Source organism: Fodinibius sp. SL11 (assembly GCF_052060035.1).
GTDB lineage: Bacteria > Bacteroidota > Rhodothermia > Balneolales > Balneolaceae > Fodinibius.
In genome coordinates, this window is record NZ_JBPOEA010000011.1 from 1 (window position 1) to 57,671 (window position 57,671).

The 57,671-nt window shown below is 41.6% G+C and carries 56 protein-coding genes and 1 tRNA gene (1 of these 57 running past the window's edge); 28 read left to right on the forward strand and 29 right to left on the reverse strand.

Translation table 11 applies throughout. The annotated features are described in order from the left end of the window. The 3 genes from topA to ACQ76V_RS11795 form a co-directional block, all read right to left on the reverse strand. On the reverse strand, positions 1-1,839 hold a 1,839-nt coding region (gene topA / locus ACQ76V_RS11785), incomplete at its 3' end, for a type I DNA topoisomerase (protein WP_441000702.1). 11 nt (positions 1,840-1,850) lie between these two features. Then, positions 1,851-2,324 (reverse strand): peroxiredoxin, encoded by a 474-nt coding sequence (locus ACQ76V_RS11790; protein ID WP_441000703.1) that lies wholly within the window; start codon positions 2,322-2,324, stop codon positions 1,851-1,853. Between the two features lie 465 nt (positions 2,325-2,789). Further along, the gene (locus ACQ76V_RS11795) at positions 2,790-3,368 is read right to left on the reverse strand and encodes an NUDIX hydrolase (protein WP_441000704.1); all 579 of its coding nucleotides are present in this window, start codon (positions 3,366-3,368) and stop codon (positions 2,790-2,792) included. Between the two features lie 20 nt (positions 3,369-3,388). Between ACQ76V_RS11795 and ACQ76V_RS11800 the strand changes: the two genes are divergently transcribed. The 4 genes from ACQ76V_RS11800 to ACQ76V_RS11815 are packed head-to-tail and all read left to right on the forward strand — an operon-like array spanning position 3,389 to position 6,226. Beyond that, the gene (locus ACQ76V_RS11800; RefSeq protein WP_441000705.1) at positions 3,389-4,576 is read left to right on the forward strand and encodes a phosphorylase family protein; all 1,188 of its coding nucleotides are present in this window, start codon (positions 3,389-3,391) and stop codon (positions 4,574-4,576) included. Further along, positions 4,513-4,710 (forward strand): helix-turn-helix domain-containing protein, encoded by a 198-nt coding sequence (locus ACQ76V_RS11805; RefSeq protein WP_441000790.1) that lies wholly within the window; start codon positions 4,513-4,515, stop codon positions 4,708-4,710. Before ACQ76V_RS11800 ends, ACQ76V_RS11805 begins: the two co-directional genes overlap by 64 nt. Beyond that, positions 4,707-5,444 carry an ABC transporter ATP-binding protein gene (locus ACQ76V_RS11810; RefSeq protein WP_441000706.1) on the forward strand — a complete coding sequence of 246 codons (738 nt, stop codon included), beginning with the start codon at positions 4,707-4,709 and terminating at the stop codon, positions 5,442-5,444. The genes ACQ76V_RS11805 and ACQ76V_RS11810 overlap by 4 nt, the downstream gene beginning before the upstream one ends. Continuing rightward, on the forward strand, positions 5,441-6,226 hold the full coding sequence (locus tag ACQ76V_RS11815; protein ID WP_441000707.1) for a hypothetical protein: 786 nt from the start codon (positions 5,441-5,443) through the stop codon (positions 6,224-6,226). Before ACQ76V_RS11810 ends, ACQ76V_RS11815 begins: the two co-directional genes overlap by 4 nt. A 16-nt stretch (positions 6,227-6,242) precedes the next feature. Here the strand turns inward: ACQ76V_RS11815 and ACQ76V_RS11820 are convergent, their stop codons facing one another. Further along, the gene (locus ACQ76V_RS11820; protein ID WP_441000708.1) at positions 6,243-8,420 is read right to left on the reverse strand and encodes a sugar-binding protein; all 2,178 of its coding nucleotides are present in this window, start codon (positions 8,418-8,420) and stop codon (positions 6,243-6,245) included. A gap of 311 nt (positions 8,421-8,731) precedes the next feature. Between ACQ76V_RS11820 and radC the strand changes: the two genes are divergently transcribed. Both radC and argS read left to right on the forward strand, forming a co-directional pair. Beyond that, positions 8,732-9,451, forward strand: coding sequence for a RadC family protein (radC, locus tag ACQ76V_RS11825; protein ID WP_441000709.1), 720 nt, complete (start codon positions 8,732-8,734; stop codon positions 9,449-9,451). A gap of 120 nt (positions 9,452-9,571) precedes the next feature. Next, on the forward strand, positions 9,572-11,212 hold the full coding sequence (gene argS, locus ACQ76V_RS11830) for an arginine--tRNA ligase (protein WP_441000710.1): 1,641 nt from the start codon (positions 9,572-9,574) through the stop codon (positions 11,210-11,212). 153 nt (positions 11,213-11,365) lie between these two features. On the opposite strand, the gene ACQ76V_RS11835 is transcribed toward argS, so the two are convergent. From ACQ76V_RS11835 to dnaN, 3 genes are all read right to left on the reverse strand, one after another. Then, positions 11,366-12,172, reverse strand: coding sequence for a class I SAM-dependent methyltransferase (locus ACQ76V_RS11835; protein ID WP_441000711.1), 807 nt, complete (start codon positions 12,170-12,172; stop codon positions 11,366-11,368). A gap of 79 nt (positions 12,173-12,251) precedes the next feature. Next, positions 12,252-13,058, reverse strand: a complete 807-nt coding sequence (locus tag ACQ76V_RS11840; protein WP_441000712.1) for an SAM hydrolase/SAM-dependent halogenase family protein — start codon at positions 13,056-13,058, stop codon at positions 12,252-12,254. Further along, positions 13,051-14,166, reverse strand: coding sequence for a DNA polymerase III subunit beta (gene dnaN, locus ACQ76V_RS11845; RefSeq protein ID WP_441000713.1), 1,116 nt, complete (start codon positions 14,164-14,166; stop codon positions 13,051-13,053). Before dnaN ends, ACQ76V_RS11840 begins: the two co-directional genes overlap by 8 nt. Before the next feature lie 244 nt (positions 14,167-14,410). Here dnaN and miaA point away from each other — a divergent pair, with 244 nt between their 5' ends. Genes miaA through ACQ76V_RS11875 form a run of 6 tightly spaced genes read left to right on the forward strand, consistent with a single transcriptional unit; the run spans position 14,411 to position 17,844 of the window. Continuing rightward, positions 14,411-15,340: a tRNA (adenosine(37)-N6)-dimethylallyltransferase MiaA gene (miaA, locus tag ACQ76V_RS11850; RefSeq protein WP_441000714.1), complete on the forward strand. Its 930-nt coding sequence runs from the start codon at positions 14,411-14,413 to the stop codon at positions 15,338-15,340. 36 nt (positions 15,341-15,376) lie between these two features. Beyond that, a complete protein-coding gene (gene purS, locus ACQ76V_RS11855; RefSeq protein ID WP_441000715.1) occupies positions 15,377-15,625 on the forward strand; it encodes a phosphoribosylformylglycinamidine synthase subunit PurS in 249 nt (82 codons plus the stop codon). 12 nt (positions 15,626-15,637) lie between these two features. After that, on the forward strand, positions 15,638-15,979 hold the full coding sequence (locus tag ACQ76V_RS11860) for an ATP-dependent Clp protease adaptor ClpS (RefSeq protein WP_441000716.1): 342 nt from the start codon (positions 15,638-15,640) through the stop codon (positions 15,977-15,979). 3 nt (positions 15,980-15,982) lie between these two features. After that, positions 15,983-16,684, forward strand: coding sequence for a phosphoribosylformylglycinamidine synthase subunit PurQ (gene purQ, locus ACQ76V_RS11865; RefSeq protein ID WP_441000717.1), 702 nt, complete (start codon positions 15,983-15,985; stop codon positions 16,682-16,684). A 15-nt stretch (positions 16,685-16,699) separates the two neighbouring features. Continuing rightward, positions 16,700-17,467, forward strand: coding sequence for an LPS export ABC transporter ATP-binding protein (lptB, locus tag ACQ76V_RS11870; RefSeq protein WP_441000718.1), 768 nt, complete (start codon positions 16,700-16,702; stop codon positions 17,465-17,467). Between the two features lie 44 nt (positions 17,468-17,511). Then, a complete protein-coding gene (locus ACQ76V_RS11875) occupies positions 17,512-17,844 on the forward strand; it encodes a rhodanese-like domain-containing protein (RefSeq protein ID WP_441000719.1) in 333 nt (110 codons plus the stop codon). 37 nt (positions 17,845-17,881) lie between these two features. Here the strand turns inward: ACQ76V_RS11875 and rho are convergent, their stop codons facing one another. The 7 genes from rho to glgB all read right to left on the reverse strand — a co-directional run bounded on the left by rho (position 17,882) and on the right by glgB (position 26,915). Continuing rightward, entirely contained in the window at positions 17,882-19,078 is a 1,197-nt protein-coding gene (gene rho, locus ACQ76V_RS11880; protein ID WP_441000720.1) for a transcription termination factor Rho, read from the reverse strand. A 183-nt stretch (positions 19,079-19,261) separates the two neighbouring features. Next, a complete protein-coding gene (locus ACQ76V_RS11885; RefSeq protein WP_441000721.1) occupies positions 19,262-20,599 on the reverse strand; it encodes a tetratricopeptide repeat protein in 1,338 nt (445 codons plus the stop codon). 55 nt (positions 20,600-20,654) lie between these two features. Continuing rightward, positions 20,655-21,950, reverse strand: coding sequence for a hypothetical protein (locus ACQ76V_RS11890; RefSeq protein ID WP_441000722.1), 1,296 nt, complete (start codon positions 21,948-21,950; stop codon positions 20,655-20,657). 2 nt (positions 21,951-21,952) lie between these two features. After that, the gene (locus tag ACQ76V_RS11895) at positions 21,953-23,143 is read right to left on the reverse strand and encodes a hypothetical protein (RefSeq protein ID WP_441000723.1); all 1,191 of its coding nucleotides are present in this window, start codon (positions 23,141-23,143) and stop codon (positions 21,953-21,955) included. A gap of 94 nt (positions 23,144-23,237) precedes the next feature. Continuing rightward, the gene (locus tag ACQ76V_RS11900) at positions 23,238-24,056 is read right to left on the reverse strand and encodes a glycogen/starch synthase (protein WP_441000724.1); all 819 of its coding nucleotides are present in this window, start codon (positions 24,054-24,056) and stop codon (positions 23,238-23,240) included. A gap of 36 nt (positions 24,057-24,092) precedes the next feature. Continuing rightward, a complete protein-coding gene (locus tag ACQ76V_RS11905; RefSeq protein ID WP_441000725.1) occupies positions 24,093-24,911 on the reverse strand; it encodes a phosphosulfolactate synthase in 819 nt (272 codons plus the stop codon). A gap of 138 nt (positions 24,912-25,049) precedes the next feature. Further along, positions 25,050-26,915, reverse strand: coding sequence for a 1,4-alpha-glucan branching protein GlgB (gene glgB, locus ACQ76V_RS11910; protein ID WP_441000726.1), 1,866 nt, complete (start codon positions 26,913-26,915; stop codon positions 25,050-25,052). 178 nt (positions 26,916-27,093) lie between these two features. On the opposite strand from glgB, the gene ACQ76V_RS11915 reads away from it, so the two are divergent. After that, complete coding sequence (locus ACQ76V_RS11915; RefSeq protein ID WP_441000727.1) at positions 27,094-27,951, forward strand: hypothetical protein; 858 nt, start codon at positions 27,094-27,096, stop codon at positions 27,949-27,951. A gap of 41 nt (positions 27,952-27,992) precedes the next feature. Here the strand turns inward: ACQ76V_RS11915 and ACQ76V_RS11920 are convergent, their stop codons facing one another. From ACQ76V_RS11920 to ACQ76V_RS11940, 5 genes are all read right to left on the reverse strand, one after another. Continuing rightward, complete coding sequence (locus tag ACQ76V_RS11920; RefSeq protein WP_441000728.1) at positions 27,993-29,177, reverse strand: murein transglycosylase domain-containing protein; 1,185 nt, start codon at positions 29,175-29,177, stop codon at positions 27,993-27,995. 180 nt (positions 29,178-29,357) lie between these two features. Further along, positions 29,358-29,948, reverse strand: a complete 591-nt coding sequence (locus tag ACQ76V_RS11925; protein WP_441000729.1) for an LPP20 family lipoprotein — start codon at positions 29,946-29,948, stop codon at positions 29,358-29,360. Between the two features lie 152 nt (positions 29,949-30,100). Beyond that, complete coding sequence (locus ACQ76V_RS11930) at positions 30,101-31,168, reverse strand: LPP20 family lipoprotein (protein ID WP_441000730.1); 1,068 nt, start codon at positions 31,166-31,168, stop codon at positions 30,101-30,103. Between the two features lie 4 nt (positions 31,169-31,172). Further along, the gene (locus ACQ76V_RS11935) at positions 31,173-32,495 is read right to left on the reverse strand and encodes a hypothetical protein (protein WP_441000731.1); all 1,323 of its coding nucleotides are present in this window, start codon (positions 32,493-32,495) and stop codon (positions 31,173-31,175) included. Positions 32,496-32,674: 179 nt separating this feature from the next. Further along, a complete protein-coding gene (locus ACQ76V_RS11940) occupies positions 32,675-33,271 on the reverse strand; it encodes a penicillin-binding protein activator LpoB (protein ID WP_441000732.1) in 597 nt (198 codons plus the stop codon). A gap of 337 nt (positions 33,272-33,608) precedes the next feature. Between ACQ76V_RS11940 and ACQ76V_RS11945 the strand changes: the two genes are divergently transcribed. Further along, complete coding sequence (locus ACQ76V_RS11945; protein ID WP_441000733.1) at positions 33,609-35,186, forward strand: hypothetical protein; 1,578 nt, start codon at positions 33,609-33,611, stop codon at positions 35,184-35,186. 9 nt (positions 35,187-35,195) lie between these two features. Here ACQ76V_RS11945 and ACQ76V_RS11950 read toward each other — a convergent pair whose 3' ends face one another. The 5 genes from ACQ76V_RS11950 to ACQ76V_RS11970 all read right to left on the reverse strand — a co-directional run bounded on the left by ACQ76V_RS11950 (position 35,196) and on the right by ACQ76V_RS11970 (position 40,168). Next, a complete protein-coding gene (locus ACQ76V_RS11950) occupies positions 35,196-36,686 on the reverse strand; it encodes a sodium/proline symporter (protein WP_441000734.1) in 1,491 nt (496 codons plus the stop codon). A 125-nt stretch (positions 36,687-36,811) separates the two neighbouring features. Beyond that, positions 36,812-38,215 carry a Glu/Leu/Phe/Val family dehydrogenase gene (locus ACQ76V_RS11955; RefSeq protein WP_441000735.1) on the reverse strand — a complete coding sequence of 468 codons (1,404 nt, stop codon included), beginning with the start codon at positions 38,213-38,215 and terminating at the stop codon, positions 36,812-36,814. A 95-nt stretch (positions 38,216-38,310) separates the two neighbouring features. Further along, positions 38,311-38,838 carry a 2'-5' RNA ligase family protein gene (locus ACQ76V_RS11960; protein ID WP_441000736.1) on the reverse strand — a complete coding sequence of 176 codons (528 nt, stop codon included), beginning with the start codon at positions 38,836-38,838 and terminating at the stop codon, positions 38,311-38,313. A gap of 105 nt (positions 38,839-38,943) precedes the next feature. After that, positions 38,944-39,678 (reverse strand): hypothetical protein, encoded by a 735-nt coding sequence (locus ACQ76V_RS11965; RefSeq protein WP_441000737.1) that lies wholly within the window; start codon positions 39,676-39,678, stop codon positions 38,944-38,946. Positions 39,679-39,904: 226 nt separating this feature from the next. Further along, entirely contained in the window at positions 39,905-40,168 is a 264-nt protein-coding gene (locus tag ACQ76V_RS11970; protein ID WP_441000738.1) for a GlsB/YeaQ/YmgE family stress response membrane protein, read from the reverse strand. A gap of 131 nt (positions 40,169-40,299) precedes the next feature. Between ACQ76V_RS11970 and dinB the strand changes: the two genes are divergently transcribed. Together dinB and queA are read left to right on the forward strand one after the other, a co-directional pair. Beyond that, positions 40,300-41,388 carry a DNA polymerase IV gene (dinB, locus tag ACQ76V_RS11975; RefSeq protein ID WP_441000739.1) on the forward strand — a complete coding sequence of 363 codons (1,089 nt, stop codon included), beginning with the start codon at positions 40,300-40,302 and terminating at the stop codon, positions 41,386-41,388. 135 nt (positions 41,389-41,523) lie between these two features. Beyond that, positions 41,524-42,525: a tRNA preQ1(34) S-adenosylmethionine ribosyltransferase-isomerase QueA gene (gene queA, locus ACQ76V_RS11980; RefSeq protein WP_441000740.1), complete on the forward strand. Its 1,002-nt coding sequence runs from the start codon at positions 41,524-41,526 to the stop codon at positions 42,523-42,525. Positions 42,526-42,565: 40 nt separating this feature from the next. On the opposite strand, the gene ACQ76V_RS11985 is transcribed toward queA, so the two are convergent. Continuing rightward, positions 42,566-42,967 (reverse strand): hypothetical protein, encoded by a 402-nt coding sequence (locus tag ACQ76V_RS11985; RefSeq protein ID WP_441000741.1) that lies wholly within the window; start codon positions 42,965-42,967, stop codon positions 42,566-42,568. A gap of 296 nt (positions 42,968-43,263) precedes the next feature. On the opposite strand from ACQ76V_RS11985, the gene ACQ76V_RS11990 reads away from it, so the two are divergent. Beyond that, positions 43,264-45,441: a BspA family leucine-rich repeat surface protein gene (locus ACQ76V_RS11990; protein ID WP_441000742.1), complete on the forward strand. Its 2,178-nt coding sequence runs from the start codon at positions 43,264-43,266 to the stop codon at positions 45,439-45,441. Between the two features lie 116 nt (positions 45,442-45,557). On the opposite strand, the gene ACQ76V_RS11995 is transcribed toward ACQ76V_RS11990, so the two are convergent. After that, positions 45,558-46,226 carry an FAD-binding oxidoreductase gene (locus tag ACQ76V_RS11995; RefSeq protein WP_441000743.1) on the reverse strand — a complete coding sequence of 223 codons (669 nt, stop codon included), beginning with the start codon at positions 46,224-46,226 and terminating at the stop codon, positions 45,558-45,560. A gap of 133 nt (positions 46,227-46,359) precedes the next feature. Between ACQ76V_RS11995 and ACQ76V_RS12000 the strand changes: the two genes are divergently transcribed. Next, entirely contained in the window at positions 46,360-46,965 is a 606-nt protein-coding gene (locus ACQ76V_RS12000) for a nitroreductase family protein (protein ID WP_441000744.1), read from the forward strand. A 52-nt stretch (positions 46,966-47,017) separates the two neighbouring features. On the opposite strand, the gene ACQ76V_RS12005 is transcribed toward ACQ76V_RS12000, so the two are convergent. After that, on the reverse strand, positions 47,018-47,866 hold the full coding sequence (locus tag ACQ76V_RS12005; RefSeq protein ID WP_441000745.1) for a dienelactone hydrolase family protein: 849 nt from the start codon (positions 47,864-47,866) through the stop codon (positions 47,018-47,020). Between the two features lie 232 nt (positions 47,867-48,098). On the opposite strand from ACQ76V_RS12005, the gene ACQ76V_RS12010 reads away from it, so the two are divergent. After that, positions 48,099-49,094, forward strand: coding sequence for a hypothetical protein (locus ACQ76V_RS12010; RefSeq protein ID WP_441000746.1), 996 nt, complete (start codon positions 48,099-48,101; stop codon positions 49,092-49,094). 96 nt (positions 49,095-49,190) lie between these two features. On the opposite strand, the gene ACQ76V_RS12015 is transcribed toward ACQ76V_RS12010, so the two are convergent. After that, on the reverse strand, positions 49,191-50,348 hold the full coding sequence (locus ACQ76V_RS12015; RefSeq protein ID WP_441000747.1) for a PQQ-dependent sugar dehydrogenase: 1,158 nt from the start codon (positions 50,346-50,348) through the stop codon (positions 49,191-49,193). A 263-nt stretch (positions 50,349-50,611) separates the two neighbouring features. Between ACQ76V_RS12015 and ACQ76V_RS12020 the strand changes: the two genes are divergently transcribed. From ACQ76V_RS12020 to ACQ76V_RS12035, 4 genes are all read left to right on the forward strand, one after another. After that, positions 50,612-50,685, forward strand: a tRNA-Arg gene (locus tag ACQ76V_RS12020). A gap of 182 nt (positions 50,686-50,867) precedes the next feature. After that, positions 50,868-52,037 carry a tyrosine-type recombinase/integrase gene (locus tag ACQ76V_RS12025; protein WP_441000748.1) on the forward strand — a complete coding sequence of 390 codons (1,170 nt, stop codon included), beginning with the start codon at positions 50,868-50,870 and terminating at the stop codon, positions 52,035-52,037. Next, entirely contained in the window at positions 52,027-52,857 is an 831-nt protein-coding gene (locus ACQ76V_RS12030; RefSeq protein WP_441000749.1) for a hypothetical protein, read from the forward strand. Before ACQ76V_RS12025 ends, ACQ76V_RS12030 begins: the two co-directional genes overlap by 11 nt. Positions 52,858-53,066: 209 nt before the next feature. Further along, positions 53,067-53,342, forward strand: coding sequence for a hypothetical protein (locus tag ACQ76V_RS12035; protein WP_310681623.1), 276 nt, complete (start codon positions 53,067-53,069; stop codon positions 53,340-53,342). A gap of 154 nt (positions 53,343-53,496) precedes the next feature. On the opposite strand, the gene ACQ76V_RS12040 is transcribed toward ACQ76V_RS12035, so the two are convergent. After that, on the reverse strand, positions 53,497-53,910 hold the full coding sequence (locus tag ACQ76V_RS12040; RefSeq protein WP_441000750.1) for a hypothetical protein: 414 nt from the start codon (positions 53,908-53,910) through the stop codon (positions 53,497-53,499). Positions 53,911-54,107: 197 nt separating this feature from the next. Between ACQ76V_RS12040 and ACQ76V_RS12045 the strand changes: the two genes are divergently transcribed. From ACQ76V_RS12045 to ACQ76V_RS12065, 5 genes are all read left to right on the forward strand, one after another. Next, entirely contained in the window at positions 54,108-54,407 is a 300-nt protein-coding gene (locus ACQ76V_RS12045) for a hypothetical protein (protein ID WP_441000751.1), read from the forward strand. 13 nt (positions 54,408-54,420) lie between these two features. Next, complete coding sequence (locus ACQ76V_RS12050) at positions 54,421-54,696, forward strand: hypothetical protein (RefSeq protein ID WP_441000752.1); 276 nt, start codon at positions 54,421-54,423, stop codon at positions 54,694-54,696. Beyond that, positions 54,629-56,761 carry a hypothetical protein gene (locus tag ACQ76V_RS12055; protein ID WP_441000753.1) on the forward strand — a complete coding sequence of 711 codons (2,133 nt, stop codon included), beginning with the start codon at positions 54,629-54,631 and terminating at the stop codon, positions 56,759-56,761. The genes ACQ76V_RS12050 and ACQ76V_RS12055 overlap by 68 nt, the downstream gene beginning before the upstream one ends. Positions 56,762-57,034: 273 nt before the next feature. Further along, entirely contained in the window at positions 57,035-57,322 is a 288-nt protein-coding gene (locus ACQ76V_RS12060) for a hypothetical protein (protein ID WP_441000754.1), read from the forward strand. Continuing rightward, positions 57,306-57,671, forward strand: partial view of a hypothetical protein gene (locus ACQ76V_RS12065; RefSeq protein ID WP_441000755.1) — the 5' portion only. Its footprint extends 192 nt past the window's final position; only the first 366 of its 558 coding nucleotides appear in the window; its start codon is at positions 57,306-57,308; the stop codon falls past the right edge of the window. The genes ACQ76V_RS12060 and ACQ76V_RS12065 overlap by 17 nt, the downstream gene beginning before the upstream one ends.

The following is a 57,671-nucleotide window of genomic DNA, read 5'->3' on the forward strand; positions in this document are numbered from 1 at the left end:
AAGATCCTGAATAGGCAGATCCAGCTTGCGTGCTTCTTGAGGATCAATCTTGTCCTCATTTTCTTCAACCTTAGCCTTCAATCCCTTTTCACCATTGTAATACGTGCCCAAATACTGCTTTGTATCTAACTTGCCCTGGGCAATTTTATCAAGTTTGGCCTCCATCTCGGAAGTAAAATCGCTGTCCACAACATCATGCAAATTCTCTTCCAACAGCTCCGTAACTGCAAAAGCTGTAAAGGTGGGCACCAACGTTTTGCCATCGGCCTCACAATAACCGCGATTTTGTATGGTACTAATAATCGATGCATAAGTACTCGGGCGTCCGACTCCGCGCTTTTCGAGCTCCTTCACCAGCGTCGCTTCCGTAAATCGCGCAGGCGGTTTGGTTTCGTGGGATATCGGCTCAATACCTTCTTCCACAATTTCTTCTCCCTCGCTCATTTCAGGCAAGAACTTTTCCTGATTTTCAAGCGCTGCATCGGGATCGTCGCTCCCTTCTACATATGCTCTAAAGAAACCAGGAAACACAATAGTTTTACCACTGGTTTTGAACTCAGCCACTTTACCATTGGCTTCCGCCTTGATGGTTACATTCGTAAACTCAAGCTCAGCTTGCTCCATCTGTGTAGCGATCGTTCGCTTCCAGATTAAATCATACAATCTAAACTGATCCCCGCTTAGCCCTGCTTCTTCCGGCTTCCTAAAATAACTGCCCGCCGGACGAATGGCTTCGTGTGCTTCTTGTGCATTCGATCCGCCACCGTAATTTCTAGGCCGGTCGAACAAATACTCTTCGCCGTACTCATCTTTCACCGCATTACGCGCCGCGTTAATTGCCTGTCCCGACAATCGCGCTGAATCGGTACGCATGTACGTAATGTATCCATTTTCATAAAGCTTCTGCGCCACACCCATCGTGCGCTTAGCCGAAAAATTCAGCTTCCGGTTCGCCTCCTGCTGCAAGGTAGAGGTAATAAAAGCCGCCGAAGGATTCCGTTTCTTTCTATTTTTCTTGACTTCGGATACTTCCCATTTCGCTTTATCAAGATCGTCACGCAATTCACCGGCGGTCTTGTCATCCAGTAAAACAACCTTCTTGGGCTTTTTGAGCTTTCCGGTATTTTCATCAAAATCCTTACCGGAAGCTAAGCGCTTTCCATCGAGGTGTGTCAGATCAGCCTCAAAAATGTTGCTGTCGTCCTGTTTGTGAAGCTGCGCCTTCAAGTCCCAGTAGCGCGCCGATCGGAATTTCATGCGTTCGCGTTCTCGCTCGACTAAAAATCGAACGGCTACAGACTGTACACGTCCCGCTGAAAGGCCGGGAGCAATTTTTTTCCACAGCAATGGTGAAATAGTATATCCCGCCAAGCGATCAATAATTCTGCGGGCTTCCTGCGCATTCACAAGATCCATATCGATATCGCGAAAATGATTCAGCGCTTCCTTAATGGCCTCCTCGGTAATCTCGCGAAATACCATCCGCTTAACCGGCACATCGGGTTTCAGCAACTCTATCAAATGCCACGATATGGCCTCGCCTTCACGGTCTTCATCCGTCGCCAGAATAAGTTCATCCGAATTTTTTAACTCTTTTTTCAAGCGATTGACTACCTTCTTTTTGCCACGCGGAATAACATACAGCGGCTCAAAACCTTCATCGGTATTCACTCCCAAGTTAGCCCAGTCTTCGCCTTTAAATTTCTTAGGCACTTCTTTGGCATTAGCCGGAAGATCACGGATATGCCCCATCGACGAATCAATAGTATAATCCTTTGGTAGATACTTCTTAAGCGTTTTGATTTTTGTGGGTGACTCTACAATTACAAGAGACTTCATATACCTCGTTTCTACAAATTCTTGATCACTTCCTTTAACTCAGAAGCATGATCTTTAGTATTTACTTTTTCGATAATAGCTTTAACTGTTCCATCGGTATCTATCACATACGCAGAACGTGACGGGGCCTCATATTTATTGCCAAACATCTGTTTCTCTACAATCGAATCAGTTGCTTTGGCAAATTTATAATCAGGGTCAGAGGCCAATACATAATTGATATCAAGCTTTTCGGCGTAATTTTTATGTGACCCACAACTGTCTTTGCTTATCGCAATTAAATTGTATCCCTGCTCGTCAAACCAATCCGCATCCTCGACCAGGCTTTTGTTTTGTTTATCACATCCAGATGTATTGTTTCGCATATAGACTGATACAATGGTCGGACGATCTAACAATTCCTTAAACGTCACTGTTTTCTCTTCGCCATCTTTTACGATGTCGACTGTGAAATCCGTATCAATTTTTGTGCCTGCCTCAATCATGTTTCTACCTCAAACTTTTTACTTTGATGTTGCCAATAGTTCTAACAACTCCATTTGCCACCCATTTCGTTCTGCATATCAGCACATTGCGATCCTTTATAATAAAATGAACAACAAGATACTGCAATTAATCTTTTTGATTGCGGAAGGTATGGCTATTAGTTAAAGATTAGATGAAGGCGATAGATGTAAAATGGGAGACGACAGATGTAGAATGTGCCAAAGCTAATCCTACTAATTCTGTAAGGTTATGGATTTTTTAGGTCATACTATTGAATACTCACTATTATAAATGGTTTATAAGATTAATCTAAGCCACAAAAAACTTGACGTTTGGAGAGTTTCAATAAAGCTAACTACTTGTCAGATAAGAATTAAATAAGGCTGAGAAGAAATTAGAACATATTTTTTGCAATGCCTTCCAACTTGATTAAGAACACTTAGGAAAGTTTACCATTTGCCATCTCACGTCTGACGCTCCAACAAAAGCCGCGCTACGGCCGCCACCATGATACTGTGATGTATTGTGCCATCGGCCACCAAATCCAGAAAATCATCCATCGGCAACAAATGTACATTAATGCGTTCGTTGTCGTCTCCCTCCGGCTTATCAGATGCTATCAGCTCACAATCTTTGGCCAAAAAAAGGTGTGTATAATTAGTCATGATGGCTGGATTCGAACTCACTTTTCCCAAACTGCTCCAATTGCCGGAATTATAACCTGTTTCTTCGACCAACTCCCTTTTGATGGATTGCAAAGGTTGTTCACCGGGATCCACCATGCCGCCTGGAATTTCGAGCGTTGGCTGCTCTATTCCATACCGATACTGCTCAACCAACACGACCTCTTCATTTGTTGTTATAGGAATCACATTAACCCATTCGGGGGCTTCCAACACATAAAATTCGCCCTCATTCTTTTCATCTTTTGCCTCCAATCGCATTTTTCGCTGCAAAAGATTGAAAATTGGTGTATGATATTCCTTATTTTCATGGATTACCGACCACGGTTCAATCGTAAAATTAAATGACTTTTTACTCATAAGGCTAATAGGTGCGATTTATGGCAGATCGATTTGAATTTGAGACAAAAGAAATAAATTCGCAAGACGAACTCCACGAACGCATGGTTGAGGCCTGCAACACCATGGAAAAAATCTATGACAACGGAGAATATCCCAAAGTACTGGTCAAAAGATCTTGGTCCAAACATAATCCGATTATTACGGGAGAAATGGCCAAGCCCGAAGCCTTTCGATGGTATTTGCTACGCGAACTCAAAAAACTGGGCGAAAAAGGTGCAGTTATAAAAATTATACCCTCCCGAGAACGCCTCCCGCTTAACGATCCCGACCTGCTTGACAATACCGATGAGGACGACTGGGATATTACACAAAAAAAATTATTTCTATTTAGTCCCGAGCGCATTGAAATTTCGCTAAACCGATTAGAACATTATACCGGTACCAATCCAGAAGATTTTCAGCGCTATATTCTCTTTACCAACTACGACATGCATGTTGATGTTTTTCAGGAAATGTTTCCCGATTGCGTAAGGCCGGCTCGAGAAGGCGTTCAAATGCCGGCCTATCATCACAAACTTGATAACAATAAGGGAGTTACACTCATTAATATTGGCGTAGGGCCCTCGAACGCTAAAACTATCACGGATCACGTAGCGGTACTTCGTCCTGATGCGATGGTTATGGTAGGTCATTGCGGAGGGCTTCGAAATCACCAGGAAATTGGTGACTTTGTACTTGCTACCGGATTTATGCGCAACGACGGAGTGCTCGATAACATCCTGCCGCTTAACATCCCCATCACGCCCAACTACCTACTCAATGTGTACCTCAAAGAAGTACTCGACAAGTATAGCCGTAATCACCGCATGGGGACCATTTTCACGACCGCCAATCGAAACTGGGAATTTATCAAGCGCCGCACCGTTGAAAAGATTCACATGAGCCGTAGCATCGCTGTGGATATGGAATCAGCCACGGTAGCCACCAACGGCTATCGCTATCGAATCCCCAACGCCACCATGCTCTGTGTTAGTGACAAGCCGCTGCACGGCAAACCCAAACTCAGCGACGACGCCCAGGAGTTTTACGAAGATTCCAAGCAACTACACGTTGAAATGGCTGTGGAAGTCCTCAATATGTGTAAAGAAACCTATCCCGAAGGATTGCCCAACGCCAGCATCCGTGCCATGAACGAACCACTAATGGGTGGACCGGACGACGATTAATTATAAAACAAAAAAATGCTCTTAAAACGGGCAAAACCAAGGCCGTGCGATTTTCAAGGCTCAACGGCATTTGTGAAGCCTTGGAATGTCAGCCCGCTGATATTCTAAAATCACAAAAGCATAACAAATTATGATTCTGCAAGCTAACAATGTATCCAAGACGTTTAAAAAATCGGGAAGTGCATCTTTTCACTTGGAAATTAACCATTTTCAGATCCGGAAAGGTAGTTTTACCGCTATTCTTGGTCCCAATGGATCAGGGAAATCAACCTTTCTGAAAATTATCCTCGACCTTCTTTTTGCTGATTCCGGTGATATTTCGCTCATGGGAACCAACCACAAACAAAAACAGGCCCGTGCGCAGGTCAGCTATCTGCCCGAAAATTTCTCATTCCCGGAGAACTTTACCGTCAAAGAGATGCTGCACGCCTTTGCCGATCTTAAAGAAACCACGCCTGCGCAGGCAAATCAAAAAATAAGCGAACTGGCTGATGCATTTAATGTCAATTACCTGAATAAAAAGATGAAGAATCTGTCCAAGGGTATGACCCAAACCGCTGCGCTGATGCACACCTTTTTGGCTGAAGATCAGTTTTATATCCTCGACGAGCCGTTTAACGGTCTCGATGCCGTGCAAAAGAAAGCGATCATGGATTATATCTTTCGTCTACAAGATGAACAAAACATCTCTATTCTTATCACTACCCACATCCTCTCCGATATCGACAAAACCTGCGATACCCTCTATCTAATCAACGACGGCCGTATCATCAATTCGGCAAGCAGCAATGAGATCCAAGATAAATTTGGTTCGGTCGAAAGCTACTATCTTAATCATTTTGAAACCAAAGATCCCGCTATATCATGATTCGTTTTACCGTACGAACCCTTCTCAAAAATAAAACGCTATGGGCCTGGCCAGGGATAATTATTCTGTTTGTTTTGGCCATTTTCACATGGGGTGGCATTTCGGCGGACCCTTCGAGTCCCTCATACTTTATTCAATTAGCCAACCTAAATCTGCCGGCCAGCACTCTCATAAACCAAATAGTATCCCTAATCATCCCCATTTCAATTATTGGGATACCTACTCATTTTTCGGAGAATCTTAAACCAGATCGGGCTTCACTGCTCTTGTCAAAACCGATATCTCGCACCGAACTGTTCTTTTCGGATTTTGCCGGTATGTTTATTTTTAGCTTTATCTTTACTGTCATAACCGTAGTACTCATTGGCCTGCTAACTGCTATTCAAGGCCCCATATTTCCGATTCAACATTTTCTTGCCCTACTCATTTTTCTGCCGCTCACCCTATTAACCTTTTACATTACGATCGTACTGTTCCTAATACTCACCAACTCCTATCTCGGAGCGGTTTTGTTGGGATACTTCTTAACGGGATTTTCTTCTCTATTCATAAATGTTGATCAGTTTTTACAGATGTTTGGCTTAACAGATACTTGGTTTGAGTTTTTACTCCAGGTTCTGGCCTATCTTATACCCAGTGCCGAAGCTTTTCAGCAAATCATGCGTCAGATTTTTAACAGCGGATTTTCGAGTATGGATATTAGCCTTCTGGGCTTTGCTTTTGTTAGTTGCCTGCCCTTTACCTTCCTGGGTTATTATCTGTATCAAAAAAAGGAATTTTAAATCAAGTTATGGTCGGTCAACTGCGGATGAGATACTGAAATTTCACAAAAAACTGGCGATCAGTTTCTTTGAATCCGGTATAGCCATTAGGACCGGGTTGATCAAAGTGATTCAGATAATCTGTCATTCCAATATAAAACTTGGTGAAGGGATTGGCTTTATAATAAATGAGCGGATAAATCTGCAGCTGTTCATTGAAGGAGTTGTACTGGGTGATAAGTCTGGCAAATAACTTCTCGGAGAAATTGTAATTCCCATTAAGGCGATAAATATCACCGCTGAAATATTTTTCATCCCCGTCTGCTGCAGAAAGGGTTGAATAGTTATAACTAAGTGACATTTCTATACGCGCAGTGGGTTTTACGGTAGCATCCGCCGAAATATTATAACCCTCTCCCAACGTAGGGTTCTCTTGCCTATTTACGTATTTCCCAAAATCGATATGACCGCTAAGGGAGAACTCATTCATCGGATCAGTACTCACATCAACCATCAGGCGATTCATCTTAGTAAAATATGATCCGCGAAATCGCTCATCATTTACAGGTAAAAAACTGATAGATACGTTAGTTTGTCCACCAAAGGTATTGCTCCACCGGGTAAAGATATATCGCTCCTGAAACTGTCCGGCAAAATCATATCGCCAAGATCCATTTACGCTTATACTTCCATTGGATAACCAATTCCAGCCCGGGTAGTAGGAAAGGCTCTGCGAGGCATCAAACTTCCGCTGATCAACCTGGTTAATAAATCCGCTCTGAGTATGAAATGTCGGAGAGTAGGAGGTATAACCTATGGAGAAATCGTAAAATTTCGCCTGCCGCGAAAACTGGCCATTGAGCAAGGTACCTCCAAATTGCTCCCCGTTAAAAGAGGCATCATACGAACTACGACCAAAGGTTCTGGAATTTGTATACAAACTTACGTCATCAATTTCTTTGGTATTGGCGTAGGCCAACTGACCGCTAAAATAATAATTATCAGTCAGCAAAAGATTCCAGTCGATGCTGCCCACATAATTATGTCCTTCTTGTTGATTACGGGTAGTCAATAGTCCGCCAATATGCGATTCGGACCCAAAATTATATTTTCCGCGCACTACATTGTTATAAGCTTCAATATCCGACTGAACCAGTGAACTGCCGTAGCGACCGGGGATAATAAACGGGGCATCTCGATCGTACGCCGTTAAAAATGCAATACTATAATCGCTGGACTGGTGGGTTACCTTACCGGCTGCAAGCGGACGATTGATCATCCGGGAATAAAAAAGGTTTTCACGGGTGCTAAATAAATCACTGCCTTTCATAAAAAATGGTCGCTTTTCGGAGTAATAAAGCGCGAAGGTTTCGTTGGCAGAAATCTGGGCCGCATCGGTTTCAACTTGGCTAAAATCAGGATTAATCACCCCATTTAATGATGTCGTCGAGGTAGGTTCATACATAATACTTCCGCCGAGGCGTCCGTCTATGCGTCCGTGATCTAAACCAGAGTTGGGATCACTGGCATCATTAATGGTACTGCTTTGATAGCTCATCCCATAGGGCAGAAACTCGACGGTGTTGGAATTTTCGATGTTCTTCATTCCAACCACCTGCCCGTTCTGGCATACTAAACACGAGTTATTCAGGTTCACCTTGCTCCAGGCAAACTGAAACCGGCTATTTCGTGGATAATTACGCAGAAACTGAATCGACCAGTTGTGTATATCTCTATCGGGAAAATTCAAACTCTTAAAAGGGATTTTCATTACTCCCTGATAACCGCTGTCCGTAATCTTTCCATCAGAGTACCAGAGCATGTCAAAATTCATATCTTCCTTATTCCCCGTTCGCATACCATCCATCTGTATACCCAGCGGATTTATAAATAGTTCATAAGCCTGCTGATTGTTGTTAAAGGGATCTAAGATGATCCCTACATAATCATCCTGAAAACTGTTATCACGATCTGATATGTTGGCGCGGATGTTACTGGGATCGGGGTCCTGACTTATAAATGCAACATACAGGTTTTGGTCGCTGTACAGCATTTTTACTTCTGTTTCTATCCAAGCCTGTGCATTATCATTTGGTTGTACCTGATGCTTAATATATACAGGCTTTGCTTTTTGCCAGCCCGGATGAGAAAGATCGGCCGAAATATTAAAATCCTCTTCAATGGCATACGGGGATATCTGTTCAAGAGTATCCACTTCCGATTGTGCTTGTGATACAAGAAAGGAAAATGCTATTAAAACTATTGTTGTCACCAATATCCGCCAAGAAACCTGAAGCATGTATAATATAGAATTTAAATTTATTGCATTACTTACTTTGAGGATTCGTTTACGAAAGATTCACAAAATGTTGCACTGAAAACCTCATTGATCAACCGAAATTAACAGTCCCCATATTTTAATGCTGTTAAAAATAACCAACTGCGGCGTTGTTCTCATCAGCTTTTTTGTAAGGATTTGTAATTCGACTGCTCTTACTAATAAACCTAAATCAAGAGCAAGCAACCATGTCTGACCAAGAGCAGTTTGAAGCAAATGATTTTATCAAGCGAACCGTCAAGGAGATGAATCCCGATGAGCAGCCGCGCGAAAAGCTCACTAATTACGGCAGCGAAAGCCTTTCCGATGCAGAGCTATTAGCTATTCTGTTACGCACCGGTAGCCAAAAGATGAATGTGATACAAATGTCGCAGGCTCTGCTTGAACATTTTGATGGGCTTCGTTATCTGGCGCGTAAAGAATGGCAGGATTTACAAATTATTCCCGGTATGGGGAAGGTGAAGTCCCTAACACTGGAGGCCGTATTTGAATTATCGCGGCGTATTCAAATGGCCAGTTTAGGTGAGCAGGTACAGATCACTTCCCCTGAAGATGCTGTTGCCTATTTCGGTCCCAAACTGCGCGATCTTACAAAAGAGGTCTTCATGGTGGCCTTTCTTAATAATGCCAAAGTGGTAATGGGATATAAGAAAATAAGCTCAGGTGGATCCACGGCAACCATTGTTGATCCGGCGGAAGTCATGCGCCAGGCTGTAATGAATGAAGCCAATAGTATTTTACTGCTCCACAATCATCCCAGCGGTAACAACAAAGAGTCAAAAGCTGATATTCAACTCACCAAGCGCATATCAAAATCAGGGAAACTGCTGGGCATTCCGGTGGATGACCATATCATCATTGCCGGCGACGGCTTTACCAGCTTCCGCGCCAAAGGACTTTTGAATTGAGAATTAAAAATTATTGGATCAATCATAAAAACTCTGAAAAATCCTCATTCTTAATTCTCAATTCCTAATTCAACTGCTTATATTTACCGCTCTTAAAAACTTTCAGTAACAACTCATTTCATGAAGGATTACCTGCGCTCTATCATCGATCAATCGCTGCAGCAATTTGATATCAGTGAGGATGACATTCCAGAAATACAGATCGAGAAACCCAATCAGCCGGAGCACGGCGACGCGGCCTCTAATATCGCCATGAATCTGGCCAGTGTCCTCAAAATGAATCCCCGGAAGATTGCCGAGCAAATTGTTGAAGGTCTGGAATATGACAAACGCAAGCTTCAAGCCGTGGAAATTGCTGGCCCGGGCTTTATTAACTTCCGCTATGCAGAAAACTACCTCTTTGATGAGCTTACGAATATCTTAAGCGAAGGTGGGAACTTTGGAAAATCAACTACTCTTGATGGAAAGCGCGTCCTTGTAGAATTTGTGAGTGCCAACCCCACGGGTCCACTTACAGTGGGACACGGCCGCAATGCCGTATTAGGTGATACTGTTGCCAACTTGTTGGAGTGGACGGGCGCAAATGTGGATCGCGAATACTATTTCAATAACGCTGGCCGGCAAATGCGCATGTTGGGAGAAAGCGTCCGTGCCCGTTATTTACAATTATTGGATGTTAACGCTGAGCTTCCTGAGGGCGGCTATGAAGGGGAATACATAAAGGACATTGCGCAAGACCTTATTGATGAGCATGGCGATAGTCTTGTAGATAACGAAGACATAGATCCTTTTAAGGATAAAGCCGAACAGGTTATTTTTGATGATATTCAGACGACCCTGAAGCGTATGAATATCGAGATGGATTCCTTTTTTAATGAGAAAGAGGTGTATGAGGATGGATCCATCGACAAAACAGTAAAGACGCTCCGCGAAAAAGATTTAGCCTACGATAAAGACGGTGCCACATGGTTCCGCACTACAGCATTTGGCAAAGACAAAGATACCGTACTGATCAAAAGCAGCGGAGAACCAACTTATCGTTTGCCCGACATCGCCTACCATGCAAACAAGCTTGAACGCGGTTACGATCAATGTATTGATGTCTTTGGTGCCGATCACATCGACACTTATCCCGATGTACTTTCCGGTATCAAGGCATTGGGCTATGATCGATCAAAAGTAGATGTCGTTGTTTATCAATTCGTAACGCTGGTCAAAGACGGCAAGCCGTTTAAGATGAGTACACGCAAAGCAAACTTCGTCACTCTGGATGATTTGATGGACGAGGTGGGTGCCGACGTAACGCGCTTTTTCTTTGAGATGCGTGATCCTAATACGCATCTGGAATTTGATGTGGGACAAGCGAAAGAAGCCGGAGAAAAAAATCCCGTTTTTTACCTGCAGTATGCTCACGCCCGTATCCACAGTATATTGCGAAAAGTCGCCCAGGAGTACGATTTTGATATCGAGGATCAACCCAATTTAAAGCTGCTTACCCATGAATCTGAAACAGCACTGATCAAAAGTCTCCTCAGATTTCCCGAGATGATTCAAAGCGCTGCCGATAGTCGTGAACCGCATCGCTTAATTAATTTTCTTGAAGATCTGGCCTCGAACTTTACTTCCTTCTATCATGATTGTCGCATTTTGGGTGAGAAGAAGGAGCTTGTACAGGCACGTTCGGCGCTGGCTAAAGCTACAGCCCAAGTACTTGCCAACGGACTTAGTATTCTGGGCATTTCGGCACCGGAAAAAATGTAGCACAGCAAAAAAATTATGTGATTAGCCTAACACTGATCACAACAATGTTTTATAATTTTACTTCTCCAAAAACTTTTTGCAAGGGCCGCTTAAAACATGTTAATAGTATAGATGCTGAAATAAATTCAGCATAAAAACTGACAAAATATTTACTTATGCGGGTACTAACTTCGTGAAACATACAATTCCCTTGGTAAACTGATCGACAATTGAGAAGCCCGCACGATTAAACATCTGATTACTCTCTTCAACCGTCCAAAAGGTAAGTCCGCCAAGACCCGCCGAATCTTGCATCAATCGAATGTACCACGTAGGCGATTTTATCAGATGCATCATAAAAAATACTCCGTCTTTTTTAATAATCCTTCGTGATTCATAAAGAACTTTCATCGGATCCGTAAGCTCATTGAGCGTACCGCCCATCACCAATCCGTCGAAGGTTGCCCCAAAGAAAGGCATATACCGAGCATCAGCTCTGAGCAAATACAAATCCGTTTGCTCCACCTCTGCCTTAAATCGGGCTTCTTCAAGCATCTGTCGAGAAAAATCCAGGGATACCACCTTACATTGAGGTTGTTCTTTTTTGATCAAACGTCCATACAGCGCTGTTGAACATCCAATATCCAAATATACCTTTTGGGGCCTTGGATCAAGCCATTCGATTAGCAACTCTTGCTCTTTTGAGATGGGAAATTCTTCTCCCGTTAAGATAGAAAGCGATCGCTTTCGCCAGATATCTTCATAAACGGCAGCTGTCACTTTCCAATGGTTCGAGCTTTGCGCCCACGTCATTTCAACCTGCTCATCCCCAAGCAGGTTGATTATATTGTTACTGATAACATATTCATCACCCTTGTTTGAACATATTGTACCGTTAAAACTTTTTTGCATATCAGCGACTTCGGATGGAATCGTTATAGATGCGCGCTCATACTTGGGAGACCGGACTTCAAGAGACATAGTGATTTATATCCGTTAATATTAATAATCGGGACTTGCGTACTCAACCTAAAGTGATACGCAAACAATTAGACAGGTGTTACGATTCCGGCTGACTCTCTTTCTGAAGAATCAACGAAATTTGAGCTCCCTTTTGGACACTCAGCATTTCTTCAGCATTTCCCTTATTAATTCCTACTTCAAGCATCCCCGAACTACCGATATATGCAACTGGTTCACCCTCCGTTACCTCCCCAAAAGTAGTTTCAATCTCATCAAGAATAGTATTTCCTACATAGATACGCACATTTTTATCCCCAATAACGTCTTTCAGCAAATCTTCTGTTATGTTGGTTATCAGGTTACCGAACTTATCTATATGGATGACCATCCCCTCAAGGCCATCTTTATCAGCAATAGGCACTGTCCAGCGATAGCTGACTAAATCTTCTGCAGTATCCCCAAGTTCTTCTAATGCTACTCCCTGACTCAGGTGAGCTGCAACAGGTGCAAAAATATCGCGTCCGTGAAAGGTACTCGAGGGGTTTTCTCTCCAAAACTCTTGGTTTGTCAATCGAACGGCTTGGTAATTGACATCTGTGGCAAGCAGGGAAAATATCCCATTGTCGGGGCCGACAAAATACTGACCCTCCATCTTGAGGGCGATAGCATCACGATCGGTACCAACACCCGGATCAACCACAACCGTATGCACCGTACCTTCTGGGAAAAGCATAGCCGAATTTTTTAAAATCCATGACCCGGCCATAATATCTTGCGAGGGAATCTCATGTGAGATATCAACCAGCCGAACATCGGGTGCAATATTCAACATGGAGGCCTTCATGGCACCCACATAGTAATCCTGCAGTCCAAAATCTGTGGTAAGGGTAATCACATTACGCATAGGTGTTCAACATCACCGGCATAACAAGCATCAGAATGCGCTCGTTTTCTTCTTCGTCTGATGGTTTGACAATTCCGGCCCGGTTTGGAGTAGAAAACTCAAAATAGACTTCCTCATCATCGACATTACCTAATACATCAGCAAGATATTTGGCGTTAAAACCGATCTCCATCTCATCGTCACTGTATTCACAGGCAATGGTTTCTTTTGCTTCACTGCTCATATCAATATCCTCCGCTCGAATAGTCAGCTTATCAGAATTAAGCTGCAATCGAATTTGGCGGGTGGTAGAACTCGAAAAAATTGCCACCCGTTTAACGGTAGCCAGCATCTGCTCTTTGTTGATTATCAGCGTTTTTTCATTGTCTTTGGGAATTACGGACTCGTAATTGGGATATTGCTCGTTAATAAGTCGCGTAATTACGATCGTATTGCCACTTTTGAACCGGGCATGATCCTCAGTGATCGTCAGCGCACATTCCTCATCATGTAGAGCCTTTTGCACCAAGTTCAGCGCTTTTTCAGGCACAATAAAATCAACTTCTTTATCGCTAACAAGATCTTCTTTGATATACTTAACCAAACGGTGACCGTCGGTAGCTACAAACTTGCTTTCATCGGGACCAATATCAAAATACACCCCCATCATTGCGGGACGTAGATCATCATTGGAAACCGCAAAAAGCGTTTTATCTATTGCTGTAGTAATTACCTCACGATCTGTTTCAAGAGTATGTCCCTCATCAAGATTAGGAACTTCGGGGAACTCGTCGGGATCTTCCCCAACCAATTTGTACGTTCCCTTGTCCGTACGGAATTTGATGTTAAATTTTTCATCCACCTGAAAAGAAACAGGAATATCCGGCAACTGCCTAAGGGTTTCTATTAAACGACGAGCAGGAATTGCCACCGCACCCCCTTCATCAATATCGGCATCCATCGACTCAAGAATAGAAATTTCGAGATCCGTAGCGGTAAGGCGCAGTTTATCTCCGTCACTTTCAAATAAAATAGTTTCAAGAATTGGGAGAGTTGCCTTGTTTGGTACCGCCCCTGATACAGCGGATAGTGCTTTTACCAGTTCACTGCTTGATACGTTGAATTTCATAGATAAATATTTTTAGGCTAAGCGTTCGACAGACATCAACTATTAGTCTGAATAATAAGTACCATATACTAATAAATACTTGCTCTCTTAGCAACCATATAACCCATGCTTTCTGCAACTAATTTTGGAGCGATAAACCTCTCTTAATTCCAATAAAGTGATTCTATAGATACTCCAAAATGGATGGAATTTTCCTTATATTCTGTTTCATAAAAAAATTTCAGCTAAGTAATTCCATATTACTGTGCAGATACTTTTGTTGGGGCCTACAGCTGTAGGTAAAACGGCTCTTTCAATAGAGCTGGCTCAGGCTCTTGATGCCGAAATTATCTCTACTGATTCGCGCCAATGTTATAAGTACATGAATATTGGTACGGCTACCCCAACCGAAGAAGAACAGGGAGGCATTCCGCATTATAACCTTTCTATTATTGATCCCGCTACCAAAGACAGTGTTGTCAATTTTTATGAACGGACGATGGAATGGAAACATTATATTTGCTCACGCGCTAAAAATGTATTATATGTTGGCGGAAGTACGCTCCACGTGCAATCTGTCATTCAACCGCTGGACGATGTGCCTGAAGCCAATGAGGAAAATATCGCTGAACTCGAGAAGCGGATCGAAACCGACGGCATTGAAAAGCTGTACCAAAAACTGCAGCAGGTAGACCCCGATTACGCACAAAAAATGGATGGCATGAATACTCAGCGTATTGTTCGCGCTCTCGATGTCTGGATGCAAACCGATCGGCCGTTTAGCTCCTTTCATTCCAATGATAACACCATCTCTGTTCCTGAGGATATGATAGTATTTGGTCTATTTCGAGATCGTCAAAATCTTTACGACCGAATCAATCGCCGGGTAGAACAGATGTTCGAGGAGGGTTTTATCGATGAAGTACGTACAATTCTTGATATGGGTTATACGTTGGAAGATCCCGGGTTGAATACGGTTGGATATAAAGAAGCTATTGCTTTTTTGGATGACAAAATATCCCGTGAACGGATGATTAAAGATATGAAAACCCAAACACGTCGTTATGCCAAACGGCAACTATCGTGGTTTCGGCGCTGGGATTTTATTAAATGGATTGACCTGGATCAATTAAACCAATCCGAAGCCCATAATTATATCCAGAAGCAGTTAGCAGCTAAGGCAAATAAAGATTAACTTTACCTTCATTAAAATCGCACAATTTCACACAGCATGTATAAGGCTACAGTAAACGTAACACTCCGTAAATCGATTCTTGACCCACAAGGCAAAGCAGCGCATAATGCGTTAAAAAACCTTGGTCTCAATGAGGTTAATAAAGTACGCATTGGCAAACTTATTGAGCTTGATATTGACGCTGACAGCAAGGAAGACGCACACAAGATTGCTGAAACAGCGTGTTCTAAATTACTTGCCAACGAAGTTATGGAAGATTTTGAAATTGAGATCCATGAAAACTAATTAGCTATAGCTATGAATCATCTGCTTTTTAGCTTTTTAAGATCGAATTCGGGAGCTGAAAAAGAGGAATCAACTCCCGATACCGATGTTGACGTACTCGAGAAGGAAAAGGAAGACGAAGATGAAAAAACACCGTGGAGAGTCATTTTATTTGATGACGACATCCACACCTTCGAGGAGGTTATCGGTCAACTTATTAAAGCCCTCGGATGCACCCAAGATCATGCCGAAGAACTAACATACAAAGTACATAACGAGGGCAAAGCCGAAGTGTACGAAGGTAGCTTTGAAGACTGCTTCGAAGTCAACGGCGTGCTCAAAGAAATTCAACTTGTCACCGAAATAAAAGGATAAACTGTGTCTGCTAAATTTGGAGTAATTGTATTTCCCGGTTCTAACTGCGACCATGATGCGTACCATGCTTTGGCGCACATTATGAACGCTGAAACGAAATTTCTATGGCATAAAGATACCGATCTGTCGGATATTGATTTTCTGCTAATCCCCGGAGGATTTTCATATGGTGATTACCTGCGTTCGGGAGCTATTGCACGCTTTTCTCCCATCATGCAATCGGTTATCGATTTTGCTCAGAAGGGCGGTCCTGTGTTAGGAATCTGTAATGGTTTTCAGATATTACTCGAAGCTGGCCTGCTTCCTGGAGCTATGATGCATAACCAGCAATTACGATTCGTGTGCAAACAAACTCACATTCGCTGCGAGACATCTGACTCACTCTTTACCCGTAACATTGAACAGGGGAAAGTGTTGCAAATCCCTGTGGCCCATGGAGAAGGAAACTATTTTACCGATCAGGATCAGCTAAAGGAACTGCAAGACAACGACCAGGTGATCTTCCGCTATTCTGATGAAGAAGGAAATGTTACGGAAGAGGCTAACTTTAATGGATCTATTGACAATATCGCCGGTATCTGTAATAAGGAACGAAATATCCTTGGCATGATGCCTCATCCCGAACGTGCTGTAGAAGAACTTATCGGATCGGATGACGGAAAGCTCATTTTTGAATCGGTTCTCCACGAACTGTCCGTTGCATAAATCTACACTACGATTATGCCGAACCAATCAAGCAATAAAACGCTTTATAGCCGCGGACTTACCAAGAGTTATAAAAAGCGTACGGTTGTTTCGGATGTTTCTATTGATGTAACACAAGGAGAGATTGTCGGACTGCTGGGACCCAATGGTGCTGGCAAAACTACTACCTTTTATATGTTTGTGGGGTTGGTTACCCCTGATCATGGCCAAATTTTCCTGGACGACCAAAACCTTACGGATATGCCGATGTATAAACGTGCTCGTCTCGGGGTCGGTTATCTTTCTCAAGAGGCAAGCGTATTCCGCAATTTAACGGTGCGGGAAAACCTGGAATCCATTCTCCAGTTTTTTAACTTTACGGATAAAGAAATCAACAACCGCGTTGAGCAGCTAATCGAGGAGTTTGGACTTGAAAGAGTAGTAGACAACAAGGGATACAGCCTCTCGGGCGGTGAGCGTCGCCGAACCGAGATTGCCCGGGCACTTGTCACTGATCCAAAATTCATCCTCTTAGACGAACCTTTTGCCGGCGTTGACCCTATTGCTGTTGAAGATATCCAGGAAATTGTGGCTGATCTAAAATATAGGAATATCGGGATTTTTATTACCGATCATAATGTCCACGAAACATTGGCTATTACTGATCGGGCTTACTTAATGTTTGAGGGGAACATTTTGAAGGAGGGATCGGCAGACGAATTGGCTGACGATGAAGAAGCAAGGCGCCTGTACCTTGGCAATCAATTTAGGCTGGACCGCTACGGTCGACGACAAGAGGAGTAGTAACAACGAATTTATAATTCCAAAAAGAATAATTCTTAATAAAAATGGACGAGATCACTGTACAGTCTTTGAAAGAAAAAATCGATGCTGAACAAAAAAACTTTTTACTTTTAGATGTACGTGAACCGTTTGAGCAGTACCAATCTAAAATTGATATTGAAAACGCGATACTAATTCCTGTCGGTGAGCTTCCCAATAGGATAGATGAACTTGAAGAACATAAAGCCAACGAAATCGTCTGCCTTTGCAGAAGTGGAGCACGCAGTGCACAAGCTTGCGAATTACTACAGGGTAAAGGATTTGAAAACGTAAAAAATCTGAAAGGTGGTATTAATAAATGGGCACGTGAAATTGATGACAGCCTACCCGTTTATTAATCAGTATTATATGTAGTAATCCCAAAGGAACGCTATGCTACACCATAGCAGCAATCTGATTGAGCAACTCTTCATTGCTATCAGTATTTCCGAGTACCTTTAACAGGCTTTGCATTGATTCTTTTGGGGATTTTTTAAGCAGGTAACGGCGTACCATATTCCGCTCTTCCATGGAATCCCCAATAAATTTCTCTTCATTCCGTGTCCCGGAAGCACTAATATTTATAGCAGGATAGATACGATCATTGGCCAACTCGCGGTCCAGTACTACTTCCATATTACCGGTACCTTTAAACTCCTCGAAAATAAGATCATCCATTCGAGAATTGGTTTCAATAAGACAGGTCGCAATTATTGTTAATGATCCCCCGCCTTCAATTTTACGGGCTGACCCAAATATCTTTTTGGGAATTTCCAGTGCCCGAATATCGAGTCCTCCTGAAAGCGTACGCCCACTGCTTTCCTGAATATTATTGTATGCACGACCTAAGCGCGTGAGTGAGTCGATAAGCAGAACAGCATCATCACCCATCTCGGCCTTACGCTTCACATATCCGAGTGCAAGTTCTGTAATACGCACATGACTGTCGGTAGGCTTATCATTCGAAGAGGCAAATACTTCTGCATCAGTTGATCTCAGAAAATCCGTCACTTCTTCTGGACGTTCATCTACTAACAATACTCCGGTACAGATATCTGGGTGATTTTTTGTTAGAGATTCAGCCATTTTTTTCAACAATACCGTTTTCCCAGTCCTCGGCGGGGCTACAAGAAGCGCGCGTTGCCCCTTTCCAATGGGAGCAATTAAATCCATCACTCTCATTTCAATATCATCAGGATCTACCCCCAGCTCAATATGCTCGTTTGGCATAATCGGGGTCTGAAGTTCAAAACGGGTAGCCCGTTGCCACTCCATAGGATCACGACCGTTTATCTTCTCTATTGAATGAATATGGCGATGCCCTCTTTCATCTTCCTCATATTCACCCTCAATTTCTAAACCGGGTCGCAAGTTATATTTTTTGACTTCATCGGGTCTCAAAAATGGGTCACTGGGTTCATAACTGAATTCATGATCTTTCTTTCGAGCAAAGCCATAGTTCTTTTCGTTTATTTCAACGACACCTTTATATCGGCCGGCTACTTCCACATTTTTATTGTCATTAAATCGAGGTACAAATACATTCTTATTATTTTTGCGACCGCGATTTTTATTATTTCGTGAACGTCCCATTACATCCAATAATTTAGCTTAACCCTACATATCTGCTGCTACCATAACATAACTAATAACACACAGAAGGTAGGAATGTGATTGTGATTTAAGAACTGAGAGGTGAAAAAAGCAGTACAGCTTAAATCGCTGTACTGCCAAATATGTTAGATAAAGATAATAATCTTTACCGTTATTAAAAATTTACCGAACTGTTGTAGTTTCATTAATCCAGCCATAGCACTCCATCAAAGAAGAATCAATTTTAAAACTTTGTCCCTCTTCCAATGGTGGTTGCCAAAAGAATTTCTCCTCTGTTGTAGGTGTTACCGGCTTATAAGATTTATACTTGCGTTCTACCTCGTTAGCGGTATTAGGATCTGTTTGTCTGGCTCGATCTAAATAATCAAGTACTAACCAGTAAATTACCTTATCTTTGCGTTCCATTTTGCGGTCTTGCGTACATTGATTGACCGATCTTGCATAAATGTCAGCAATTTGGATATAGGGATCACCCCAGTTACCGTTATAATCAATGGCCTGTCGGGCAAACCTTCTGGCCTGACGCAACTGGTCCTGATTTAAGTAGGCTTCAGAAATATTCAGCGAAATAGTAGCTCTTTCTTTATCGGTAGAGGCCTTATCCATGGCTTCCTTGTAATACTTGATGGATGTTTCATAATTAGCATTACTTCTGGCAGCCTCGGCTACAGCCATAATATTCTCAAAGGTCGGATTTAATTCATAAAGTTTCTGGCTTATTTCTCTTGCCTTAGCACTCATTTCCTGATCCTGATATACACCCCGCAATTCCGTCAAAATTTCCTGGTCATTTGGATTGCTCTCCAGCTCATTTTCTAAAAAGTTGATTCGCTCTTCCGGCGACTCAAACAGCTGGTTACGAATTTCGCTAAACGAGTTTAATAATTGGTCTGAGGCATAGGGCTCAGCTTTTTTAATTACGCTTAACGCTTCATCTTTTTTTCCACTGGATGAAAATTCATTGAGTATCCTCTGTACATAGTACCCCTTCGATCTTTTAGTAAGGGCTTCCGGCTTCAGCTGAAAAGCTTTATAGTAATCTTCTGCTGCACGCGCGGAAGCATTCTCAACGTTATCAGAATTGTTCTGAAGAAGTCGGCCTCTTTTTATATGCCATTCGTATTTTGCATCCGTATCATCCGAATATTTCTCGAATGCCCTCTCATAGATTAAAAGAGCAGTATCTACATACGCTTCTTTGACCGTGGGATCTTGTTTTTTCTTTGCAACTTCAGTGTAGGCCGTAACGAGTCGCCCAATATTTCTTTGAAGATCAAAGCGAGAATATCCTTCAATACTCTCTGGCATTCCCTGCCACATCCATCGGCCAAACTTTATCGCTTCTTCAAAAGAATCATTTTTATAGTTTTCATAAAAAATGGAATATGCCTGTATTTCACTCATTCCACTTGGTGGCTGCACAGAAGATTGCTCAGTCTGTGCTAAAGACCAGCTACTGCCCAAAAATATAAAAGCAGTTAGTAATATTACCTTTTTCATAATGCTAACATTTTACTGTATGGTTCAAGTTTAAAACTGATACTAAAGCAATTTATTATTGAAGTTTTGGTCGGAAGAACATTAATTCAGCCAAATTAAGCGTTAATCGCACTCCCCAAATATTTTCTTTGGCTAAATTTGTTGTTTCTGTGCCCCTTATTCCATACTCAAAACTCAAATCGATAGAGGAATTTGAACGCGGCGACCGAATGCCAATACCCAACGCAAATTTCAGCGTATTAATCCGTTGCCCATCAATATCCAGATGTCCTGAATCATAAGAAGCTCCCGCACGATACTTAAAGTTAGATAAAAATTTCGTTGATCCTGTGACATACGGAAAATACTGTACTCCCAAACCCATTTTATATCGGTCTACAAATAACTGCTCTTCTGAGGGCTTAAAATCATTTTCATATCCAGACCATCCTTCATAAAGCCCCTCAAGACCTATCATCAATAAGTTGCTGGGACTGTAACTTACTCCGCCACTAACTTTCATAGGTAGTTTAATAGGTCCCTTGGCATTTTGCAAGTCGTTAGTTAACGTAAGAGCCCCATTGTCTACAACGCCTGTTTGTTTTCGCTCCGCACTTAGCTCCACAGGCAAGTTAACTGTTGCTCCAATACCCAACTGGTCATCCTCTTGTAAAATATTGGGCAATCGAATAAATGTTCCCACTCGGTGCCCAAAGCTGTAACCACTGGTTTTAAGCGTAAAGTTAGCATCACGATAGGGGGATTGTGGAAATCGAGCTACGTATAAATCATCGATTGATAGAAAATACAAGGACGTAGCATAGCCAACAGATATATTTGAATTAATTCTCCAGCCAAGACCTAACTCAGCTCTATTTAACCCGCCGCTTCCACGATTTTCAACATTAAAATCAAGTGTTTCTCCCTGAATATTATCGTCAACCTCCCATGTTTTTTGCTCAAATGTACGGAATTTGGACTCCGTTACCGGCATAAAGGAAGCTGAAACACCCAATTCGCCCCTGATAATAGGAAGTTGGAGCTGAAATTGACCAACCGAAAAGTTTGAATTTGTAACGCTTCCGTTTGCATTAGTGGCGTTATAAGAATCAATACCAATCTCTCCTACACCAAGGCCATACACAGTATTGCCCCAGTGGGCCGGATTTGCAATCGTTCCTACAAAAGTTTCATTAAAAGAAACACCCAACAGCCCCATTGATTGAGCCGCAGAATTACCAGTATCTAATGGATACCCAATACCTATTTTGGAATAAACAGATCCACTTGAGGCCTTAGCATCGCCAGATTGGGCATATGCGGTAGAAGTTGCAAAAACAAGCAGTGTTACTATAAGAGCTAACTTTTTCAACGCTAATTATTAATATTTTTTAAAGAGGTAATTATAATTTTAGGCTTCAGTCCATCAGGCACTTGATCACTATCAGTCATAATGAGAGTTGATTTTATAACACCGTCATTCGGTAGTGTCACAAAGAACTCCCTCCCTTCCGGAAATCCATTTCTTATAATATTTTCGACCAATGTAGTAACATCAAACCGAAAAACACCTTCATCAGGAGAATAACTCCCCTGCAGCCTGGTCGGATTATTTAACGGCACACCGGGATCGATATTATCAGGTAACCCCTCGGGATCAGCTAAGTGCAAAAATGCCACCTGTTCTTTTGCCCTTTTCGTTGTTGAAGGCTCTCCGTTTAAACTTTGTTCCAAAGCTGAAGTATTTTCATGTAAAACCAATACTGCTCGCGATAGCCCCGGAGGCTGAATGTCCAGCTGCTCAATACCCAACTGCTTAAAGTTGAGCACATTTTCATACGTACTGTGCAAAGGAATTGATCCCTGCGGGAAGGTACTATTGCCCCCTCTATCTAAATAATAGCCCCACCTATTTAATGAGACATCAAATGTATCCGCCTCGGGATGTTGAATAACAAAGCGAGTTGAATCGCGATATAGAGGTAAAATTTTATTGCTGTTTTGGGGAACCAAGGCTAAGCCATGGGCATCATACACGTATGAAGAGTCAGCCGTCCCGGTAGTGTCATTCCTTACGGAATCAGCCCAACTTCGATAATCATCCACCCATTCTGATGCTAAATTTGAGAGATTAATCATCAACGAATCTTCTGATCCAACCGAAAACTCACCAAGCTTTTGTCCTAACGATAGCTCACGATCAACCTTAAGCACCCGATCGCGCCAGTATTGATTGATTTGATACAGGTCAAACTGTTGCGTACCGATGGTGTCTCCGGAAACTTGTTCCAAGTCATACATTAGCCGCAAAAACATTTCGGCATCTGCTTTCATCGTATCAGATGATGCCGGGAGATTTGGCTTTAAGTAACCTATAGCATCCATACTGCCAAACAGCGGATCATTAAAACGTCCGGCCGAAAAAAAGTTCTTTTCCCCGGAATAAGATGTAGCATCGACCGAGGTTAAGCCGTTGATAGTTACTGTGTCTCGTACGACTTCTGATGTAGGATCCGTTAGGCCACTACCTACAGAGCCGGGATTTTCGCATGCGCTAAATCCCACCAAGACACTTAAAACCAGAACTATGTGAAATGACCTTATTTGTTGAAAGGAGATTTGTATAAAATTTTGCAACGAGATACTGCTCTAAATTTATTTATGATTCTTCCGTTTCTTCTTCGGTTCCGGCAATCTCATCGTAGTAAGCGGCAAATTTATCGGAAACATCCTCAGGAGATCCTTGAATTTTTCTTGCCGAAACCCCCAGCTGTTCAAAAAGCTCATCCAGCTCATTGGTTATATGATTGCCGGTAACAACGTAATCACTGTATTTTAAACCAAGAGTTCGTAAGTCAACGTTGTCGCCCTCTATAAGATTGTCCTTATCAACAGAATCGGGCAAATTAACCAAATCTAACAGCTTTTTATTGAATATACCGTTGTTTTCGGGGTGATGGATATTGTAAATAACCTTAGTATCCTTAAACAGATCCAGATTATTATATTTTTCTTTGGCAAGTAATGGAATTAACCCTGAGGCCCAATCGTGACAATGGATGATATCCGGTTCCCATCCCAATTTTGCTACCGTTTCCAACACACCCTTGCTATAAAAGACGATCCGCTCATCATTGTCATCAAAATGCTCACCGGTTTCCGGATCCATAAACATGGCTTTCCGCTTAAAGTAGGTGTCGTTATCCAAGAAATACACCTGCAGCTTCGCATTAGGAATGCTCGCCACCTTAATTCGCAAGTTTTCTATTTTTTCGCCTATTTCAACTTCAATGCCAGATAAGCGAATTACCTCATGCAATCGGTTTCTGCGATCGTTAATAGTACCATATTTAGGTAATAAAATTCGGATTTCGTACCCCTTATCTTGCAATGAGGCCGGCAAAAACCGAAGCAAATCAGCCGTATGTGTCATTCTGGCAAAGGGAGATATCTCAGCAGCAGCATATAATACTTTCATAGATAAATACTAATGAATTCGTTGTTTATTTATTGTTTACTCGTCGGATTCGCCTTTCTCCTGATCTGCATAAAGCTGACTCATCTCTTCGTCATCAAGGGAGTAAAAATCAAATAGCGTATCACCTCGCAGCCCCAGGCGCAGGGTTTCGACAGGAATAACTTCTGAAGGCTGTATATTGCCAAGATTTACATTGCTTCCAAACTTACGAATAAACCAAACCTGTTGTTCTTTTTGAGGAGCCTCAAAAATCAAGTTCTCTACCGGTACCGAATCGGCAATTTCATCAATAAGTCCGGAGCGCACTTCTCCGTTAGGGCGAAAAACACCTACGGTTCCACTTTCTCGAGCCTCACATATAATTTTCGATGCCCCGGCATCGAGCTCACGCTCAATCATTTTAACCCATTTATACGGAGGTATTATATCGTTTGGGTTTTTACTGCCAATTTCAGACAAGATGGTAAAGTGCTTACTCATCTTCTGAATGATTTCTACCTTTCGTTGATCGGACAGCCATATTGTACCATTTGATACCTCGGCATGTTCGATATTGAAGCGTTCTAACAGCTCCATGTAAGCATCAAGCTGATCACGAAGCACATAAGCTTCAAAAAGAGTTCCCCCAAAATAAACCGGGATATCTGCATTGGAATATACAGCCAGCTTATCTTCCAAATTCTGTGTTACATAACTGGTTCCCCAGCCAAGCTTCACAATATCAATGTAATTGGAGCAAGATTCGCAAAAATCCTCAACTTGTCGAACACTTAGACCCTTATCTAAGACAAGCGTCATTCCTTTATCTCGAGGTTTCTCGGTACGCTTTGGGAGGTGGTTGAGCTTAAAAGCCATTGGAGATTATAAATTTGACAAATTAAACGGACAAATATACTAAAATGAAGCCTGTTAATAAAATCTTTTACCGCCTTTATTCTACGGAATCTGCCATCCGTGCATATTTCATGAGCGTATTATGAACGGAAAGAAGTTTTAATCAAGTTCTCCCTCCGGCTTCAATATCAATGCAGAATAAGGCTCCATCCAAACATGTTGTTCTTCTCCCAATCCATAATGACCACCCTCATTGGTGCCCCCGTAATATTCCGACTCACTATTAAAAACAATGCGATATTGCTCTCCTTTGAAAGGCCCAACCGAATAATCAGATATCTTTTGATCAGAAAAATTCAAGATAAATAAAAGGTGATTTGAAGGATTCTTTGCCTTTCTTAAAAAAGAAAAAACCGATGGTAACTGTTTCCCCAAGGCTATCCATTCAAAACCATCCGCATCCTTATCCAACTCGTATAGTGACTCCTCCTGCTTGTACAAAAGGTTTAGATCATCTACCAGTTTTTTAACCCCTTGGTGACGCTTGTGGTCTAACAAATACCAGTGAAGCGGTCGATCTTCAGCCCATTCACTGGTCTCAGCAAATTCCCCTCCCATAAATAATAGCTTCTTTCCGGGGTGCCCGAAAAAGTAGGTAAATAACAAGCGCAGATTTGAAAATTGTTCCTTTTCATTGCCTGTACTTTTCCAGACAAGCGGTTTTTTAAGATGCACCACCTCATCGTGCGAAAAGGGGAGCGTAAAATTTTCCGAATAGTTATACATCATCGGAAAAGTAATCTTATTGGGGTCATTTTTTCGCTGCTCGGGATCTTTTTGAATGTATTCCAGCGTATCATTCATCCAACCCATATTCCATTTGTAATCAAAACCAAGCCCATCATTATGCACTGGTGTTGTTACTCCAGGCCAGGATGTAGACTCCTCAGCAAAGGTAAGTATCCCCGGAAATTCACGGTGGATCATCTTATTAAAATCCTTTATGAACTGTATGGCTTCCAAATGCTCATTACCGCCATATTGGTTTGGTGTCCATTCCCCGTGCTCTTTTGAATAATCCAAGTACAGCATTGAAGCCACTGCATCTACGCGCAGTCCATCAATATGGTATTTATCGCACCAATAATGAGCATTCGATAATAAAAAGTTTCGCACGCCCTCTTTGCCGTAGTCAAAAATATAGGTCCCCCAATCTTTCTGTTCTCTCTTTTTAGGATCTTCATATTCGTATAAAGGCGTGCTGTCAAACATTTGCAGCCCTTGCTCATCCTTGGGAAAATGCCCGGGCACCCAGTCCATTATTACTCCAATACCGTTTTTATGACATTCATCAACAAAGTACATGAAATCTTTAGGATCGCCCAAGCGACTGGTAGGCGCGTAATAGCCGGTAATTTGATATCCCCAGGATGGGTCATAAGGATGCTCAGCAATAGGCATCAGCTCGATATGCGTAAACCCGCAATCCTTCACATAGGGTACCAAATCATGTGCTAACTCCCGGTAGGTCAAATATTCATCATTATTTTCTCCTTTTCTTTTCCATGATGCCAAATGTACTTCATAAATTGATATGGGTTGTTGAAATGATTGCCGACGTTCCCGGTTCTGCATCCAGCCCTCATCATCCCAATGATAATCCGACAAGTCATATACCAGCGAAGCTGTTTTAGGGCGAACTTCCATTGCATAAGCATATGGATCTGATTTTAAGAATGGCGGGGCGTCCTCGGCTGTTTTCAATTCATATTTATACAAAGCCCAATGCTCCATATCGCGAATAAAGGTCGTCCAAATACCCGTGGCTTCATCTTTCTCCATGGGGTTTTTTCGCCCATCCCAATCATTAAATTCACCAACAACACTTACACTATGGGCATTAGGTGCCCAAACAGCAAAGTAAGCCCCTTCTTCACTAAAGTTGGATCCCATAAAATTATAAGCCCTATGTTGGTGGCCTTCCTGCCAAGACTTTTTTTCTTTGTCTGTTAAAATAGTTTTCAATTTTTTGGAGGTTAGGGTATTATTAAACTAAATCTATTAGACAATATAGGTAAAGCAAAATAGACGAAATAACAACACCGTAATTTATTCACTAATTATGGGATGTAGTCGGTTGGTTGTTTTTTTTATCATCAATAGATTTTAAATATGCTTTAAGGGACAGTCAATATTCGTATCAATGCGTTCTTATATTATATCAGGCTTAGCCAAAAAACATTTAAAATTAGCTAAATTTTCTGCTTCGAATATTCAATCTTATCAGTACCTTCTTTTGTTGTTTGGATTGGTTATGCTGTTTTTCTTTCTGTTTTTCACATCTTTAAATGCGCAGACGCAACATAATGAAAAAAATATAGCTGCAAGTGCTAAAGATTGGATGTTCAACGGTAATAGCAAAAAAATACAGGGGATTGGAATTGCAGATTATTCTCAATTCAATCCTGAAAAATCTTGGAATAAAGCTTTTGAGTATGCCGTACAAGACCTTAACGCCAACCACTCATTACTTGTATATCATTATGGCTATCAAATAGGTCGCGGTCCCCTTCACAAGCGATCTAACTATGCTATTCGAAATTTTTTAGACAGTACGCAAGTTTCTGTTGTTGATTCTGCAAGATGGAAGGGGCAAGCTTTCTTGTTGGTTGAACCCAAAATCAGCCTTCCAGATTCTTTGATCTATCCGAGCAGAAAATTCAAAACTGTACATGACTCCATAACAAACAAAACAGCAGTTTCATCCCAACCAGATCAATGGATTCGTACTATGGGAGCAACACCCAGAATAAATAGCAACTGGAACATGAGCATCACCAAAGCTAAACAAAAAGCATTACGTAATTTGGCCGAAGATCTTGCAGTAAAAGTAACCAATGAAACCTACTCAAAAAATAATGTGCAACGGCGCTATTACAACTTTTCCACTGTCTATGCCTTCCAACGCATTAAAGCCATTAATAGATCTTTTGATGCTGATAGCTTTAAGGTAGAGTTGGCTATAGATCCCAATGAAATTAAAATGCTTTTAGAAGAGTAGAATTTTCAGCTTCCATCTTTAAATGAAATTTAAAACCAATCTTACTCTTCTACTTTCCGCTTCCATTGGCTGTACCTATCACGCTGTGTTGTCACCTTCTTGAGATAATTTCGGGCCTCAGCATATTCTAAGTTTTCACGCAGATGCTTATAATTCTGTTCTGGTGACATACTGTTAATTTTTGAAAATGCTTTTGATAAATTTGTATTACCTGTATAGGCAACAGCAACATTTCCGGCACCGGTGTTATATGCACAGATCATAAGGTATTCCCGAGTGGTCTGATCTTCAGCCCGATCAAAATAATTCGAGCTCATGATATCTATAAAAGTCGTCCCCATCTGAATGTTATTGTCCGGCTGAAACAAAAATTCTTTGGTAGGAATACCGTCCTCATTAAAAATTCTTCGGTAGGCATCGCGTCCGCCTGTTGAAGGCACTAACTGCATTAATCCATAAGCATTCGCATGAGAGGCAGCGGTAGGATTAAAATGAGACTCAACATGAATGATTGCAAATACAAGAGCAGGATCTATATTATGTTCCCGTGAGAATTTGTATACAAAATCCTCAACCTTTTCAGCTCTTTTTTGCAGGTGATCATCAGAAAGCTCAAAGTCTACATACACGACATAGCGTGTTTCACCATCCTCACCCTGTACCTCTTTGGTTTTAGTATTCTTTTCAGCAACTTCTTTGGCATACTCATCTACGGTCTGATCTTCGGATTTATCCAGCTGATCTTCCAACACCGGTTCTTTTGTAACCTCTTTGTTAGGCACATTTTCTGTTTCAAACCCTTCTCGGGTGCCTTTTGATTGCATTGCCCCAGAAACCTTTTCGGGCATTTTTTCTTTGAGTTGTTCAGCTTCTTCTTTACTGTCTGCAATTGCTTCAACCTGGCCATTCCCTTTTTCAAAATCTGTTGAAATACGCAGGTTTCCATTTTCTTTGTATTCAACCCACTTCTTTTTGGAACGCTCCTCAAAATCACCCCATTTCTTCAACATTTCTTCTCTAAACGCTTTATACTCCTTTTCATAGGCCTCACGATAGTTCTCATAAGCCTCATCAGAGCTTGCCACCCCATTTTCAATTTCTTCCAAATACTGTTGATATCCCTGCTGATACTGTTCTTTATAATCCTCAAAACTATCTTGTGCAAAACCGCAAGAAATCCCTGCACCAAATACAAAAAATAGAATTGCGGTTAGATACCTATCCATACGATGAGATCTATTTTCTCTAAACATATCTTTTACTCTCCCTGAAATTGAAATTAATACATCCAATGCGGATGGAAATAACAAAGTTCTGTTACTCTGCCACTACAGAAAAGAAATACCCAACCCGGTTAGTCCGGGTTGGGGTAATTTATGTAATGTGATTAATATTCAACCTATACCTTATTGCTCAGATGGCATATCGCCATTTTTCATTTCATCAATTGAATTCTTCATCTCTTCAAAGCCTTTAGAAGCCTTAAACTTGGTATACATCTCTTCGTCTTTTGACAAGGTGTTTTCGAGCGCTTGATTCAAGGCATTTGCTGCTTCACCTACAGGTAGGCGTACCAACATAAGCACTTCATGCTTGGTGTTATTATCGCGCTGATAAAACTTGCTTCTATCAACATCTACACCGCGCAACGTTTGTTGACCTACTGATTTAGAAACATCAGTAAATACTTCGCTATAATTACTGTTAGTACCTGATGTTGTCTCTTCTGCAAAATTCTTCTGCATAGCACTTACCTCAGACTCAAGCTTTAACGTAAGCGCTGCTCGACCATTTTGTAGTGCCTGCTTTCTGGCCATGCTTCTGCGAGAAGATGTACCCTCTCCAATCGCATAGATATATTCGTTATCACTACTGGGTGGATTCGTGTACCAACTTGGTAAATCGCTTCCCGAATTATCTGTTGCCGGCTCCGAGCTACTGCAACCTACAACTAAAAATCCAGCTACTAAAAAAGTGAGTAGTATACGTATTTTCATAATGATCCCTATTTTATATTAGATGATGTAATTAACTAAGTCCATATTGATGAACTTTTTTTTAAAAAAGTGGTTACTAAATTAAGCCATTAGTTAAAAAAAATTTATCAACAAGTCACATTTATTTGATATAACAAGCCTATCAGGTTCGCTTACTCTACAGATAATAGTTCATTGTTAATAAAGCCTGTAAACTCTGAGGACAATTTTTCTTGAACTGCCTGAACTGCTCTTTGCCGTGCATACTTTTCATTCATGCTTCCTTCACGCCCCTCTGCCATATAAGTGCTAAACCATTGCCCGTTCTCTTTGTTTTGAGCTTCAATCTGTAATGCCCATTGGATAAATTCATATTTGGGACGATTCAGATCAACCGGCTCCATCATTAAATTGACATTCATTTCAATCACCGGATCATCCGCGTTATTGGCTACCTCAAAGCCTTCATTCTGCAATTTTCTGGTGATATCAGACTGAACTTCTCTGGGAACTTTTCCATCTTTTATCAGCTTAACGGTGCACGCTTGTTTTGCATCTCGATATTCTTGCGTGATTTCTGACAAGGCTACTTCGCCCTGTGCAGCCTGTCCAGAAAGAATAGCTCGCTGGTTAATTAGCATATCATTAACTCTTGCTGCTGCCAATGCTTGCTTCAAATATATCAACCGATTTAAACGACTATTTGTCTGTGATGCATTTTTTCGCAGCGTATTAATCTTATCTTGATTATTCTTAATCTCTCTACTATACAACTGTGAAGTTTCCAAACGGTCCATTGCAGCAAGAGCATAGAATGTTCCATCTGAAGCCTGATGCACTTCTTTAATTTCTACATTCCTCATCTGTTGATCCGAGTTAACCTGAGACTGGGTAATTAAATTGGTATTCTCGCGGGTTGACGTCCCTTCCTCAGAGTCTGTTATTTCCTCAAATTCATTGACGTAAGACTCGTTCACTTCAACTTCAGACACAAAAATTTGGGCTAAATTTGATTGTGCCTGGGTTCGGGCTCCCTCTCTTGTAGGTGAAGAGCCAACCGCCATTAAAAATTGGTTCTCACTATATTGTTCCGCAGGATTATCAACCCAGGCTGGCAAGCCCGAACTTTGGGCCTCGGCTGTTGCCGAACACCCATACGTAAATACAAGTAAAACGATACCCGCTATCAGAAATAATTGATGACCAATATTATTACATCCCATAAATACAGTTGAATCCACTTTTTTAGTTAGAATATATTGATGCTACCGGTTCTAAACGTTCTTGTTCACCGATATTAATATTTCGTGCCTCTGAATATAGCAATTCGCGCTCTGCCGAATAATAGTTAAATGTTACATCATGTTCCCCGGCCGGAAGCTTAATTACATTTGTATAAATATTAGCCGGCATAGTTTGCCATCCGCGCAGATCAGCCTGCTCTGAAGCTTCTCGCGCCTTACCTCCAATAAAACTGGCCACATCACCGGCTACCGAACCAAATTCATCTTCCACTGCATCCGATACTCCTTCCTGTGCTGCAGACTTCAAAACCCCTCTGATAGTAGCTCTTGCAACAATAATCGGCTTTTTAATCTTAAATGTTTCTCGAGCCACCTTATCCATTTCTTCGATAATTTTTAATTCAATACTCATCGTATCATTTATTACTGCCTCAATAGCGGCCACATTCGACGGTTGCATCACCAACTTGGGAATAGCAATTTTTACGCCTTTCCCATCTCTATTTATATCAGTATTGATACTATTATCTACCTTATCGGGGGCTTTGCCACAGAAAGCCATGACCATTGTATTATACTGATCCGGATCCTGAACCCTGGTGAAGGTAGAATCAAACTCCAGCTTTGAATCTGGCATAGCTTGATGATTATTGATGGCTTTTTTCAATTTATCCATTTCGATTCGCGCACCATCTTGCTCACCAGCTTTAGCATATAATGCACCGGCCAGATAGTGACTCAATGGGCTATCGTGAATATTTGACGTGCCTGCTTCCCAAGTTATATCCTTTTCTGTGGTATCAGATTCGGCCATGGCACTGGCATATTCTCCATATTTCTGTTCTGCTTCAGAAAGTTTTTGAGCAATGCGCCGAGCCTCAACCAAAGCACTCTCGAAGTTATTCATTTTTAGATATCCCAAGCTCTTAAATGCATTGAGATACACATCCTCATAAACTTCACCGTTATAATTTAGCTGAGTATCGTTACTTATAAATGCCCCAATACCCGTCTTTACACTTTTCGAGAAGAACTGGTCAATATATTCTTCTGCATTAGTATAGGATTCCACACTCTGCTCATAATCCCCTTTAAAATAATTGATCGTTCCTTTCTCCAGAGCATAAAGCACACGATCTTTAGCCTCATAAATATCATTTTCCTTTAAACTATCGGCAATATGATCGGCTTTTTCATACTCACCTGACTGAAAAGACGATCGCATCTGTTTTTGACCATTCATCAATTTTTGCGAACCACATCCTGTTATAAGTCCAGCAAAAACCAATAATACTATCCCTCTTGCTATTTGTTTATTAAACATAAACTGACCCTCATGTAATGAACCTTGTAATTAATTAACCCGAGCAGGTTAATGTCGCACCCCTAACCTGTCATGTTTTATTTAACCAACGAACTTCTATTAATCTCTCTAATCCCTAAACAGGTGTTCAAACCCGTCAAAAAAAATCCAAATTGCTCTACGAAAAAAGCTTTAACGAATCACCATTTTACTTTACTTCGCTCAATCATCTTCTTGATTTTTTTGTTACCTATCCAAGCCTTTCTATTAGATTCAACATTAATCAATTCAAGATTGACAGTATAAAACTTGGCAGCTTGGGTGCCATCTAAATTCTTATCAATGTTGGCCTCTATATTACCCACCAACATATAGTCTGCCCCCATTTCTTGAGCAAGTGAAGCTGCAGATTCGTATGATGCATGTTGCTGTTGATCGTCGCGCTCAGCTCGAATCTGATTACGTTGATCGGGGTCGGCAACAATCTCCACTTTCTGGCTGTTAACAATAGCACGCTCCATTTCTTTAATAAAAATATCCGTGCGTATATGTTCGGTGGTATTATTCCTGATATTTCCTACAATTAACACCGGTGAATCCACATTCTGCAACCACGCAGCTGAAAGAATATCAGACGTCATGTCCTCAGCCACCATTCGAGCATCGGTATCATTCCATTTGCCTGACAGATCCGATTGTGAACCAGGATCCACTCTTTGTACACTTTGTGAAGGTCCACATCCCCCAAAAAGAAATGCTACAATTAACGTACTTAAAATAATTCTTGAAAAGCTCATAGGTCGACTCTCTTAAGTTTATTTATGATTTACCCCGCTTTATTTTAACACCATTGAACATGCTATTTTTCAGAAAACATTTCAAATGGAAAATCTTTTTGTGCAAAGTTCCAACTATTTTTTTCGAAAACACCTTATTTTCTTTTGCAAAACAATCTAACTATATAATTATTTGGTTGTCAAAAACCCACTAAACTAAAACTCAAATGTTTGTAACTTTCCTACTTTGATGTTACCATTTATCAAAGTAATTCATCTAACCCGAGAGATTTAAGTTATGGTCAAATACACCATTAAAAATATTTTCTGTTCTATATTAATCTCCTTGTTCGTGGTCATGGGTATATCATTCAATGATGCACAAGCCCAAGACTTTGAAGAGTGGAAAGAGAACTATCTTCAGGAATTCCAGGAATTTCAAAATAAGTACGACAGGGAATTCTATGAGATGCTACAAAAAGAGTGGGAAGACTATAAGTCGGAGCATAGCCCGGATTTCTATGAAAAACCAAAGCCCAAAACAATCCCTGTTGTTAAAGAACCCGCCTCACCGGATCCCACACCTAAAAAACCAAAGGAAGAAAACGATCCAAAAGCGAAAGAGCCCCAACTCAAAAGTAATCAGCAATCTCCGGAAACGGAACAACCTCAAAAAGAAAATAAACAAAGTACTTCTGAATCGAAGAAAGAGAAACAAATAAAAACTGAAACAGATCGGGAGCTTAAGGCTAAATCCGAATCTTTTAAGCCCTCTAAAGGCCTAACCACAAAATTTGACCCCAATATTGATAAAGCGGAAGTTCGTTCCAAGCAGTTGCAATATTTTGGTATCCCTATCAGCTACAAATATTATGCAGCCTATGAAAAAGATTTAGAAAAGCCGATAAACCGAGAAGCTATTGCTGAATTTTGGAAGCACCTAAGTACAAAAGATTATCCTTCTTTTCTGAATCAGATTCAGCAGGTTCGTACCGAACTGTCGTTAAATGATTTCGGATATGCCCAGTTACTACATAACATCGGCACTCAAATTTATGGAGCAAAGAGCAATGAGGCTACATTATTTACATGGTTTATGCTAACACAATCCGGATTTGGGACCAAGTTGGCTTATAAAAACCATAAGGTTCATCTTTTAGTTAAAGCCACTCCGCACGTTTTCCGAAAGTCGTTAACTATGGATGGTTCAAAATATTATGACATTCAATTAGGCGATCATCATCCAACTCTTCCCGAAAGTTTTTATACCTATAAAGGCAAGCATACCCAAAAAGAAGAACACCCCCTCAATCTTCTTTTCAAAGGACTACCAATACTCGATCAAGAACAGAAGCAACGAACGTTAGAATTTACCTTCAGGGACTCCTCTTATTCAATCAACATTCCTGTTAACATTCAATCTGTCAACTATTTTAAGAACTACCCTCAAGCTGATTTGGACTTATATTTCAGTAGTCAAATAGATAATAATGAGTCTCATTCTCAGTTAGTCAAATCTTTGAAACCTCTTTTAGAGGGAAAATCTACACTCGAACAGGTAAACCTATTACTCCGTTTTACGCAGCGCTCCTTTGATTATCAAACCGATACTGAGCAGTTCAATACTGAAAAAAAGATGTTCCCTGTAGAAACGCTTTACTACCCGGCATCGGACTGTGATGACCGCGCAATTATGCTTGGCTATCTGCTTGATAAACTGACCGATCTCGATTATATCGTAGTGCGATATCCTGGCCATTTAACCCTGGCTGTTCACTTTCCCGATGAAGAACCAAGTGGTGAACGCATTAACAACCCTGTTATCCATAATGGGAAACGTTATTATGTTTCAGATCCCACATACTTTGGCGCTGATGCCGGGATGATTATGCCGGATTACCGCGGCATGCAACCGTCTGAAGTATTTGATCGTTAAGGCAACTATTTACTTTTCAAATTCTACAAAAGCCTCTTCAATATTTTGGGGCTTTTGCGTAATTCTGCTTACCAGCCATGTTGCCAATAAACTTAACCCAAATGCCGGAATCAGCTCATAAAGATTCTCTTTTAATACGGGAATATAGTACCACACAATTGTCACCACGGTTCCGGTAATCAATCCGGCGAAAATGCCTTTGCGTGTTGTCCCTTTCCAGTAAAGTGCTAATATGGAAGTAGGGCCAATAGAAGCTCCCAATCCTGCCCATGCAAATAATACCAGCCAAAAAACCAACACTTGAGCAACCAAGCTGAATATTAGTGCAATTGCCACCAACGTTACTACCACAATCCGACTGTATTTTACGAGTGTTTTTTGAGAAATCTTTTGCCCCTTCGTTATAATCTTATCATACAAATCGCGAACCACCGAAGATGCCGCTACCAAAAGCTGAGAATCTGCTGTGGACATGATAGCCGCAAAGATGGAAGCGACCACCACCCCAAAAATTATGGGATGCAAGTGCTCTTGTGCCAACGCAGGATAGAGATTTTCTGAATCTGCACCCGGCAGTAATTCTATTTCCGGAAAATAAACTCGTCCCGCCAAGCCGATAAAGATTGCCCCCCATCCCATAAGAACATTCCATATGGTCCCTATTACAGCCGACCACCGCAATTGTTTAGGGTCATCAATAGACATATAACGGGAAAGAATATGCGGATTCCCCGGAGATCCAAGACCAATACCCAAGAAGCCCAACAGTCCGCCAAAACCAATAGCCAGGGGATCTATAAACCCTGCCTCCATGCTATTTAGTTGTGATAAAACTTGGGACAATCCTCCCATATCCCAAATAGCAATAAAAGGAAGCACCACCAATGCAAAAACCATAAAGATAGCTTGGAACATATCGGTCAGGCTGACTGCTAAAAAGCCACCGAGTACCGTATATCCCATAATAATGATAGCCGTGAGAATAATGCCATTTGTTTGCGAAAGCCCAAAGCTTGATGCAAAAGCCTTGCCGCCTGCCACAAATTGTGCAGAAACATAACTGACCATGAATATTAGAAATACAACAACCAGTGCAATACGCAGATAGCCATTCTTATCATTAAATCGCTCGGCAAAAAAGTCGGGAACGGTTATACAGTTATATGTTTCTGAGAAATTGCGAAGCCTTCGGGCGTAATACAGAAAAAGAAACAGCTCAACAATCACGTAACCCATTACTGCCCAAACTGCCGAAGCCCCCTGGGTATAGGCCATACCCGTTACGCCCACCAACAGCCATGCACTCCGACCAGATACCACCGCCGACAAGGCCACAACAAACCGATTAATCTGGCGTCCCCCGATAAAAAACTCGCTGATCCCTTCCGAAGAAAAGCGGGAAGAATATATACCAATGCCCACAAGCAATAACAGATATCCGATAAATGCTCCAACAGCATATTCATTTACCGCAATTGAAATAGCTTGCGTTTCATCCATTGTCGCGGAATTTTATGCGATAAGAAAGTGCCACTGCCAAACCGATAACCAACAGCGGCACAACAAACATTATCAAATAAAATGAAGTCATAATTAACAGCTATTGCAATCGTATCAACTATGAATCATGGGAAAATACCCATTTGGTTGTAAATAATACCCACCTTGTTAATGGCATTTAAAAATGCCGCAGTGCGCAAATCGATATCATGCGTTTTACGCAGCTCGTTTAATTCGTTATAAGAATTGATCATCGTCTCTTCGAGACCGGAATCAACCAAATCTTTCTCATCAGCTCCTTGGGCAAGTATCCCCATTTCAGCTTCTGAAAATTTCCTGTCGGATATATTTTCAATAACATTTAAAATTTTCCGATAACTGCTTTCCTCAAACCGTTTTTCCATGCGTCCAAATCGGACGTGTGATAGGTTTTTCAACCATTCAAAATAGGATACTGTTACCCCTCCGGCATTTAGATAACTATCCGGTATGATAAGAGCTCCCTTTTCTTTTAAAATTTCATGAGCCTTATCCGTTGTTGGACCGTTAGCCGCTTCACCAACAATTTTTGCTTTAATATCAGGTGCATTTTTTTCATTAATCTGATTTTCAAGCGCAGCCGGTACCAAAATATCACATTCGGCCTCCAAAACCTTTGTATTACTTTCTAACTCTTTGGTATCACCAAACCCTAAAATTGAACCCGTATCCTCACGATACTCCATCAATTTTTCCAGATCTATGCCTTCAGAGTCATAAATGGAACCTTCAATTTCTGCCACTCCAACCAAAATGGCACCACCCTGAATCAAATTCTGGGCGGCATGATATCCTACATTCCCAAGTCCCTGAACAACAAAGGTCTTACCTTCCAACCCCGGTTCCAATCCTAAATCTTCCATATCCTGCTTATTCTCACATGCTTCTCGAATACCGAAATACACCCCGCGTCCGGTTGCTTCGGTTCGGCCCCGCACGCCACCCTGTGGGATAGGTTTTCCTGTCACACATGCTTCGGCATTAATGTCAGATTTTAGCTGCCGGTAAGTATCTAAAATCCATCCCATTTCACGAGCACCGGTACCGTAGTCCGGAGCAGGGACATCAGATCCGGGCCCTAAAAAATCCTTTTTTATCAATTCATACGTATAGCGACGAGTAATACGTTCAATCTCGTCGTCCGAAAAGCGAGTTTTATCAATTTTGATCCCTCCTTTAGCTCCTCCAAAGGGGACATCAACAACAGCACATTTATACGTCATTAGCGCTGCCAAAGCCATGGTTTCATCTTCGTTAACAGTCGTACTAAACCGAATTCCGCCTTTGGTGGGTAATTTGTGATGGCTGTGCTCTACCCGCCAACCATGAATAACTTCTATAGAACCATCATCGCGCTCAAGGGGAAAGGTAATGTGGTACACATTGTTGCATATTTTAATTTGATCAAGCAGCCCCTGATCAAATTTAGAATATTTTGCTGCTCTGTCGAACGCTCTATTTACTTGGGCAAAAAATTTATAATCGGACATAAAATCGGAGTTTAACTGATGTAATATTTCAAAATATATTTTTTTCAATTTCTTAGATCGACAATCGCAATATTATTACAGAGTGTCAACATTTATTACCCCTGTTTAAACATAGCCGTATGTATTTTTTTCCATTGATTTGGCATTCCATCGGTATGCAGCAACATTATTTTTTTTACGGTAAATTGAATGTAAAACTCCCGTCCGATATTGTTGAGAATTTTCTCTTTCTGCTCCCGGGTTAAATCTCCATAGATCAAACTAAGATGTGGCATATATTCATCCTTATAGGCATCCGGGCAATCAAATAACCGGCAAGCATTTTCATGCAGATGAGTAAGCCCTTCGTTCTGTGCTACATGAATAAATAATGATTGGTAATACGTATCAAGATAACCGGCTTTTGAAAGTTTTAAATCAAATGGTTTAACTGATGACGCCAATGTGTTGGTCAGTGCCACAAGTTCTGTTTGGGATGCCGTTAACCCTCCAAGCAGTGTTACGTGTGGCGAAAATACCGGTGTGTCGTGTTTTTTACTGAGCTCCTTAATCCGTTGCTGTAATTTATAAGCTGTTTCTCCGGTCGGTTCCAACCATAGCGAATATGTTGCAGACTTCTCCATAACGATGAGTATTTATCACCCTCAATATTGATTTATTGTTTGTTGTGATAATATACAGTAACCTAATCATTTTAAAACCCTGTAATTAATTTTAATAACAGTTTTCTACGTATTTGGCGGAAGATAAACATGCAAATGATCCGCTGTACCTACATGGCGCATAGTTGATAACCCAAGAAGTTTAAAAGAATTCTCAAACAACCAATTTTTCCACGTTGGCCGACTTTTTGTACGTAAATCAACAGCATGTACATATCCGGTGGACTGTAGATAATGCAGAGAATCATCGTTCTTTGTAAGGCCCAGCTGATGGTAGTCTTCTGGATGGCGCTGTATACCTGTTACCATTATATCGCTATCAGCAAGGGTGACTGTTGTTAAAGCTACTCGCATTATAGGGTGCAAGGATTGATAATAGGAATGAATTTCTTCGGTCTTCGTATTTAGGCTCGAATAATACAGAACCCCATAAAACGTATACGCAATTACCAGTACAACAATGCCGCGAAAAATATACGTGAAAGCCCTTTGGCCCATCCCAAATTTATAGATGAAGATACCCCCATAGGCTAATAATAATACAACCGTAGCCAAACACCCGGCCAATAGAGCCAACCATCCGTTTGTTTGGTAGTTTTGGTATATAAGGACTGAAGTTCTAACAAGAAGAAAAAAAGGAAGGACTAAACCTATTAAACTAAGAAATATCTTAAAGAGTATTCTCTTCCATAAAGAGAACGATTCGGAAACATGTTTTTTATCAAACTCCTTCAGCTGTTGGTCAAACTGATCATTTAACTCCTTAATCTGCTTAAAAGACGGGCTTTGTTGAGTACTCATATTTTATTCAGGCTATGATACAACGGACAATTACGTTTTTGCACGACACCTGAAAACAGAAGTTACACCAACCTGAAATAAAAAAAGGGTTCTGGCCGAAACCAGAACCCCAGTACAACTCATCACAATCCCTGTTGCTAATTAAAAAAAATTTGGATAAGAATCCAACACATCTCAGAAATTAACCCATTCAGGGTCATATTCTTTAATACTATAACGACACCTGTTAAGCGTGATCCTCATCAGATTGCAAATAAAAAACGTTCAAAATAAAAAGCACTACTAAACTTCCTAAAAAGCCAAAGACTAAACTTCCGGGCAAGTTAATAAATATGGCTATGCTCCCCACAACTACAGCGCCAATAACCCCGGCAATAAGATTGGGTATAAGCTCAACCCCCTGTTTCCAGATACTTACCTTGATAAGTGCTCCGGCAACCATTCCAATAGAAATGAGCCAAAATATCATAGTCCCATTTAATTCTTCCATTTCGTCATATATTTTATTTTGAGATGATTTGCACAAAAAATATACTTTTTTCATCGATTTTGGAACTGATATTTTTACAATAGATTTCCCCGAATACCTATATTACTTAGCATACTTTCAATTGCTGTTCCATGGATGACTCCGATATTCGCAAAATAATTCATATTGATATGGATGCCTTTTATGCATCTGTTGAGCAGCGCGATTTTCCCGAATATCGAGGAAAGCCTCTTATTGTGGGAGGTTCTCCCGAAGGACGCGGAGTCGTTGCGGCAGCCAGCTACGAAGTACGAAAATATGGCGTCCACTCAGCCATGCCCGCCGCAAAAGCTGTGCGGCTTTGTCCACAGGCTATCTTTGTGAAACCCCGCTTCGAGGTTTATCGAAAAGTATCGGAGCAGATTCGAGAAATCTTTTTTGAGTTTACGGACCTCGTTGAGCCGCTTTCGCTGGACGAGGCCTACCTTGATGTCACTGAGAATCATATCAATTTGCCTTCGGCAACCCTCATCGCTAAAAAGATCCGCAAACGCATTAAGGAAAAAACACGTCTTACCGCATCGGCCGGGGTTGCGCATAATAAATTTCTGGCTAAGGTAGCCTCAGATCTTGATAAACCCGATGGACTTGCAGTGATTTTACCCGAAGATGCTGAAGACTTCCTGGAAAAGCTGGAAATTGGCGAATTTCATGGAATCGGGGAAGCAACCGAATCCAAAATGAATTCACTGGGCATTCACACGGGAAAAGATTTAAAGGAGTGGTCGGAAATTGATCTGGTCAACGAGTTTGGCAAAACCGGACGTCATTATTATCGTATCGTTCGCGGGGTTGACAACCGGCATGTAAAGACCCACCGCATCCGAAAATCTATTGGCAAAGAACGGACGTTTTCTGATGATGTAGAGGACCTGGGCTGGATCAATAATTTTTTGAAGGAACTTGCAGAAAAAATTGCTGAGCGCATGCAATCCAAAAATGCCGCAGGGAAGACGGTGACACTCAAGGTACGGTATGATGACTTTGAGACCATCACCCGAAGTACTTCTTTTAGTCACTATGTCGATGATGCCGATGACATTGCCGACACCGCCATTTCACTGCTCGAAGAAACAGAGGTCGGACAACGAAAAGTGCGCCTGCTCGGTATTACGCTGTCAAATCTAAACCTCAACGAAAGGGGTATTTTTGAGCAACTGGAAATTCCTTTTGAAAAGTAGCCCTAAATGTACAAAGGTTTATCCTGGCATTTAACCCACTTTCCCACTCTTGATACCCATTATTTTTCCTTATCTTTAACAGCTGAAAATAACCCGTTTTAATCCGCCAAAATACGCAGTTAAAATCACTTTCTGATGAGTTACACCCTTTCCGACTTTGATTATGAGCTCCCTGATGAGTTTATCGCCCAAAAGCCGGCTGACCCCCGCGACCATTCGAGACTACTCGTATATGATCGCGAAAACAAAACCATCAAGGATGAACGGTTTTACAATATCCATAAGTATTTGCCTAAAAACACTACGCTGGTCCTCAACAACAGCAAAGTTGAAAAATGTCGTCTTCTTTTTGACGAGGGGAAGAAAGAGATATTTATCCTTAATACTGCAAATAACACTACCGTTAAGGCGATGGTACGTCCGGGCAAAAAATTTAAAGAGGGCAAAACGGTGCAGCTGACCAAGAGCATTTCAGCTGAAGTCTTAGATATTGATGAGGAAGGACTGCGAACATTAAAATTAACCCCTTCGCTCAATGATCCCGTTTACAATAACCACAGGCACACCCCCTTTCCTCCATATATAGAACAAAACGAATCACTCTCAGAAAAATACCAGACCGTTTATGCCGATGATTTAGGCAGCAAAGCCGCACCTACGGCGGGACTTCATTTTACGGATGAACTTCTTTCCAAGATAAAAAAGCAGGGGATCAGTCAGACAGAAGTAACCCTACATGTGGGATTAGGCACCTTTGCTCCTGTCAAGGCTGATAGAATTGAGAATCACACCATGCATTCGGAATGGTTCAATATCTCCAAAAACACCGCAAATCAATTGAATAAGGCTGATCATATTACGGCCGTAGGGACCACCAGCGTTCGGGTACTGGAATCAGCACTTAGAGAGCATGATGAGTTTACTTCAACGAGAATGGATACCGATATCTTTATCCGCCCCGGTTTTACATTCAAGGCAACGGATGCTTTAATCACTAATTTTCACCTGCCGAAAAGTACCTTATTGATGTTGGTAGCAGCCTTTACCGGCTATGAAGAAATGAAAAAAATATATCAGCATGCCATCGATGAGGAGTATCGATTCTACTCCTTTGGCGACGCCATGCTGATATTATAATCAAAGAATTCAGATCCTGAAGCAAAAACAACTAACAAGCTTACGCTTCGGGATCATTTTGTTGCTGCTGTTGCATCTCTTGCATTTTCTGCTTCATCTGCTGTTGAGCATTTTGCGCTTCATCACCGTCAACCATTTTAACTTGGTTTTTCAACGAGGTTGAAAGCTCCTCAACATCATCTTCGGAAAGCACTTCGTCGAGATCTTCAATGCCTACTTTTTGCAACAGGTTATAAATCATGCGATTGTGCAGCATCTGTTGAGCTGCAGAACTCAATTGCATAAGCTGTTGCTGGGGCACTTGCGCGCCGGAAAGCTTAATCTTATTCATGACCGGTTCAAGCAGGGCTTCAATCTTCTTAGACATCTGCTTTTCCAGCTCTTTGGCATCAGCATTCTCTTTACTTGTCACTTCATTTCCGTTAGGGTCGACTAACTTCATAATTTACAAATACTTTGGTTTAGAATTACTTCATGTTTTTAACACAGTCTCACAGGATATCGTTTATTTTCGGCAACGGCAAATTATCAGACGGTGAAAAGAACAAGAAATTGTTGTTTTCCGAAATATTCGCTTATCAAGCAGTACAGCTATATCTGTGCCTCCCCCTAAATTTTCTGAACGTATTTGTAAGGTTTGAAAAATAATTGAGCCTTCTCTCATTCATGCAACGTATATCACTAATAGTACGAGACAAGTTTCACATTTACCCACAAATAGAAATTAAATCATCCATTTTGAACAAATCATTACTTATCGCCACACTCTTAGGCGGGTTACTGTTTTTTAGCTGTGAATCCACTTCTACGGATACCAGTTCTACTACGCTATATCAAATAACGCTTAGCTCATCCCCGGCTGAAGGGGGTAGCGTAAGTCCCGCCGATGGAGAATATGAAGAAGGCAGTACCCAAGAAATCTCTGCCACCCCTAATGAAGGCTGGCGTTTTGTAGCGTGGAGCGGAGACTTCACTGGCACAAATAGCACGGCTGCCATTACCGTTGATTCAGATAAGGATATTGAGGCGATCTTTGAAAAGAAAGAATATGCCCTCACCATAACTACCGTGGGAGAAGGGACAGTGGATGAACAGGTAATAGAGAATAAGAGCAAAGACTATGAACATGGTACAGTAGTAGAACTTTCAGCTAATCCCGCAACAGGGTGGAAGTTTGTAGAATGGGAAGGCGCTGTGACCGGTAGCCAAAATCCGCAACAGCTTACCGTGGACGATCCCAAGGACGTAACAGCGATCTTTGAAAAGAAATCCTACGAATTAACGATCAATACTCAGGGAGAAGGATCAGTAGCTGAGGAAGTTGTACAGGCTAAAAGCTATGATCATGGCACCCAAGTCCGGCTCACCGCCACCCCTGCCGAGGGATGGCAGTTTGTTAAGTGGACAGGAGATATCACGGGTTCGGAAAATCCTGCTCAAATTACTGTCGACAATCCAAAAGAAGTAACGGCCGTATTTGAGAAGAAGTCCTACGACTTGACCATTAATACAACAGGTGAAGGCGCAGTATCCGAGGAAGTTATTCAAGCTAAGGCTACCAGTTACGAACATGGAACGACGGTGCAATTGACCGCCAATCCAGCGGAAGGTTGGCAATTTGTAGAATGGCAAGGAGATGTGACGGCTATTGATAATCCCATTCAAATTACAGTGGATGACCCGAAATTGGTAACAGCAGTTTTTCAGAAAAAAACCTTCTCGCTCACCTTAAACACAATAGGGCAAGGAGTCATTCTAAAAAATCCTGACCGCCAGGAATACGAATATGGTACTACGGTCGGCCTCACTGCTTCTCCTTCTTCGGGATGGAGTTTTGAGAAGTGGCAGGGCGATATCACCGGAACTGATAATCCCGTTCAACTTACTATTGATAACCAAAAAGACGTAACAGTTGTCTTTATAGAGCAAAATCAACCGCTCTTTTATTTAGCTTCAAACGGAGTCACCATTAAATGTGAGAATGCCCAAACAGGGGATAGTGGCACGGTAAATGACATTACTTATACCAAGCGAACTAAATCGCAGATTACCCCCTCCAATGCAGAAACAACCTGCACCAGTGGATTAACCAGTACCCGTTTCATGTTTAACGGAGCCTCTTCTTTTAATGGCGACATAAGCAGCTGGGATGTAAGTAGCGTAAAGGATATGAGGGGGACGTTTTTTGATGCCACCTCTTTTGCCGGCGAAATCGACTATTGGGATGTGAGCAACGTAACCGACATGAGTTTCATGTTCGCTAAAGCCAACTCCTTTAACGGAAACCTCAACAGTTGGAATGTAGGTAATGCAACAGTTATGGAAGGCATGTTCGATGCGGCCAATGCCTTCAACCAAGACTTAAATAACTGGAATGTGAGCAATGTCACCAACATGGTTCACATATTTCGTCAAGCGGCCTCCTTTAACGGGGATATCAGCAGTTGGGATGTAAGTAGTGTAACAAATATGCGCGGCATGTTTAGCCAAGCCATATTATTTAACGGAGACATAAACAACTGGAATGTAGCCAACGTCATCTATATGGATTATATGTTTACCTCCGCAGAATCCTTTAACCAAAATCTCAACAGTTGGGATGTGAGCAGCGTGACAGCTATGGATGGAATGTTTAGCAGGGCCACTGCTTTTAATGGCGACCTCCGGGATTGGGACGTAGGTAACGTGGGTCCCATGGATTATATGTTTCAAGAAGCGGAATCGTTTAACAGGAACATCGGCAACTGGGATGTAAGCAGTGCAACCAGCATGCGCTATATGTTTTCCGGAGCGGCTTCTTTCGACCAAGACCTGAGCGGTTGGTGCGTTACCAATATTAGTTCTTATCCTGATGGATTTTCCTCAGGGAGCCCCTTAACCAGCAGTCACAGACCATTATGGGGGACGTGCCCATAATAAATTAGCCTGAAATTAAATTGCCGACTATTCTACCGAAACAATTATCTTTACTAAAGAGCTAATCGCTCCCGGCCTCAGTAAATGGCATCACTAAAAATCTGGGACTGGAGTGGCTATTCCTCAAAGACCAATGCATCGGGATTAGCGCCCAACTCTTTAAGATATTTGATCATTACATCATTAAAAGCCGGAGGGCCACATACGTAAAAAGGCTGATCAAAATCATCAATCTGATCGGCCAAAAATTCCTTATCAATAAAGCCATCCAGGTTGATATACTCATCAGTGGACTCATCCGTAATAATATTCATGAACCGGTCGCCCAGCATCTCTTCAAACTCATCCCTCAGGATGATATCATTCTCTGTCTTATTCGAAAAGATGAGCGTATTTGAACCAATCTCATTGTTATCGTATAGGTCACGCAAAATAGCAATAAAAGGCGTAACCCCGGCACCACCTGCCAGAAAAACACCTTCTCCTTTATACTCAATGGTACCCCAGGCATCATCAATAATAAATTGATCGCCCTCTTCAAGCCGAGCAATTTGTTCGGTTACCCCCTTATGATCCGGATAACTCTTGATCACAAACTCCAGATGATCATCCTGCAGATTTGTAAACGTAAATGGGCGTTTTTCTTCGCGCCAGCCCTCTTTGTCGATAGCCACTTCTGTAGCCTGCCCGGGAGTAAAGGAATAGCCATCGGGACGTTCAAAAGTATACGCTCTTACATCGTGGGTAATATCGTCGATATTTAAAATCTCAACTTTCTCAGCCATAGTTCTGATTCTCTTTAGATTAACATTCCCTAAAAAAATGATTTTCCAGCTTTAACCATTCAAAATATCCGGAATTAGAAAAGGCTGAGAACTGTTTAAATCATTCACGAAAAACAATCAATCATCCAAACCAATGTATAGTACCGAAGAACAACCGATAAAATTAGCCGATACCGATTATCCCATTCATAAACTCTTACAAAAGAGATGGAGTCCCAGAGCCTTTTCAGAAAAAGCGATTGATAGCAAACTGTTAAACCAACTTTTTGAAGCCGCACGCTGGGCTCCTTCATCATACAACGAACAGCCATGGCGTTTTATCATTGCCCGTAAAGAAGATCAGGAGGCCTATGAAAAATTAGCTTCCGTGATGAATGAGTTTAACCAAAGCTGGGCCATGGATGCCCCCGTACTGGTACTGGCACTTACCAAAACAACTTTTGATTTGGATGGCCGAGACAATCCCCATGCCGAACACGATTTGGGACAGGCCATTGCTCATTTAACTTTTGAAGCCACCCGGCATAATTTATATGTGCATCAAATGGCCGGCATATTACCCCAAAGAGCCCGTGAGCTATACGAAATATCCGAGGACTATAAGCCCATGACGATGTTTGCCATCGGTTATAAGGACGATCCCGAATCACTAAATGATAAATTAAAGAAACAGGAAACCTCGCCACGCATCCGCAAAGATCTGGACGAAATTATCTACGACGGCAAATGGGATCAATAAAAAACTACTTAAAAAAGCTGCTGACCGAAATTTGGTCAGCAGCTTTTTCTTTTTACTCTCTTTGTAAGTTCTGCTTTAAAAAATTGACGGTTTTTTGCCAGGCGTCTTCAGCAGCTTTTTCAACATATCGCGTGCCGGATGGATTGGCAAAAGCATGTCCTGCTCCCTCATAAATATGAATGGAATTCTCGACTCCCGCATTGTTGAGGGCTGTCTCAAACTCCTTAGCTTGCTCTGCCGGGATACCTTCATCTTCTTCGCCAAAAATGCCCAACACCGGCATCTGTAACGACTTTAACTGCTCGGTATCCGTAACCAATCGACCATAATAAATGACTGTTGCATCTATTTTATCGGGATGAGCCAGTGCCGTTTGCAACGACCATGCCCCTCCAAAGCACCAGCCAATTACCCCAATATTGTCAGCCCCTTCTTTATCTGCCAGGAATCCATAAGCCTGCGTCAAATTATCAACAGCCTCTTCATTATTAACAGAGCGGGCATAGGTACCCGCGCTATCGGATGATTCGGCCACTTTTCCATTATATAGATCCACAGCCAGTGCCGAATATCCTTCCCCAGCTAACTTATCGGTCATCATACGGATATTGTCATTTAGCCCCCACCATTCGTGGATCACGATGATGCCCGGAGCATTAGTTGCACCCTCAGGCTTGGCTAAATAGCCGGTAATCTCTTCGCCATTTACCGTAGCATAGGTTACTTCTTGTCCCGATACTTCGGCGGATTGGGTTAGATCCTTGGCTGCATTTTCTACGGGCGTATCCCCTTTATGCTCCTGGTCCATCCGGTCAATAAATTCTTCTTCGGGACTGTCACTACATGCTGTTAATAGCAGCATTAATCCCAAAACTATAAATCCACGTCCAAATTGATGCATAATCTCCTCTTTTTTTATTGCGGTTATACTCTTTTAATAAAAATTTGAACCAAAAAGTTGCATGCTTTCGTATTTACTGCCTAAATATAAAAGCAAGAAGCAGGATGACAGCCGTAAGATCTGAATTTTGGGATTTGTCTTATGATCTGTAACATATTCAAAATTTTATGGAAGAAAATCTTCCGTCGGTATATCAAGAGATTTTAACAATTAATAAAATATCGGGGTACGTATGAGTTTTGACTTTGACAAAGCAAACCAATCATTTGATTCTTTACCATATAAAGATCGTCTTAAATCGATAGCTGACCTGGCCAAAAACACCCTCAGCATTGTTGGCAAAGACAAAGATATTATAAAGCCGTGGATTCGCATGACCATATATCACTCAATTATGGTCACCTTCTTTTTTGGCGGATTCTTTTTATGGCAATACAATCATCCGGGATATGGATTTCTATGCTTCGTTTTGGCCTTCTTTCTTTTTTTATACAAGCACTTTTATGACAATAAGCAAGAAATGCGCATGAGCTGGATTGTCTATGAGACGGTCATCGGCAACGATCCATCCTATAAAGGAGCTACCACGGCCAGCAAAGAAATAAAATGGTATATCAGAAAGATTGCCGGAATTGACATCCTTATGAGTTTCGTCAATAAAAGTAAATATACCGGTGGCGGGATCGTGAAAATGCTAATCCGCCTTTTTATTTCCGGACTTGAAGAAGTCTGGGATCTGGCAAACCATTACCTGCTGCCTTCGGTGGCGGTCGATAGGTTGGATATTACTACCGCCATTAAGGAAATGAAAAAGCTAAAGGATCGAGTACCGGAATCGTTGGTCGGTATTTTTGGAATTGACTTCTTGGGAAAGGTTGTCCGCCAGGTAACCGTTCCTGCCTATATCATCCTGTTTATTATCTCCGCTGCACTCGGGTATTTTGGAAGTGAAATACTCCCCGCTACTACTATTGATTTTAACGGCGATGATGTAGCCTTTACCTTTGTCCCCATTATTTTTGCGTTCTGGATTGGCAAGCTTTTCAGTAACATTTTTGAACGTACCGTTACCGCAATCAAGGTTATATACTTTACAGTGTTTTATACTAAAATCACCCATCCCGATCGCATTCGCGAAGATATGCAAGATGAGCTTGTTGACTATCTGAATCTAAAGCAAGTTGACGAGGTTGATAATTTGGAAGAGCAAGACGTAGAACAAGAATAAAAAATATTCTTCCCTTAAATAAAGACTGGCGCAAGCTTATCACTTGCGCCAGCATTCGTAGGCAAATCGCTTCAAATATTAAATTAACGCTGATACTTATTCATTCGCAGGAGATATCCGGACAATACCATTATCCGTTTCCGTTGCTACATAAATATTGCCATCAGGGCCTTGCTTAACATTACGCACTCGTCCTATATCTTCAAACAGGATTTCATCCCCCACGACCTTATTATCTTCTACATCAACCCGGACGATATATCCAAACTTCAGGGATCCCACTAAGATATCCCCCTTCCATTTCGGGAATTTATCACTGGTTACAAAAGTCATCCCTGAAGGGGCGTTTGAGGGGTCCCAATACCACTCTGGCTGCTCCATACCGGCCTTGGCCGTATCATCTGTAAATTTAGTACCGCTATAATTTATACCAAAGCTAATTTCCGGCCATCCATAATTATTACCGGCTTCAATAATATTAACCTCATCACCACCGCGGGGACCATGTTCATGCTCCCAAAGTTGTCCGGTTTCGGGATGCAAGTCCATCCCCTGTGGATTGCGAATGCCATAGGCAAATATTGCATCCATTCCCTCTTGACCCACAAAAGGATTATCTTCGGGGATACTTCCATCTTCGTTCAGGCGATATATTTTCCCCATATCACGTGTAATATTCTGTGGATTCACATCGCGATTGCCACGATCTCCGATACCGAAATACACGTGACCTTCGTTATCAAACACAATACGACTCCCAAAATGTTGGCCACGCTCAGAGTTCGGCTCAGCCTTATACAACACTTCTTGGTTCACCAGCCCAGTTTGAGCCTCATTGAGTTTGGCACGCATTAACGCGGTATTAGCCCCGGCCCCACTTCCTTCCGGACTTGAGTAGGTCAGATAAATCCACCCATTCTCTTCATAATCGGGGTGCACATTAATATCCAACAGGCCGCCCTGTCCACGTGCCCATACCTCCGGCACTCCATTAAGAGGCTCTTCGATGAGGGTACCATCGCTATAACGATACAACTCTCCACCGCGATTAGTAATCAACATATCTCCATTGGGCAGCCAATCCATACCCCACGGTATATCGATCTCATTGGTAATAGTTTCCAGAGTATATTCTGAGTTCCCAATTTCTTGGTTAATATTGCCCTTCTGCTCATTTTCGGAGGTTGCATTACAGGCAGTCAGAAAAATGACAGCTAAAAATATTGATAGGTATCTACTCGTTTTGATCCGCATAATATTAACTATTATTCCCTTTGTGGTGATATAATTACCAATAATTAATTAACATCAATCGTTCGATAATTACTAATTCTGCACGTAAAAAGTTATGAATACTATACTTAGTAATATGCAATAAATACTTCTTTTGGGGAATAGGCCTATTTCGTTCCGGCATAGCGCTCAATAATTGCTCTACAAATTTTATCTAAAAGGACCAGATTTTTGGTTGTAATTTGTCCAACGAAGCAAGATATTTAGGGTCATTTCAACGCAATGCGCCCGTAGCTCAACTGGATAGAGCGTCTGACTTCGGATCAGAAGGCTGAGGGTTCGAATCCTTCCGGGCGTACACCTCTAAAACAGTACATAAACCCCGCTTATTTAATTATAGGCGGGGTTTTTTGTTTGTATTTGGCCTATCTTTCTATCCTTCTGCATGAAATATTTTCATAATTCATACATATTTTACTGGACTGATGTTACATATGATGTTACATTACTCTCCAACCTAAACTACTCATATGAAAAAATATGGCCAGTCTAAGAAAACGAAATAACTACTACTCTATCGTTTTTGCCACGCGGGTTGATGGCGAACTCATTCAAAAAACCTATGCTCTTGGGACCAAGTACAAAAAGATAGCCGAGCAAAAGAAACACCAATACGAAAAGTTATATGAAGCCGGTGAGATAAATCCATTTGCTGATGATTGGAATCTGCAAGAGTATGAAAAGATGCAGGAGTTGAAAGGCACTTCTGTTGTAAGTCCCATCTTAAATGAACTTCAAAAGAAATTTTTAAGAGAAAAGACAAACGTAACTGCTAAAACCAAGAAAACTTATAAGTACATCATACGTCAATTTATGGAAGGAGTAGGCTATACAATGCCCGTCACAAGAATTGATGCTGATGATATTCGTGCTTTTTGCCTGCGAGATGACTTAGCCAATGCTTCAAAAAAGAATTACCTAAAACACTTGAAAGTATTCTTCAACTGGCTGGTAGCAGAAGAATACATAGAATCCAATCCCTGCGATAAAATTGCCTTGCCTAAGGTTCGAGATAATCTTGTTGATAAGATTATTGAAGAGGATGACCTTGATTTAATTTTTAAAAAATTTCGAGAGTATCAGTTAAAACACAAAAAAGCTCGTGCTATCCAATCCTCAGATCAGATGCAGCTTTGGTTTAAGCCGCTAATCACACTGGCTTTTTATACTGGTATGAGACGTAAAGAAATCATCCAGTTGCGCTGGGAGCATATCAACCTTAAAGAGGGATTTATTAGAGTTACTGATACTAAAAATGGTTCAGAACGAACAATCCCAATCTTTGAAACTTTATATTGGCGTTTAATTGCCTGGAAAAAACTTATGGGCAACCCTAAAAAAGGATTAGTTTTCCCGAGTCCAAAATCAACGCCTGATCGAGAAATTGCAATGACGGGAGATAATGTCTCCAAACGTTTTAAATTCTATGCCACTGAGGAAGCCGAGCTAAAGGATACTATTAACTTTCACGGCCTCCGCCACTCTTGTGCGACTTATTTATTGCGCATTGGTTTTAATGTCATAGAAGTAAAAAATATGCTTGGCCATAAAAGTCTTGAAGTAACCAATCGCTATGTGCACCTAGTTGCGAAAGATCTAATGCGTTCCGCCAACAAAAATGGTAAAATGAATTATCTGAATGAAGCATAAGATACCGGCTACAAGATTTGACTCTTTATCAAAGAGAGATTTGCTATTAAAACTGACTGCTGATCGGTTTTCCAAACTCTCCAATGATTTAAACTTTGAATCAGATATTAAACGCTATCAGGCTACCAGTATCACAGCCATAGCATACCTGAAAGAGACCAATCAATATCGCAGGCAACTTCAACTCTGCCTTAAAAATTTCGCCGGTAGAACAGCCGAGACCTTTCGCCCGGAGTTTATCTTAGCCGTTAGAAAACTATACCAAGAGCATTTAATAAATCTTGGCCGGGGCGTTATTGAATTCTCGGAGCAGAAAATAAACCGGAAGAAAACCTTAGATTTGGATTTCAGTGGTGCTGAAATTAACAATGGCCACTTCTCCGGCATCCTGGAGAATCTTTTTAATGAGTATGGAGAAGGCGTTCTTAATCTGGACCATGCTCCCTGGAGATGTAGAATGGCCCGCATCTATAATTGCTCAAAAGATACCATGAACCGATTGGAAGGCAAGCTTCGGACCATTGGGCAATTCGGTTGCCTCGATGATGCTATTTCATTTTTAGAGGTCCGCATAGGCTTGCACGGCAAATATACCTTTAAGGTGTTAGTTGATAATTTGGATGAACTAATCAATGATTTCCTTATTGACAGCTCCAACGGACATATCAATAAAGTGAAAGCCCAAAAACCAGTTGATGAACTTGTAAAAGAAGCAGCAGGGAAATACGAAGTTCTGAATTCGCCTACCTATCTCGTAAATCCAAAAGCTTACAAGTCCATTCTCAAACACCGGATCAAATCCACTCTGAAAAACAGATAGTTTTCATAAAACAGGTTGAAATCTGTATAAACAAAACTATCTTTTTGTTACATAGAGCCTGCTATTTCAGGTAGAATTACAGATTTTGATTTTCAGTACCAAAATCCTCCTTTGATTTTCAAAATCTGTTTTTTCCTGGAAGTGTATTTTATTAGGGATTGCCTTTTCTTTAGCGCCATAAAATTTTTGCAACCCCAAAGATATCATCTATGAATTCTCCCGACCCCAAAGAAAATTTAATGGCTACCATCGCCATCCTCGACGCCAAATTAGATACCATTCTTAACAAGCTGAACGCAGAACCTGACAAATCAAAGTTCATGACAGCGAAAGAAGTTGAAGCTCTAATTGGATTACATCATCGCAGCATACTCAATAGAAGTAACCTGCCTCCTGAAGACAAAAACTTTGTACCATTTCACCGGTTTGGAACACGCCGGAAATATTTTGAGCGCAAAGTCATAGAAAAAATATTTTTGCCATAAGTGTAACATATCACGACTAAAATACTCTTGTATATATTTATTTTTGTAACTAAAAAATAAGTCAAGTAGGAGTGACCTATGCTCAATACCAGTGAACCAACATTACGGGGCCCAAATACAAAACAGATCAACAGTAAAAAGAAAGTGCTTACTCTTATCGAACAGCTTTCTTCAGTAGTTCAAGAAGTGCGCTCTGAACATCCGGATCAAGCCGCAGGTGCGGTTGCTCAGATAGCTGATCTTCGATATCACCTACAAGCTTCTTAATCTCTTTCATGCGGTTATCAAGCAGCTGCTTTTCTTTCAGCTCTTCGCTAATATCGGCCATTTCATTAACGGTAAATGGTGCGCCCTCTCCCGTTAGTAGCCAATTAAGATTTATCCCTGATTGTGCAAACCGTATTAGCGTGGAGCTGTTTACTTCTGTCTTCCCTCCATTTTTTATCTCTGAAATCACAGACCGATTTACGCCCGTCTCCCGCTGCATTTCAGACACATTTCCATCGTAATACTCTTCCAGCAGATACCGGACATTATCTTGTAATATTTCGCCAGATTTTTTTTCCAAAATTCCTCTTTTCCTATCCTATTGGTTTTGATATGGTTAACGTAATGTCCCTTTCTTTTTAAGTTACGCTCACATCATTTTTAATTGTTTCGTTGTTATCACATCACTACTTTAGCCCTGTAGGTAACGGTAATGTTTACGTGTAACCATCCGATTATACTACTTACCCTTTAATTTTAAAAGACAGAAGTACAATTGTGAACGGACCAATAACAAAACATGAAATTAACCGGCTACGCCTAGCCGTCATAAAAGGCCAGATAATGGAGCAATATGATACCTATGATGATTTTCGCAAAATCCTATTTCCTAATATAAAGCTAAACACCTTCCGACAGTGGTTCAAAAAACCCTATTACATTTCGGATCATCGCTTGTGTAAGATGGAACGAGCATTAGGAATTTCGGAGCAGGTTCTTACCCTCATTCTCAACAAGAAATTTGATCTTCCCATGGGAGCTCTTTGTAAGATCAAAGGCATTCGACTAACCCTTTAACCAATCGCAACCTATGGCCCAAATACGTACGCGCTATACCCTTGGGGATACCATCCAGTTCATAGACAGCGATGGCAACAAACGTAAAGAAATCGTCCGCATGATCGAAACACAGATCGTAGAAGGTTACGACCTCTGGGTGATTTACGGATATGGTAACGACCTCTATAAGCTCAACCATGTGAGCGAACACAAAATTCTAATATCTCAACGACAAATAAATGAGCAGCAACACCCGGGAAGAGTCCTTAACACTAGTATCGCCAAACAACCGGCAACAACCCGATGACTACGGGCCAGCAGTATCCAATTCTCAAAATGAACCGTTCGAATATGTCGACAGCTCCGATCCGTTGGATTTTGGCTGGTATCGCAATGAAACCGATGGCACCAGTCGCCGGATCGGCACCTTCGATATCGAAATACATTCCAAGATCATCCGCTATAATCCCGAAACACTGAAATGGGATTCGACGCTCTATGAATGCCAGGTGAGCTGGCTGACCCCAGAAACCCGAAAACTTACACAGAGCGAGCTGTTCGTACTGGAGCCGGAAGACTTACTATCAAAGAAAGCCTTCCAGATTCAGATCTTTAAGCATTCTTATCAGTCGGCTCGCTTCAAGTCTGATGATGAGATCCTCTTCTTTATGAGCTTCCTCTGTAACCGATGGCAGCCGCAAACGGTGTATGAATTCAACTACTACGGGTTTGTCGAGCACCATGGTTACAAGTTCTATCTGACGCGCAATGCTTTAGTCACCATTCCCGATGATCATCTTCATCAGCCCCAGTATATCATCGCTCCTGATCGGGAATCGGGACTATTCCCCATGGTAGCTGCCGACACTACCTTTTACGTAAAACCCGGGCGGATTGAACCTTCGCCACTGTTAGACCTGTCCCCTGCCAAGGATGGATTTTACAGCGATGACGAACACCAACTTCTCACCGGCAACGAGCTCCGGTATTTTACCGACACCGTCCGCGACAGATTCGGAGAACTTATCGCTGGCCAACAGCCCGAGAAGAAGGCCGAAGGCTACCTTATTTTCTCCTATATGCTCTCCTTTCTGTTTTTTGATGAGATCTATGATGTATTCAAGCACGTTGTATTTCTGTACTTGTATGGGGAACCCTCAACGGGAAAAGGTCAGCTCTCACAGATCATGCTTAATTTCTTTGGCCAATCCTTTACCGATGTGGATTCCAACCCCACGCTCAAGTCTGCCGAAAACAAGCTGGCCAACCACAGCAAGATTCCGGTGATCATGGACGAGTTTGTACCGGGGAAAGGCAAGATTACGCCACAAGTATTTAACATGTGGTACGAGTTGAGACAACGTGGAGTAAGCGCCTCCCACGATCGGACCAAAAACGCCTGGAGTCCTGTTCGTTCCCAGCTGATGTTTATCTCCAACTACAAACCCACCGAGGACCACTTCCGATCGCGGTGTATTATGATCGAATACGCCAAAGACAAACGTGGTTCGGTGGATAATCTTTGGTGGTTTGATAACCACAAAAAAGAGATGCAACGGCTCTTTCTATCTCTGCTGTACAAGTTTAATGATTTCAATCGCGAGCTGTTCAAAAGTGAGCTACTCTGGACCAAGCGCCTGCTGACCGAAGCCGTGGAGGAAGAACTAGGGCGACGAAGTGACCAGGAAGGTGTTCGTTTCCAAATCAAAGATCGTCAAATAGAAAATATGGCGGCCCTTATTACGGTGGATCTATTTGTTTGTCGACCCAGTGACGTACAGTTCGCGGAATTTGTTAGCCAGTCAGCCCAAGAAAATCGAAACTCCAAGGTAAGCGAAGAGGACCTACGGGAGATGCGGAACCTGCTTCGGGATTCCCGCGTATCCACCGAGATATTCCGCTATGGTGTAGAATTTTTAGCTAATTCCGCAGAGCGCGAAGTCCACCAAACACCACTTCAGCAGTTCCTAGCCAGTATTGAGATCATGAATGATAACGGGGAGCTCCCGAAACGATACTACGGCTGGAACAGCAAAGATGGGCTGGTGATGTACTGGAGCGGCATTTGGGATGCTTATACCAATTATAACAAGGGCCGGGAATATATCAGCCAGGATGTTATCCGAGAAGAGATTGAGGCTCTGGACCTGCACGGAAAAGCAAAAACCAATTATTACAGCTACGAAGATCCGGTGAAGGGCACCGTCAAAGAAAGCCGACATGGCTACCATATACCCCGTAAACATCTAACGCCAACCTGGCTACGCGCCTTTGGCAAGCGGGAGGAAGCAAACATCATGTTAAAAGAGCAAGGCCGCCAGCCGGCCACCGAATACCAGACAAGCACCGGTGATAGCTCGCCACCATTTTAGGTGAAAATAGGAGAAATCTATGATTTTCTAAGAATTTGAAAACACCGTCTTATTTTCTTAGAACTTCCATTTCTCCCCCAAACAACACCCTGTAAGTATAATAATAATAGTTAGTTAGTAAATAATAATATATCTAAGAAAACCACTAAGAAACGACTAAGAAGTCTAAGATCGGTCTAAGATATCTAAGATGAATCTTTGCCAATTTCTTAGACACTTAACCTACAGTTTTTACTGCACTTAACCTTGGCCTCTAAGAAAATAAGAAAGACTATGCCTAATTTTGAAAATCCTGAAAATACCACCACCCCGATGGGAAACATGTCCTCCAACAATGAAGATTTCATGACGATTGGCGAAGCGATCAGCTACATGTGTGAAAAGCTGGGACGCATCTCCCGGACCACCTTTTACCGGTGCGGGTATCGGAAAATGATAACCGTGCGCAGTTACGGACGGAATAAGAGTACTGGCCGTGAAGCCGTTAAGCTGTGTCGCAAGTCAGAAGTAGATTATATCATTCAGACCATTCAGGAGAATCCCCATGCCGAAAACCTATAACCATGTAGATGAAATGCTGATTACCCCAAAAAAGGTGGTAAAACCATCTATATCAACTGAGCATCTGACAACACAAATAGATGAAATCAACAGCCAGTATCATGATTTTAACAGACTCCATCTATTTGTGAATGAAACTAGGCAACGCATTCAGGTGAATTATATAAATGAGAATGGTTTTGATGCCCCATTGACCGGTTGGCTTGATATGGGACAAGTTGGGACGTACCTCCACAATTACCAGCGAATGTTTTGCCTGGATACCAACCGTATAGATCGTTTTTTCGAAATGGATAAGGCTACAGCTATTGTACCTATCAGCTGTATTCGCCCTACAAGAAGACGCCCG

What these genes read in the sequence shown, in the direction of transcription:
- ACQ76V_RS11790 (WP_441000703.1), bottom strand. Translation starts at nt 2,324, where the DNA reads ATGATTGAGGCAGGCACAAAAATTGATACGGATTTCACAGTCGACATC.
- ACQ76V_RS11795 (WP_441000704.1), bottom strand. Translation starts at nt 3,368, where the DNA reads ATGAGTAAAAAGTCATTTAATTTTACGATTGAACCGTGGTCGGTAATC.
- ACQ76V_RS11800 (WP_441000705.1), top strand. Translation starts at nt 3,389, where the DNA reads ATGGCAGATCGATTTGAATTTGAGACAAAAGAAATAAATTCGCAAGAC.
- ACQ76V_RS11810 (WP_441000706.1), top strand. Translation starts at nt 4,707, where the DNA reads ATGATTCTGCAAGCTAACAATGTATCCAAGACGTTTAAAAAATCGGGA.
- ACQ76V_RS11815 (WP_441000707.1), top strand. Translation starts at nt 5,441, where the DNA reads ATGATTCGTTTTACCGTACGAACCCTTCTCAAAAATAAAACGCTATGG.
- radC (WP_441000709.1), top strand. Translation starts at nt 8,732, where the DNA reads ATGTCTGACCAAGAGCAGTTTGAAGCAAATGATTTTATCAAGCGAACC.
- argS (WP_441000710.1), top strand. Translation starts at nt 9,572, where the DNA reads ATGAAGGATTACCTGCGCTCTATCATCGATCAATCGCTGCAGCAATTT.
- ACQ76V_RS11835 (WP_441000711.1), bottom strand. Translation starts at nt 12,172, where the DNA reads ATGTCTCTTGAAGTCCGGTCTCCCAAGTATGAGCGCGCATCTATAACG.
- ACQ76V_RS11840 (WP_441000712.1), bottom strand. Translation starts at nt 13,058, where the DNA reads ATGCGTAATGTGATTACCCTTACCACAGATTTTGGACTGCAGGATTAC.
- dnaN (WP_441000713.1), bottom strand. Translation starts at nt 14,166, where the DNA reads ATGAAATTCAACGTATCAAGCAGTGAACTGGTAAAAGCACTATCCGCT.
- purS (WP_441000715.1), top strand. Translation starts at nt 15,377, where the DNA reads ATGTATAAGGCTACAGTAAACGTAACACTCCGTAAATCGATTCTTGAC.
- ACQ76V_RS11860 (WP_441000716.1), top strand. Translation starts at nt 15,638, where the DNA reads ATGAATCATCTGCTTTTTAGCTTTTTAAGATCGAATTCGGGAGCTGAA.
- lptB (WP_441000718.1), top strand. Translation starts at nt 16,700, where the DNA reads ATGCCGAACCAATCAAGCAATAAAACGCTTTATAGCCGCGGACTTACC.
- ACQ76V_RS11875 (WP_441000719.1), top strand. Translation starts at nt 17,512, where the DNA reads ATGGACGAGATCACTGTACAGTCTTTGAAAGAAAAAATCGATGCTGAA.
- rho (WP_441000720.1), bottom strand. Translation starts at nt 19,078, where the DNA reads ATGGGACGTTCACGAAATAATAAAAATCGCGGTCGCAAAAATAATAAG.
- ACQ76V_RS11885 (WP_441000721.1), bottom strand. Translation starts at nt 20,599, where the DNA reads ATGAAAAAGGTAATATTACTAACTGCTTTTATATTTTTGGGCAGTAGC.
- ACQ76V_RS11900 (WP_441000724.1), bottom strand. Translation starts at nt 24,056, where the DNA reads ATGAAAGTATTATATGCTGCTGCTGAGATATCTCCCTTTGCCAGAATG.
- ACQ76V_RS11905 (WP_441000725.1), bottom strand. Translation starts at nt 24,911, where the DNA reads ATGGCTTTTAAGCTCAACCACCTCCCAAAGCGTACCGAGAAACCTCGA.
- ACQ76V_RS11915 (WP_441000727.1), top strand. Translation starts at nt 27,094, where the DNA reads ATGCGTTCTTATATTATATCAGGCTTAGCCAAAAAACATTTAAAATTA.
- ACQ76V_RS11920 (WP_441000728.1), bottom strand. Translation starts at nt 29,177, where the DNA reads ATGGATAGGTATCTAACCGCAATTCTATTTTTTGTATTTGGTGCAGGG.
- ACQ76V_RS11925 (WP_441000729.1), bottom strand. Translation starts at nt 29,948, where the DNA reads ATGAAAATACGTATACTACTCACTTTTTTAGTAGCTGGATTTTTAGTT.
- ACQ76V_RS11935 (WP_441000731.1), bottom strand. Translation starts at nt 32,495, where the DNA reads ATGTTTAATAAACAAATAGCAAGAGGGATAGTATTATTGGTTTTTGCT.
- ACQ76V_RS11940 (WP_441000732.1), bottom strand. Translation starts at nt 33,271, where the DNA reads ATGAGCTTTTCAAGAATTATTTTAAGTACGTTAATTGTAGCATTTCTT.
- ACQ76V_RS11945 (WP_441000733.1), top strand. Translation starts at nt 33,609, where the DNA reads ATGGGTATATCATTCAATGATGCACAAGCCCAAGACTTTGAAGAGTGG.
- ACQ76V_RS11950 (WP_441000734.1), bottom strand. Translation starts at nt 36,686, where the DNA reads ATGGATGAAACGCAAGCTATTTCAATTGCGGTAAATGAATATGCTGTT.
- ACQ76V_RS11955 (WP_441000735.1), bottom strand. Translation starts at nt 38,215, where the DNA reads ATGTCCGATTATAAATTTTTTGCCCAAGTAAATAGAGCGTTCGACAGA.
- ACQ76V_RS11960 (WP_441000736.1), bottom strand. Translation starts at nt 38,838, where the DNA reads ATGGAGAAGTCTGCAACATATTCGCTATGGTTGGAACCGACCGGAGAA.
- ACQ76V_RS11965 (WP_441000737.1), bottom strand. Translation starts at nt 39,678, where the DNA reads ATGAGTACTCAACAAAGCCCGTCTTTTAAGCAGATTAAGGAGTTAAAT.
- ACQ76V_RS11970 (WP_441000738.1), bottom strand. Translation starts at nt 40,168, where the DNA reads ATGGAAGAATTAAATGGGACTATGATATTTTGGCTCATTTCTATTGGA.
- dinB (WP_441000739.1), top strand. Translation starts at nt 40,300, where the DNA reads ATGGATGACTCCGATATTCGCAAAATAATTCATATTGATATGGATGCC.
- queA (WP_441000740.1), top strand. Translation starts at nt 41,524, where the DNA reads ATGAGTTACACCCTTTCCGACTTTGATTATGAGCTCCCTGATGAGTTT.
- ACQ76V_RS11985 (WP_441000741.1), bottom strand. Translation starts at nt 42,967, where the DNA reads ATGAAGTTAGTCGACCCTAACGGAAATGAAGTGACAAGTAAAGAGAAT.
- ACQ76V_RS11995 (WP_441000743.1), bottom strand. Translation starts at nt 46,226, where the DNA reads ATGGCTGAGAAAGTTGAGATTTTAAATATCGACGATATTACCCACGAT.
- ACQ76V_RS12000 (WP_441000744.1), top strand. Translation starts at nt 46,360, where the DNA reads ATGTATAGTACCGAAGAACAACCGATAAAATTAGCCGATACCGATTAT.
- ACQ76V_RS12005 (WP_441000745.1), bottom strand. Translation starts at nt 47,866, where the DNA reads ATGCATCAATTTGGACGTGGATTTATAGTTTTGGGATTAATGCTGCTA.
- ACQ76V_RS12010 (WP_441000746.1), top strand. Translation starts at nt 48,099, where the DNA reads ATGAGTTTTGACTTTGACAAAGCAAACCAATCATTTGATTCTTTACCA.
- ACQ76V_RS12015 (WP_441000747.1), bottom strand. Translation starts at nt 50,348, where the DNA reads ATGCGGATCAAAACGAGTAGATACCTATCAATATTTTTAGCTGTCATT.
- ACQ76V_RS12025 (WP_441000748.1), top strand. Translation starts at nt 50,868, where the DNA reads ATGGCCAGTCTAAGAAAACGAAATAACTACTACTCTATCGTTTTTGCC.
- ACQ76V_RS12030 (WP_441000749.1), top strand. Translation starts at nt 52,027, where the DNA reads ATGAAGCATAAGATACCGGCTACAAGATTTGACTCTTTATCAAAGAGA.
- ACQ76V_RS12035 (WP_310681623.1), top strand. Translation starts at nt 53,067, where the DNA reads ATGAATTCTCCCGACCCCAAAGAAAATTTAATGGCTACCATCGCCATC.
- ACQ76V_RS12050 (WP_441000752.1), top strand. Translation starts at nt 54,421, where the DNA reads ATGGCCCAAATACGTACGCGCTATACCCTTGGGGATACCATCCAGTTC.
- ACQ76V_RS12055 (WP_441000753.1), top strand. Translation starts at nt 54,629, where the DNA reads ATGAGCAGCAACACCCGGGAAGAGTCCTTAACACTAGTATCGCCAAAC.
- ACQ76V_RS12060 (WP_441000754.1), top strand. Translation starts at nt 57,035, where the DNA reads ATGCCTAATTTTGAAAATCCTGAAAATACCACCACCCCGATGGGAAAC.